The organism is Pseudomonas sp. MS19 (assembly GCF_013277615.1).
In the GTDB taxonomy this organism is placed as follows: domain Bacteria; phylum Pseudomonadota; class Gammaproteobacteria; order Pseudomonadales; family Pseudomonadaceae; genus Aquipseudomonas; species Aquipseudomonas marincola.
Window position 1 is genome coordinate 167,980 of sequence record NZ_VBTO01000004.1, and the last position, 56,422, is coordinate 224,401.

The window sequence follows — 56,422 nt, forward strand, 5'->3', positions numbered from 1 at the left end:
GCTGAGTCGGCTGCATTGCAGGCTTTGCAGCAGCGCAGCGAGGAGGTTGCTCAGCGTTTGGCGGTTCAGCCGCAGCGGGCTCAGCTTGGCGCGCATCTTTCTGCGTGGGAACAGCAGTTCGGGGCTTTGCAGGCAAACCAGCAGGAGCAGGCAACTGAGCGCGACAAGCAGCAACAGCTTAATGAGCAGCTCGCTCAACTCGCGGCGCAATTAACCCAGCAGCAAACTGCGCTGAATAGCGCGCAAGGCCAACTCAAACACGCCGAGCAGTCTGCCGCCGATGCGCAGGCCCAATGGCAGGCGTTGCTTGCCGGACAGGATGACGCCGCGTTGCGTGAGCAGTCGCAGCAACTCGCCGAGCGCGGGCGTCAGCTTGAGCGTTTGGAAATGCTGCTGACTCAGCGTCAGCAATGGCTTGATCAGCACGCTCTGGCGCAATCGCAGCTGACGTCGCAACAAGCCGAACAGGTTGAACTCAATCAGCAGCGCGAGACCTTGCGCAGCCAGTTTGTCGACCTCAAGCAGCAGATCGCCGATAAGCAAAAGTTGCTCGAGCAAGAGCAACGTATTCAACAGCTGGAGCATTATCGCGCGGCCCTCCAGCCTGATGAGGCCTGTCCGCTGTGTGGCTCGCACGAGCACCCGGCGATTGCCGAGTATCAGGCGCTCAGCCCGTCGCAAACGGCTCAGGCGTTGCAGGCCAAGCAGACCGAACAGGATGGCGTGCGCAGCAAGGGCGAGGCGCTGAATAAACGCCTGGGTGTGGTGGAAACGCAAATCGCTCAGGCCCAGGCGCAAATCGCTGCGGCCGAGAAGGGTTTGGGCGAGTGTGATCTGCGCTGGCAACAGGCCTGCGAGATTCTTGGCCAATCACTTACCGACGCCGCGACCTTGCAAGCTGCTCAGCACGATCACCTGCAACATGTGGCGCAGCAACAACAACGCCTCACGCAACTGGACGCGCTAAAACTCGCCGCCCAGCAAGCGACAGATGCCCGCTTGCTGGCCGAGCGTGAAGTGAGTCGCTGCAATGCCGAGCTTGAGGCGCTGGTGATCAGGCAAGGCAATCTGCAATTGCGCCAACAAGACTGTGCGGCTCAATTGCAGCTGCTGCAAAACAAGCACGCGCAAGCGCTGGCGAGTCTGAACGACGCCCTGCAAACGCTGGGCTACAGCCTTCCTGATGCGCCGGCTGACTGGTTGCGCCAGCAGCGCGCGGCGTGGCAAAGCTGGCAGGACGATGAGGCGGCAAGCCAGCGTTTGGTTATCCAGCAGCAAGAACAGAAGTACGCGCTACAACTGGCGCAAGAGCAGGCGCAGAACTGGCAACAGCGTTGGCTGGATCAGGCGCAGGAGCCGCTCGCTGCTATGGCCCCGGTTGCACAGCCCCAAGAGCAATTGCAGGCTTTGCAGCGCAGCTGGCAAGGCGCGCAGCAACAAGCCGACCAACTCCACGGCCAGCTGCAAACCCTACGGGCGCGTATCGAAAGCGAGCAACAGGAGCAGCAAGCCTTGAGTAAGGACTGGCTCGCCGCGCTGGCGGCCAGCCCGTTTGCTGATGAGGCGCAGTTTCTCGGCGCATTGCTTGATGATGCAGAGCGCCAGAACCTGCGTGAATTGCAGCAACGTTTGTCGAACGATATCGCTGCGGCGCTGGCGCTGGAGAGCGATTGCAACGTGCGTCTCGCCGAACTGCAACGCACTGCGCCAAGCGGAGCGTTGGCCGAGCTGAGTGATGATGATCTGGCGCAGCAGCTTGTGCAGCTCAATGCGCAACTGCGCGGTTTGAGTGAACGCCTGGGCGAGATTCGCGCCCAACTGCAAGGCGATGATGCGCGGCGATTGAGCCAGAAGCACCTGTTTGAACAGATCGACGCGCAACAAGCCAATTACGATGTGTGGCAGCAGCTCAACAGCCTGATCGGTTCGGCGGATGGCGCTAAATTTCGCAAGTTCGCCCAAGGTCTGACGCTCGATCATTTGGTCTATTTGGCCAATCAGCAGCTTGAGCGATTGCATGGCCGCTATCAGCTGGCGCGCAAGTCTCAGGGTGAGCTGGAGCTTGAAGTTGTGGATACGTGGCAGGGCGATGTGGCGCGCGACACCAAAACGCTGTCCGGCGGCGAGAGCTTTTTGGTCAGTCTGGCGCTGGCATTGGCGTTGTCGGATCTGGTCAGCCACAAGACCAGCATCGATTCGCTATTTTTGGATGAAGGCTTTGGCACCCTCGATGGCGAGACGCTGGAGATTGCGCTGGATGCGCTGGATAGCCTCAACGCCAGCGGCAAGATGATCGGTGTAATCAGCCACGTCGAGGCGCTGAAAGAACGAATCCCCGTGCAGTTGAAAGTTCACAAAGCCATCGGCATGGGATACAGCGGTCTGGACAAGCAATTCGCTGTTTAAGCCCATACGCCCAGCCACATCGCGGAGGATGGATAGCCCCGTCGGGGCAATCCGTCATGGGGATTTATGGTCATATCCGGGCAGCGTTGCTCGCCTTGACGGTTTAGCCGCGGAGCGGCTTAACCATCCTCCGGGTTTCGGGTTTCCGGTCATTTGGGTTTGAGGCGTGCCACGTCACGGAGGATGGATAGCCCGGCGGGCAATCCGTCATGGCGATTTATGGCCGTATCCAGGCAAGCGTTGCTTGCCTTGACGGTTTAGCCGCGGAGCGGCTTAACCATCCTCCGGGTTTGCAGCTATGAAGTCGACCACCACTTCTGCCAGTTTCTCGCCCTGATCTTCCTGCAGGAAGTGCCCGCCATTGAAGATGGTTGTGTGGGCCTGGCCTTGGGTGCCGGGTATTAATTTCTGCATGAGTTTATCGCCACCGGCGGTGATCGGGTCCGAGTCGCTGAATGCGGTGAGGAAGGGTTTTTTCCACTTCATCAGCACTTGCCACGCCGCACGGTTACGCTCGGCTGCGGGATCATCCGGCGTGGTTGGCACCAGCAGCGGAAATTGCCGTGCGCCTTCTTTGTACGACTCGTCGGGGTAGGGCGCATCGTAAGCCGCAATGACGGCTGGTGACAGTTCGGTGGTAGTCGCGCGACTGATGATCGCGCCTGCGGCAAATTCCGGGGTTTTCTGCGAGTACTCCTGCCAGCTCTTGAACGCATCGCCCGGATTATGATCGCCGGTGGGCAGCATGGTATTGGCGGCTACGACGCGGGCAAATCTGTCCGGGTTTTCTGCAGCCAGGCGCAGGTCGATCAAACCACCCCAGTCCTGACACACCAGTGTGATGTTGGTCAGTTTGAGTTGATCAAGCACGGCCTGCATCCAGTCAACGTGGCGCTGATAGGTGTAATCGGTGCGTTTGCTGGGTTTGTCTGAGCGGCCAAAACCAACCAGATCGGGCGCGATGACCCGATGGCCTGCGGCGACCAGCGTGGGGATCATTTTGCGGTAGAGGTAGCTCCATGACGGCTCACCGTGCAGCAATAATACCGGCGCAGCATCGGCGGGGCCTTCATCGAGATAATGCACGCGCAATTGCCCGCCTTCGCTGTCGTCGAGAGTCAGGTAGTTGGGCTTGAATGGGTAACCGGGGAGATTTTCGAACCGGCTGTCCGGGGTGCGTAGAACATCCATGATTGAACCTCTGCGTGGGATTACCTCGCAGAATGTACCCGCTCCCGGCGGTGTTCAACCTTTCGAATGACGTGAATGTTGCCTTATCAGGTTAGCTGACGGGGGATAGTTTAAGCCTTATCCATCCAGTCGAACCCTGCCACATCGTGGAGGATGGATAGCCCACGGGGCAATCCGTCATGGCGATTTATGATCGTATCGGGGCAAGCTTTGCTTGCCTTGACGGTTTAGCCGCAAAGCGGCTTAACCATCCTCTGGGTTTCCGGTTATCCCGTTATCCGGTGATTTGGGTTTGAGGCGTGCCACGTCGTGGAGGATGGATAGCCCTGCGGGCAATCCGTCATGGCGATTTATGATCGTATTCGGGCAAGCGATGCTTGCCTTGACGGTTTAGCCGCAGAGCGGCTTAACCGTCCTTTATTTCCAGCGGGTTTTTACCCAGTCTTTCTGTTGCTCGGGCGTTAAGAAGGTCCATGTGACGAAGCGGCTTTGCTTCTGGCCTTGGGCCATTTCCACGGTGCGTACGTTGAGGGCGCCGACTTTGCTCAGGGCGCTGTAGACGCCGCCGAGGTTGCCAGCCTTGGATATCAAGGTGCTGAACCAAAACACCTGGCTGGCATGTTCTGCGCTCTCTTTGATCAGGCGGTTGACGAACTCCGCCTCGCCACCTTTGCACCACAACTCTGCCGCCTGGCCGCCAAAATTCAACACCGGTAGTTTGCGCTTGGGGTCGAGCTTGCCGAGGTTGCGCCATTTGCGGGTGCTACCGCGTGTGGCTTCTTCCGGGGATGCGTGAAAGGGCGGGTTGCACAGCGTCAGGTCAAAATAATCATCGGCGTTGATCAAACCGGTGAATATGTGGCGGCTATCGGTTTGCTGGCGCAACTCGATGGCTTTGTCGAGCTTGTTGGCTTTAACGATTGCGCTGGCCGATGCAATGGCTTCGGCGGCGATATCCGCGCCGACAAAGTGCCAGTCGTATTCGCAATGGCCCAACAGCGGATAAATGCAGTTGGCACCCACGCCGATATCCAGCGCGCGAATATTGGCGCCACGGGGAATCTGTTTGCCATTGCAGCTGGCCAGCATGTCCGCCAGATAATGCAGATAATCAGCACGCCCCGGAATCGGCGGGCACAGGTAGTCTGCCGGGATATCCCAGTGGGCAATGCCGTAAAACTGTTTGAGCAGAGCCCGGTTGAAGACTTTGACCGCCGCCGGATTGGCGAAGTCGATGCTCTCCTTGCCATACGGATTGATAATCACGAATGCCGCCAATTCCGGGCTGGATTTGATCAGCGCAGGGAAGTCGTAACGGCCCTGATGGCGATTGCGCGGATGCAGTTGGCCCTTGGCAGAGTCAGCTTTGCTTGGCTTTGGCGGTGCAGGTTGGCGTGGCATGGTGATCCGTTTGGGTAAGCGCAGGCTGGGCATTATTCACATTGAGGCGCGCATGGCTAGCTGATATGCAATGCCGCGCCCAGGTAGTCGAAGAATATACAGTACAGCGCCAACGGAATTGGCAGGCCCAGCAGCGTGCCTAAAAGGTAGTCGCGAAAGCGCACGCCCGAGAGCGCCAGTGCGTAATTCAGCGCCGGCACGGTCTGGAACAGCATGCGCAGCGCACTGATGCTCAGCACCGGGCGTTTATCCAGACCCGCCAGCAAGCGTTTGGCCAGTTTGTTATTCAGTTCGCGTAACGCGCTGCCGCCCATGTAGCGGATGGTGAAGTAGGTGAAGGTGCACGACAGGCATGCGGCAACGTAAGTTGCAATTCCGCCCCACAAGCGGCCCAGCGCGAGTACGGCGGCGGCGAGAAAAACCCAGCCGGGAATCTGGATCAGGTTGCCGAGTGCAAACATCAGCACGAACAATAAAAGCCCGCTGACCGGATGCATCTGAATGACTGATTTAAGCGCTTCAAGGCTGAAGTGCTGGCGCAGACCGGTGACCTCGAACAAGGCGAACAGCGCGAGCAGAAACAGCACCACCAATAACAGTCGTTTACCTGCGCTCATTGCGCCTCCAGCGGATTACGCCAGATTCAAGGATAGCCCAATGCTGCTTTGATCTGCTTGAGGTGCGCGCCGATCCAGTGTTTGTCGATGGCGCCCCAGTTACCGATTGCATAGTTGCCGGCATTGTTGCGTTCACCTTCCTGCTGCACGAATTGGCAGTCGATATCCAGGTCGGCCAGCGCCGCGATGGTGTCTTGGGCGGTGCGTCTGGGCATGCCGGTGGCGAGCATCAGCGCGGGGACATTGCACGCTTCGCCGCTGTCGATCAGCCACGCCACATACAGGCGTCGGTAAAAGCTGCTCTTGGTCTTGCTGATCGCTGCCGTCATCGCCTTGTTGCTCCCTGTTCCATTTGCTGCGATCAAGCCAGCGTCGCCATGCCAATGTAGCAGGCAGCGCCCGCCAGATAGCCGAGTAGTGCCAGCAGGCTGATCTTTTTCAGGTACCAGATGAAGTTGATGTTCTCCATGCCCATCGCCGCCACGCCGGCTGCTGAGCCAATAATCAGGCAGCTGCCGCCGGTGCCTGCGCAGTAGGCCAGCAGTTCCCAGAAGTCGCCGTTCTGCACGAAGCTCTGCAGCCAGCTGGCATTTTCACCAGCGTTTGCCAGCGCTTCCGGGGTCACCAGCGGGTACATGTTCATGGCGCCGGCCACCAGCGGTACGTTATCGACCACCGAGGAGAGCAGGCCGATGGCGATGTTGATCGAGTAGATATTGCCCAGGCTGTTTTTCAGCGCAATTGCCACTTGGTCAAGGTGGCCGGCGGTTGCCAGGCTCGATACCGCCAGCAGGATGCCGAGGAAGAACAGCACGCTGGTGCTGTCGATGGTGCGCAATACGCCAACGACCGAGAGCGGATGTTTGACTTCAATGTTCTTGTCGCGGTGGATGATCGACGTCGCCACCCACATGAAACCCAGCCCGAACAAAATGCCCATGTACGGCGGCAAATGGGTGACCGACTTGAAGACCGGCACGAACAGCAGGCAACCCAGCCCCAGACACAGCACCAGATTACGCTCAAACGGCGTGGTCGGGTTGCGCAGGCTCTCTTCAGATTTGAACTCGGGCGGGCGCTCGACTTCGCCTTTAAGGCGGAAACTCAGGTAAATCATCGGCACCAGCAGGCAGATCAGGCTTGGCAGGAACAGGTTGCCGATGATGCTGCTGGCAGTGATCTGATCGCCGATCCAGAGCATGGTTGTGGTCACGTCACCAATCGGCGACCACGCGCCGCCGGCGTTGGCGGCAATGATCACGATGCCGGCGAAAAACCAGCGGTCCTGCTGGTCGTCGATCAGTTTGCGCAGCAACGAAACCATGACGATGGTGGTGGTGAGGTTATCCAGTGCAGCGGAAAGGAAGAAGGTCAGCAGGCCGATCAACCAGAGCAGGTTGACGCGCTTGTTGGTGGTGATGTGGTCGGTGACGGTCTTGAAGCCTTCGTGAGCGTCGATCAACTCGACAATCACCATGGCGCCAAGCAGGAAGAACAGGATCTCGGAGATTTCCCCGAGATGCTCGCGCAGCTGATGCACCACGTATTCGGAGTTGCTGTCGTGGCCGACGCTGATATTGGCTACATGCGGAATAATCACATCGGCGCCGAGCACCAGAATGGTCCACGTTACGACGGCCGTGAGCAGCGCTGAGGCGGCTTTATCAATCTTTAACGGATGTTCGAACGCAATACACAGATAACCGAGTACAAATACCAGCGCCATCAACACATACATGATCAGAATTCCAGAGTTCGATTCTGTACGCAGGTGGTCGATTGCCGAGCTGATTGGTCAGTCGGAAGTTGGCGTCAGGCAGGCGCGCTGGCAGCGTTTAGGGCTCACCAGAGGCTATCAATACTGCGGTTGCCAGCTTTTTACTCGAGAAACTCTTGTACAGAATCTGGGCTTTTTACCGGCGGTTTAGCGCCGTGGGCTCTTGATGCGGTGAAGAAGATGCCTGAATAGCAGGGCATAAGGAAAGTGATTTATCAGAATAAGCGGCTCAGTGCAGCAAAACCGGAAAAATTACCGGATAGGCGAGCATTGGGCAGCCATGCGCAGCTGCCCGATGTGCGTGACAGCAGCTTATGCCGCTTCGCTTTCTGCGGCGTCGGCTTTGCCCGTTTCCGCCAGTGCTTTGGGCGGCCACGTGTAGGCCACGAAGATCGCCATGAACGGCATGATCAGGTTGAAGAAGCAGTACGGCAGATAGGTCAGGGTGGAAACCCCCAACGTGGCCGCCATGTAAGCGCCGCAGGTGTTCCACGGCACCAGAACCGAGGTCAGCGTGCCGCCGTCTTCGAGTGCGCGTGACAGGTAAACCGGCTCGATGCCGCGCTTCTCGTATTCGGCGCGGTACATGCGGCCCGGCAATACCAGCGCAATGTATTGGTCGGCGGTAATGATATTGGTGCCAATGGTTGTGACTACGGTGCTGGCGATCAGGCTGCTGGTGCTCTTGGCCAGATGAATCGCGCTTTCGAGCAGGCGCTGGAGCAAGCCGAGCTTTTCCAGTACACCGCCAAAACACATGGCGCAGATGATCAGCCACACGGTCGTCAACATGCTGCCCATGCCGCCTTTGGAGAGCAGGCCGTCCAGCGAGGCGTTGCCGCTGTGCGACTCGTAACCGGCAAACAGAGCCGTCCATACGGTTTTAAGCGAAGACAGACTGCCCGCTGCCGGGTCGGCCAGACGAGCCATGACATCCGGTTGGAAAATCACGGCGAACACGGCGCCGACCAGCGCGCCAATGAAAATGGCCGGGAATGCCGCGCACTGACGCACGGCCAGAAATAGCAGCATGGCCACCGGCAGCAGCAGGTACCAGCCCAGATTGAATTGGCTCTCCAGCGCTTGCAGCACTTCAGCGATGCGGCCGGTGTCATGACTTTCGGCAGCGTTCTGCCCGAGTACAAAGAAGATCACCAGCGCAATCGACAACGCCGGCACGGTGGTGCGCAGCATTAAGCGGATGTGGGCGAACAGGTCCGATCCGGCAGCGGCGGGGGCCAGATTGGTGGTGTCGGACAGCGGCGAGAGCTTGTCACCAAAGTAGGCGCCGGAAATGATTGCCCCGGCGGTAATCGCCGGATCGAGGCCGAGGCCCGAGGCGACGCCCATCAGGCCAATACCAAGCGTACCGGCGACCGTCCACGAGCTGCCGATCGACAGCGCCGTCAGGGCGCAGATCAGGCAGCTGGTGATGTAGAAATATTCGGCCGAAATCAGCTTGAGGCCGAGCCAGATCATGGTGGGCACCGTGCCGGCCAGAATCCATGTGCCGATCAGCGCACCCACGGCGAGCAGAATCAGGTTGGCTTTCATGGCCAGATGAATGCCAGCCAGAATTCCTTCTTCGATGTCTGCCCAGCGCCACCCGTTTTTCAGGCCGATCACGCCGGCGACAAACGCAGCGCTCATCAGCGCAATCTGGTTGGGGCCGCTGGAAGAGCTGTCGCCATACAGAAAGACCGACAGGCCAAGCAGAACGATCAGCACGCTGATCGGCAGCAGTGCATCGAAAAGAGAAGGGGAGCGCGGGTTAGACATGTCAGTACCAATTACAAACGCCGAGGCCCGCTCTTTAGTTGGAGCGGGCCTCGGCGGGTAGTGCGGGTGAATGGATTACAGCGAGGCGATACGGGCGCGTTGCTCTGCCAGCTTGCCCAGAGCCTGTTCGGCTTCGGCCAGTTTGGCGCGCTCTTTCTCGATCACTTCAGCCGGAGCCTTGTCGACGAAACCGGCATTGCCGAGCTTGCCGCCAACACGTTTGACTTCGCCTTCGAGACGCTGGATTTCCTTGTCCAAACGGCCCAGTTCAGCCGCTTTGTCGATCAGGCCAGCCATCGGCACCAATACTTCCATGTCGCCAACCAGAGCGGTCGCCGACATTGGCGGCTCATCGCCAGCGGCGAGGATGGTGACGGACTCCAGCTTGGCCAGCTTGTTGAGCAGCGGCGCGTTTTCCTGCAGGCGGCGCTGATCTTCGCTGTTGGCGTTCTTGAGGATGATGTCGATACGCTTGGCCATCGAGATATTCATCTCGCCACGGATCTGGCGCAGGCCGAGCATCAAGGCTTTAACCCACTCGATATCACCTTCGGCAGCCGCGTCGATACGCGCCTCATTCGCCACCGGCCAGGCCTGCAGCATGATGGTGTCGCCGCTAGCGCCTGCTTGAGCCTTGATCCGCTGCCAGATTTCTTCAGTGATAAACGGCATGAACGGATGCGCCAGGCGCAGCGCAACTTCCAGCACGCGAATCAGTGTGCGGCGAGTGCCGCGCTGGCGTTCGATTGGCGCGTTCTCGTCCCACAGAACCGGCTTCACCAGTTCCAGGTACCAGGCGCAGTATTCGTCCCAGATGAATTCGTACAGGGCCGAGGCGGCGAGGTCGAAACGGAAGGCGTCGAGGTGACGGGTCACAGCGGCTTCGGTGCGTTGCAGCTGCGAGATGATCCAGCGGTCGACCGACGACAATTCGACGGCTTCGCCATTGATACCAGTGTCCTGGCCATCGGTGTTCTCGATGACGAAGTTGGCGGCGTTCCAGATCTTGTTGCAGAAGTTGCGGTAACCCTCGACGCGGCCCATGTCGAACTTGATATCGCGGCCGGTCGAGGCCAGCGACAAGTTGGTGAAGCGCAGGGCGTCGGTGCCGTAAGCGGCGATACCTTCCGGGAACTCGGCGCGGGTTTGCTTGGCGATCTTCTCTGCCAGTTTTGGCTGCATCATGCCGCTGGTACGCTTGGTCAGCAGGCTTTCGAGGTCGATGCCGTCAACGATATCCAGCGGGTCGAGTACGTTACCCTTCGACTTGGACATCTTCTGGCCTTGGCCGTCGCGCACCAGACCGTGAACGTAAACGGTCTTGAACGGAACCTGCGGCGTGCCGTCTTCGTTCTTCACCAAATGCATGGTGAGCATGATCATCCGGGCAACCCAGAAGAAAATGATGTCGAAACCGGTCACCAACACGTCAGTCGGGTGGAAGGTCTTGAGGAATTCAGTCTGCTGCGGCCAGCCCAGTGTCGAGAAGGTCCACAGGCCCGAGCTGAACCAGGTATCCAGTACGTCTTCGTCCTGGCGCAGGGCAACGTCGTCGCCCAACTGGTTTTCGCTGCGAACTTCGGCTTCGGTGCGACCGACATAAACGTTGCCGGCATCGTCGTACCAGGCCGGAATGCGGTGGCCCCACCAGAGCTGACGGCTGATGCACCAGTCCTGGATGTCGCGCATCCAGCTGAAGTACATGTTCTCGTACTGCTTGGGCACGAACTGGATGCGGCCATCTTCAACGGCTGCAATCGCAGGCTCCGCCAGCGACTTGGTCGATACGTACCACTGATCGGTCAGCCATGGCTCAATGATGGTGCCCGAACGGTCGCCTTTCGGCACTTTCAGGGCGTGGTCATCAACGCTGACCAGCAAACCGGCGGCGTCGAAGGCTGCAACGATCTGCTTGCGCGCCTCGAAGCGGTCAAGGCCGGCGAATTCTGCGGGCAGGGCGGTATCGGCTTCGGCATTGACGCTGCCGTCGATATTGAAAGCTTGTGCGTTCGCCAGCACCACTGCGTTCTTGTCGAAGATATTCAGCAGGGTCAGGTTGTGGCGTTTGCCGACTTCGTAGTCGTTGAAGTCGTGCGCCGGGGTGATTTTCACACAGCCGGTGCCGAATTCAGGGTCGCAGTAATCGTCAGCAATAATCGGGATGCGACGGCCAACCAGCGGCAATTCGACAAAGCTGCCGATCAGCGACTTGTAGCGCTCGTCTTCCGGGTGCACGGCAACGGCGGCGTCGCCGAGCATGGTTTCCGGACGGGTCGTGGCGACGATCAGGTAAGTGTTGCCTTCGGCGGTGGTCTTGCCGTCAGCCAGCGGGTACTTGAGGTTCCACAGGTGACCTTTCTCGTCGTGGTTTTCCACTTCGAGATCGGAAATGGCGGTGTGGAACTTGGTGTCCCAGTTGACCAGACGCTTGCCGCGATAGATCAGGCCGTCTTTGTGCAGGCGCACGAAGGCTTCTTTAACCGCGTCCGACAGGCCGTCGTCCATGGTGAAGCGCTCGCGCGACCAGTCTACCGAGGAGCCGAGGCGGCGAATCTGGCGGGTGATGGTGCCGCCGGACTGCTCTTTCCATTCCCAGACTTTTTCCAGGAACTTGTCGCGGCCCAGGTCGTGACGGCTCACGCCATCGGCGGCCAGTTGGCGCTCAACCACCATTTGCGTGGCGATGCCCGCGTGGTCGGTGCCTGGCTGCCACAGCGTATTGCGGCCTTGCATGCGGCGGAAACGAATCAGCGCATCCATGATCGAGTTGTTGAAACCATGGCCCATGTGCAGGCTGCCGGTGACATTCGGCGGCGGGATCATGATGGTGTACGGCTGACCCGAACCTTGTGGGGCGAAATAGTTGTTCGCTTCCCAGTTCTGGTACAGGGAGGTTTCAATGGCGTGCGGCTGGTAGGTCTTGTCCATGCGCGGCGGGACCCTTTTGACGGCTGATCGGAAAAGCCGACAAGTATAGCGGGGAAGGGGCCTGTGGCGTAAGGGTAAGCGTCGGCAGAGGTGCCGATTATTGACCTGTGGCAATCGCTATCTGCCAGCGAGCGCGCGGCTTAGGCTGTTTTCGGCGGGTGAGAAGGTGGATTAGACGGGTATAAGCCAGCATTTTCGCTGTGGCGAATATGCTGGCGAGGTGTTGCCGCTCAGGACTTGCGCGGCGGCAACAGGCGGCTCAGGCGCGCTTCGAGGCGCGTGCGTAATTCGGCTTCGATCTGCGGCACGAAGTCATCGATCACGTCCTGCAGAATCAACTGCGCCGCGGCGCGCAATTCGCTGTCGAGCCGGTTCATTTCACTGTCGCGGCTGATCGACTCCTGCACGGTCTGGCGCAGCGCACTGATGGTGCCCGGCTCATGAACAACGGCTTTGGCCAGTGGGGTTTTGCTGGTTATCTGCTGCGGTGGCTCGGTGATGGTTTCCGAAAGCAGCGGCACATCGTCGATGTCATCAAAGTCGTCAGCGACTTCTTCGGTCAGCAGCGGCGGCTCGAGGCTGTCATCGCCCAGCAGTTCGCGGATGGATTCAAGGTCATCCAAAAGCTGCTTGGGTTCGCGAGGAGGCATTGGGTTGTCCATGGTGCTCTTACAGTTCAACTCGTTTAGGGGCAAAACCGCGGTCGCGGTAGGTGCGGAAATTGTCGCGGCAGGCTTGGAGCAGTTCGGGTTGCTGGTTGACTATTTCAATCACCCGGGCGAACTGTTCGGTGTGCGGCGAAAGGTTCTGGTCAAGGTTTATCAGCACGCCCTGCTCGCTGGCAGGTGGCTGGTCGCGGCCGATCACCACGGGTGAGGTTGCATCGTCCTCAACCAGATCGTGGGGTACAAAGCAGTCGTTCTTGAACGCCCAGAGCAGTTGATCGAGGGTTGCGCACTGTTCGGCATCGCTGCCGCGCAGGAACACCGGCAAACCGGCGCGCCACGCCTTCATCGCCAGTACACAAGCGGCTTTGAGGCGCTTGGCTGGATCGCTATCGGGCAGTACATAGAATTCTATTCGCGGCATGCGTGGGCCATCGTTGCGGTACAGGTTGGGGTGGAGAATGTTCCACGGGTCAGCATCGTGTCGAGCGTCGCCATCAGGCCAGTCGCCAGTAAATCAGCGTGCTGGCGTTGGCCCTGCATTTATTGCAGCAGGCGAGGCTCGCACGTGTTGCGCTGTTAACACTAAAGGTAGCGCGCGAATGGCCCGCGCGCATCCCGATAGCCTGTTACTTAAGCTTCGCTGCGGTCGAGCAGGTACTGTGTCAGCAATGGCACCGGACGGCCGCTGCCGCCTTTGTCTTTGCCGCCGCTGATCCACGCGGTGCCTGCAACGTCCAGGTGCGCCCAATTGTACTTCTTGGCGAAGCGCGACAGGAAGCAACCTGCGGTGATGGTGCCGGCTTTCGGGCCGCCAATGTTGGCGATATCGGCGAACGGGCTGTCGAGCTGTTCCTGATAGTCATCGTACAGCGGCAGTTGCCAGGCACGGTCGTCTGCAGTGAGACCAGCGCCGAGGATCTGCTGGACCAGTTCATCGTTGTTGCCCATCAGGCCGGAAACATTGCTGCCGAGGGCAACGATGCAGGCGCCAGTGAGGGTGGCAATGTCGATAACCGCTTGCGGTTTGAAACGCTCGACGTAGGTCAGTGCGTCACACAGCACCAGTCGGCCTTCGGCGTCGGTGTTGAGGATTTCAACTGTTTGCCCGCTCATGGTCGTGACGATATCGCCAGGACGCGTGGCGCCGCCGCTTGGCATGTTCTCGGCGCAGGCCAGAACGCACACCAGGTTAATCGGCAGTTGCATTTCGAGTACGGCTTTGAGGGTGCCGAATACGCTGGCCGCGCCGCCCATGTCGTACTTCATCTCATCCATGCCGGCTGCCGGCTTGATGCTGATGCCGCCGGTGTCGAAGGTGATGCCTTTACCGACCAGAACATAAGGTTTGTCGGTTTTCTTGGCGCCCTGATAGTTCATGACGATCATGCGCGGCGGCTGCTCGCTGCCTTGCGCCACTGCGAGGAATGCGCCAGCGCCGAGGGCCTTGAGCTTTTTCTCGTCGAGAATATCGACCTTGAGACCTTTATAAGCCTTGCTCAGCTCTTTGGCCTGTTCAGCCAGGTAGCTTGGGTGGCAGATGTTCGGCGGCATGTTGCCGAGGTCTTTGGTGAACGCCATGCCTTTGGCAATGGCCTTGGCCTGATTGCTGGCGCGCTCTGCATCCGCCTGATCAGCCTTGTCGGTGATCAGAGTAATTTTTTTCAGGGCGATAGCGTCAGCCTTCTGGCTCTTGAACTGATCGAACTGATACGTGCCGTCTTCCAGTGTTTCTACCAGAAGGCGGGTCTTGCCGTAGGTGTCACGGCCTTTAACTTTCAGCTCGTTGAGCGCCAGAATGGCGTCGCTGCCGCCCAAACCTTTCAATACTGCATAGGCGGCGCTGAGCATTTTGCGAAATTGGCGGTCAGACAACTCGGCGTCTTTACCGCTGCCAACCAGCAGCACGCGTTCGGCTTTGAGGTTAGGCAGATTGTGCGCCAGCAGGGTCTGGCCAAGTTTGCCGGCAAGGTCGCCGCGCTTGAGCAGGGCGCTGATTGCACCTGAGGTGGCGGCGTCTATCGTTTGGGCGGCTTCACCCAGTTTGCGGCCTTCGCCTACAGTGATGACTAGCGTGGCGGTTTTCAGTGTTTCCGGACGAGCGCTTTTGACAAAAAATTCCATGGAATGGTGTCCTCAAGACAACGAGTCGGTATTGCTGGATAATGGCTACAAATTTTACGTGGTTCGCAGAGTCTGCGGGCTGGCAAATGGTGTGGCTAGTTTGAGCTTAGCTGCCTGAGCCTGACAACCCTGGAGTGTCTGGTTTGATCGTCTTCCGTTATTTATCCCGCGAAGTTTTGACTACCTTAACCGCGGTGAGTGCCGTGTTACTGGTAATCATCATGAGTGGGCGTTTCATCAAGTACCTTGCGCAAGCCGCTTCTGGAGCGCTGGACCCTGGCGTGTTGTTCCTGATTATGGGGTTTCGCCTGCCGGGCTTCCTGCAACTGATTTTACCGCTGGGTCTGTTCCTCGGGATTCTTCTGGCTTATGGGCGTCTTTACCTCGAAAGCGAGATGACCGTGTTGTCGGCAACCGGCATGAGCCAGCAGCGTCTGCTCGGTTACACCATGATCCCGGCGGCGCTGGTCGCGTTGCTGGTGGGCTGGCTGAGCCTCGGATTGGCACCGCAAGGGGTCACCCGCGTGGCGCAGATTCTTAACGAGCAGGATGCCCTGACTGAGTTCGATACCCTGGTGCCAGGGCGATTCCAAGCGCTGCGTGAGGGCTCGCGGGTTACCTACACCCAGGAGCTGTCGAATGATCGCAGCGAGTTGGGTGGCGTGTTTATCTCCGAGAAGCGTCTGTCGAATGACGGCGCCAAAGAACGCGGCATTACTGTACTGGTGGCCGAAAGCGGGCGTCAGGAAGTACAGCCCGATGGCAGCCGTTATCTGGTGCTGGAAAACGGTTACCGCTATGACGGCAACCCGGGTAAAGCAGATTACCGGGCCATTAAATATGACACCTACGGCGTGTTGCTGCCCAAGCCTGAAGTCAGCTCGGAGATCAGTGACCGTGAAGCGGTGCCCACCCGCGATCTGATCGGCAGCGACAACATTCGTTATCAGTCCGAGTTGCAGTGGCGTTTGTCGATTCCGTTGCTGGTGTTCATCGTCACGTTGATGGCTGTGCCGTTGTCGCGGGTTAATCCGCGTCAGGGCCGTTTCCTCAAATTGCTGCCGGCGATTCTCTTGTACATGGCTTATCTGTCGATTCTGATTGCTGCCCGGGGTGCGCTGGATAAAGGCAAGATCCCGCATGCGCTGGGCTTATGGTGGGTTCACGGGGTGTTCGCTTTGATTGGTTTGAGTTTGCTCTACTGGGAGCCGTTGCGCCTGAAGATGCTGAGCCGCAAGCAGCGTGCGGAGGTGGCTCGTGGGTAAGCTCGACCGCTACATCGGTGCTCAGGTTTTCATGGCCATTCTGGCTGTGCTCGGGGTTATTGTCGGCTTGGCACTGCTTTTCGCCTTCATTGATGAACTGGGCGATATCGATGATAACTACGGCATGGCCCAGGCCGCGTGGTACGTGTTGCTGACCACCCCGAGCCGTGCCTATGAAATGCTGCCAATGGCGGCGCTAATCGGCTGCCTCATTGGTTTGGGCGGGCTTGCCAGCAACAGTGAGCTGACCATCATGCGCGCCGCCGGTGTTTCCATCGGCCGCATCGTCTGGGCGGTCATGAAGCCGATGCTGGTGCTGATGTTGGTGGGTATTCTGATCGGTGAATACCTTGCGCCATGGAGTGAAAACAAGGCCGAGGCCGGGCGCTCGATGGCCCAGGGCGGCGGTGAAGCGCAAAGCTCCAAGCGTGGCCTGTGGCATCGTCAGGGCGATGAGTTCGTGCACATCAACGCCGTGCAGCCGAACGGAGTGCTGTTTGGTGTGACCCGCTATCGGTTTGATGATCAGCGCCACATGCTGTCATCGAGCTTTGCCCGCAAGGCGACGTATCAGCAGGATCACTGGGCGCTTGAAAACGTCAATACCACGGTATTCCATGAAGATCGCACTGAGGTTGTCACCACGCCGACAGAGCGCTGGGATGTCGAGCTGACCCCGCAATTGCTCGGCACGGTGGTGTTGGAGCCGGATGCGTTATCAATCAGTGGTTTGTGGGGCTACATCCATTATCTGGGGGCTCAGGGCCTGAATAACGGCCAATACTGGCTGGCATTCTGGACCAAGGTGCTGCAGCCGGTGGTAACGGGTGCACTGGTATTGATGGCCATTTCGTTCATCTTTGGCCCGCTGCGCTCGGTAACGCTCGGCCAGCGTGTATTTACCGGTGTGCTGGTGGGCTTTGTGTTCAAGATCGCCCAGGACCTGCTCGGCCCTTCGAGCCTGGTGTTTGGCTTCTCGCCGCTGTTTGCGGTGCTGGTGCCTGCCGGAATCTGTGCGTTCGCGGGGCTGTTGTTGATGCGCAGGGCAGGCTAGCGCCACTCAGCGCGCGCATAAAAAAGCCCCCGATGCAGTGATGCGTCGGGGGCTTTTTGTTGCGCGGCGGTTAATTATTTCTTATGGATATTCTTGGGTAGCTGGACCGTTTGCGACTCGGAATAGATGTCGTGCCAGCTGCGCTTTTGTTTGTCCCAGATGATCCAGAGGAAACCCAGCCCCAAGCATAGCCAGGAGGCGATAGAGATCACGAAGCGCAACAATGCCTGCCACAGGCTGATCGCGCTGCCATCGGCGTTCTGGATGCGAATGCCCCATACCTGCATGCCCAGCGTCTGGCCGTTGTAAGTCCAGAACTTGCTGAAAAAGCCGAACAGGCAGAAAAACAGAATGGTCGACAGGATCGGATCGCCGTCCAGTGCGCCGGCGTCGGACATCTCGCGCAGGGTGTCGGCGCCGTAAAAGCCCATGAGAATCAGTTTATAAATGAAGGTGACGACAATCAGCAGGGCGACGCACAGCAGGAAGTCATAAAACATGGCGGCGCAGCGGCGGGGCAGGCCAGCGGCTGGAAATTCACCTTGCGGGCGCAGGAGGTGTTTGGGCATTGGCAGCTCGTGTCTTGAGGGTGGTGATAGGCAGAAGATGATACCCATAAAAAAACCCCTGATGTCGCCATCAGGGGTTTTTCAAAGCGGCGGGCTTATTCCTGGATTTGAACCTGGTCAGCCTGCATGCCTTTTTGACCTTGTACAGCGACGAAGCTGACTTTTTGGCCTTCTTTCAGGCTCTTGAAGCCATTACCTTCGATCGCGCGGAAATGCACGAACAGATCCGGACCGCTTTCTGGAGTGATAAAACCAAAACCTTTCTCGTCGTTAAACCACTTGACGGTACCGTTCTGACGATTCGACATGTCTTATTCCTTGAAACTTAAAGTTGATGACAGCCTCCTCATAATAGAAGGACTGAGACTGGTTGCAAGGAGTAACAAAGCGAACGGGATGTAGCGGATCTAGGATCTACTGCATCAGGTCACAATTCACGGCGACCCATGCAAACACAGTCAAATAACTCTACGCTAACTCCGCAGCAAATGCCAACCCCTAAAACAGGGTATAGCTAGGCGGGCTAGGGTAAAGCTCAGTGTGATGCTAGATTTTTTAGGTCTGTAAATGCGCGACAGGATCTGTGGCAAGTTGACCTTTGATGCAGTTGGTTTGTTGGCTCAACAAACAACTTTTAGAAGATTGGTGCCCCGGGGGAGACTCGAACTCCCACTTCTTTCGAAAACGGATTTTGAATCCGCCGCGTCTACCGATTCCGCCACCGGGGCACTAATGGCGGCGGAGTATAAGGACGACTTTGCCGTTGGTCAATGCATTGCGTGGTCAATTTCTACAATTTCCGTTAAACTTTTGCGCCCTGCTATACGATCCTCCCGCCATGCGTGTTGCTGACTTTCGATTTGAACTGCCTGAAGCCCTGATCGCCCGCCATCCACTTGCTGAGCGGCGCGCTAGTCGTTTGCTGACTCTGGACGGCCCGACGGGTGAAATTAACCATCGCCAATTTGCCGATGTACTTGATCATCTGCAACCGGGCGACCTGATGGTATTCAACAATACCCGGGTTATTCCTGCGCGCCTGTTCGGCCAAAAAGCCTCGGGCGGCAAGCTCGAAGTGCTGGTAGAGCGCGTGCTGGATGCTTACCGGGTATTGGCGCATGTGCGCTCGAGCAAATCGCCCAAGCCTGGCTCGATGATTCTGATTGATGGCGGCGGCGAAGCTGAAATGCTTGCCCGTCACGATGCCTTGTTTGAGTTGCGCTTTAATGAGCCGGTGTTGCCGTTGCTTGAGCGCGTCGGGCATATGCCGCTGCCGCCCTATATTGATCGCCCTGACGAGGCGTCGGATCGTGAGCGTTATCAAACTGTATACGCCGAGCGTGCCGGTGCTGTTGCCGCACCCACTGCCGGGCTGCATTTTGATCAGCCTTTAATGGAGGCGATTGCCGCCAAAGGTGTATCCACCGCGTTCGTCACCCTGCACGTGGGCGCAGGCACTTTTCAGCCGGTGCGCGTCGAGCGCATCGAAGATCACCACATGCACACTGAATGGCTCGAAGTCAGCCAGGAAGTGGTGGATGCGGTTGCAGCCTGTCGTGCACGCGGCGGTCGGGTAGTCGCGGTGGGGACGACCAGTGTGCGTTCGCTGGAAAGCGCCGCGCGTGATGGCGTGCTTAAACCATTCAGTGGCGACACCGACATTTTTATCTACCCGGGGCGTCCGTTCCATGTGGTCGATGCGCTGGTGACCAACTTCCACCTGCCTGAGTCGACACTGCTCATGCTGGTCTCGGCGTTTGCCGGATATCCCGAAACCATGGCGGCCTATAAAAGTGCGGTCGCTGAGGCTTATCGCTTCTTTAGTTACGGTGATGCCATGTTCATCACCCGCAATCCCGCGGCACGCGGGCCTGAGGAACAAGTATGACGCGCACCTGCCGCATGTCTTTCGAATTACTGGCGACCGAGGGCAAAGCCCGACGCGGTCGTCTTACTTTTCCGCGTGGCGTGGTAGAAACTCCGGCATTCATGCCAGTCGGTACCTACGGCACGGTTAAAGGTATGTTGCCGCGTGATATCGAGGCGATCGGTGCGCAGATGATTCTGGGCAATACCTTTCACCTGTGGCTGCGTCCTGGCACTGAAGTGATTAAAAAGCACGGCGACCTGCATGACTTTATGCAGTGGAAAGGTCCGATTCTTACTGATTCCGGTGGTTTTCAGGTGTTCAGCCTGGGCGCCATGCGCAAGATCAAGGAGGAGGGCGTTACCTTCGCCTCCCCCGTTGACGGCGCCAAGGTGTTCATGGGCCCTGAAGAGTCGATGCAGGTTCAGCGTGATCTGGGCTCTGACATTGTGATGATTTTCGACGAATGCACGCCGTATCCGGCCGAGTTCGATGTGGCCAAGCGTTCGATGGAGCTGTCGCTGCGTTGGGCCAAGCGCTCGAAAGAGGCGCATGGCGATAACACGGCGGCGCTGTTCGGTATCGTTCAGGGCGGCATGCACGAAGAACTGCGCATGCGTTCGCTCGAAGGCCTCAATGAAATCGGTTTCGACGGCCTCGCAATTGGCGGTTTGTCGGTGGGTGAACCGAAAGAAGAAATGATCCGCGTGCTCGACTACCTGCCAGACGTCATGCCGGCTGACAAACCTCGTTACCTGATGGGCGTTGGTAAGCCTGAAGATCTGGTAGAAGGTGTGCGCCGGGGCGTCGACATGTTTGATTGCGTAATGCCAACTCGCAACGCGCGCAATGGCCATTTGTTTGTGGATACTGGCGTACTGAAGATTCGTAACGCCGTGCACAAACACGATGATTCTCCGTTGGATTCGTCCTGTGATTGCTATACCTGCAAGAATTTTTCGCGCGCGTATCTGCATCATCTGGATAAGTGTGGCGAAATGCTGGGCAGTATGCTCAATACAATCCACAACTTGCGTCACTATCAGCGCCTTATGGCTGGTTTGCGCGAGGCTATTCAACAGAGTACATTGGCCGCCTTTGTCGATGACTTCTATGCTCGGCGCGGGCTTCCAACGCCACCGCTGGACACTAATAACTAGTTATAAGACCTTTCCAACAGGAGTGTTAAATGAGCTTTTTGATCCCTGCTGCATACGCTGACGGTGCTGCTTCGGTTGCTGGCCCCGCAGGTAGTGGTTTTGAGTGGGTATTTCTGGTCGGTTTCCTGGTCATCTTCTATCTGATGATCTGGCGCCCACAGTCCAAGCGCGCTAAAGAGCACAAGAATCTGCTCGGCAGCCTGCAAAAGGGCGACGAAGTGGTAACTACTGGCGGTATCGCCGGCCGTATTGCCAAGGTCAGTGATGACTTCGTAGTCATTGAAGTGTCTGACACCGTTGAACTTAAAATTCAGAAGGTAGCGATTGCTGCCACCCTGCCGAAAGGCACGCTGAAAGCTATTTAAGATTCACATAATTTTTATTCGATGGGGCGCTTAATGCGCCCCTCGTCATAACGGGCGGCGTCATGCTCAATAAATTTCCCATTTGGAAGTATCTGCTGATCGTGGCTGTGCTCGCGGTCGGCTTTTTGTACTCGGCACCCAACCTGTACCCTGATGATCCGGCGATTCAGATCACCGGTAACAGCACGGCGCAACAGATCACTCAAGCCAACCTGGATCTCGCGAGTGCTGCTTTGAAAGAAGCCGGCATTGAAGTCAAAGGGCTTGAACTGGCGGCGCAAGGTAAAGGTGGTTTGCTGCGCCTGGTCGAGAAAAAAGACCAGTTGCCAGCTAAAGATATTGTGCGCAAGGCGCTGGGTGGTGACTTTGTAGTTGCCCTCAACCTTGCCCAGACCACGCCTCAGTGGTTGCGTAACGTCGGTGCCAGCCCAATGAAGCTGGGCCTCGACTTGTCGGGCGGTGTTCACTTCCTGCTCGAAGTCGACATGGAAAAAGCGCTGGATGCACGGCGCAAGGTCTATGAAGGCGAAGTTAAGAGCTTGCTGCGTAAAGAGCGCGTGCGCTATCGCAGCCTGCCGGAACTCAATGGCGCCATTCAGTTGGGCTTCTCTGACGAGGCGACGCTGGAAAAAGCCCAGCGCCTGATTACTGCCGATTACCGCGACTTCGACATCACCTCGCTTGAGCGTGATGGCTTGCAGGTTCTGCGCTTGGCGCTGAATCAGGCCAAAGTGGCTGAAATTCGCGAATACTCGATCAAGCAAAACCTGACAACTGTGCGCAACCGCGTCAACGAGCTGGGTGTAGCTGAGCCGCTGGTACAGCGCCAGGGCGCCAACCGTATCGTGGTTGAATTGCCAGGCGTGCAGGACACGGCTGAAGCCAAGCGTATCCTCGGTAAGACCGCCAACCTCGAGTTCCGCCTTGAAGCGGCTGCCGATGCTTCGCGTGCCTCCACTGAATCCTTCGATTTCCGTGAGCCGGGCCGTCCGCCAGTGCAGTTGGAGCGTGACCTGATCATCACCGGTGACCAGGTAACGGATGCCAGCGCAAGCTTCGATGAAAATGGTCGTCCGCAGGTGAATATCCGTCTGGATAACCACGGTGGCGACTTGATGAACCGTGCAACCCGCAGCAATGTCGGGCGCAGCATGGCGGTGATCTTCATCGAGCAGAAGCCGGTCAGCAAACTGGTACGCAAGGTTGTTGATGGCGTCGAGCAGGAAGTCTCGGTGCCGAGCTTCACCGAAGAGAAGAAAATCATCAGCCTGGCGACTATCCAGTCTCCGCTGGGCAGCCAGTTCCGTATTACCGGTCTGAACGGTCAGGGCGAGTCTTCCGAGCTTGCGCTGCTGTTGCGTGCGGGTGGTCTGGCGGCGCCTATGTACTTTGCTGAAGAGCGCACAATCGGTCCGAGCCTCGGTGCCGACAACATTGCCAAGGGCGTAACGGCCGCGCTGTGGGGCATGCTCTTCGTTTCGCTGTTCATCATTGCCATCTACCGCTTCTTCGGTGTGCTGGCAACGATTGCGCTGGCGTTCAACATGGTGCTGCTGCTGGCCTTGATGTCTCTGCTCAATGCCACGCTGACCTTGCCGGGTATCGCCGGTATCGTACTGACCATGGGTATGGCGGTAGACGCCAACGTGCTGATCTTCTCGCGGATTCGTGAAGAGATTGCCAATGGCATGTCGGTACAGCGCGCCATGCACGAAGGTTTCGACCGTGCTTTCTCTGCGATCATCGACGCCAACCTTACTACCTTGCTGGTGGGTGGCATCCTGTTCGCAATGGGTACAGGGCCGGTCAAAGGCTTCGCGGTCACCCTTTCGCTGGGTATTCTCACTTCGATGTTCACTGCAATCTGGGTCACACGCGCCATGGTCAATCTGATCTTCGGCGGCCGTGACTTCAAGAAGCTGTGGATTTAAGGGGCTGACATGAGCAAACGTACGATTAACTTCATGGGCGTGCGCAACCTTGCGTTCGCCGTGACAGCACTGCTGACGCTCCTGGCGTTGGGCAGCTTCTTCGTCAAGGGCCTGAACTACGGCCTGGATTTCACCGGCGGTACGCAGATCGAACTGGCTTACGAGCAGCCAGCGGACCTGAGTAAGGTTCGCTCCACGCTGGGCGCGGCAGGTTTTGCCGATGCTGTGGTGCAGAGCTTCGGTGCGACCACTGATGTTGTGGTGCGCATGCAGGGCGATGACCCGGAGCTGGGCACCAAGGTGGCGACCGCTCTGCGCGATTCGGGCGACAAGCTGCAGGTTAAAAAGGTTGAGTTCGTCGGCCCGCAAGTGGGTGAAGAGCTGCGCGATCAGGGCGGCATCGGCATGCTGTTGGCGTTGGGCGGCGTACTGCTGTACCTGGCTTTCCGTTTTCAGTGGAAGTTCGCCGTCGGTGCCGTGATTTCGTTGCTGCACGACGTGATCATCACTCTGGGCCTGCTGTCGTTCTTTCAGGTCACCTTCGACCTGACCGTGCTGGCGGCGATTCTGGCGATCATCGGTTACTCGCTGAACGACACTATCGTGGTATTCGACCGCGTGCGGGAAAACTTCCGCGTGCTGCGCAAGGCTACGTTGATCGAGAACATCAACGTGTCGACCACGCAAACGCTGCTGCGTACCTTGGCAACCTCGATCTCGACGTTGCTGGCCATTGGTGCACTGCTGATGTTTGCCGGTGACAACCTGTTCGGCTTCTCTATCGCGCTGTTCATTGGTGTATTTGCCGGTACTTACTCATCGGTTTACATCGCCAACGTAGTGCTGATCTGGCTCGACTTGACCGTCGAAGACCTGATCCCGCCGGTTGTGGCTGAAGAAGTGGATGAAATGCCTTAAGGCTCGTTCCGTCAGGCGTTTTGTATAGCCTGAATGATCGGCGCTTTACGCCGCTTCATCTGAAAAAACACCCAGTCGGTTATGCCGTCTGGGTGTTTTTTTATGGTCGCGATGAAAATGTGTGAACCCGTACTAATAGCGGGCTGAAGCGCTGAGCGGGTGGAACTAGCAGGGGCTTGTGGCTGTCTTATTTGCAACAAGGCCGTTAAGTGCCAGAACAATAGTTGGGAGATAGATATGAACAAGTCATTGCTAGTGGGTACCGTTTTGGGCGCTGTTGCTGTGACTGCTGGTGGTGCCGTTGCGACTTATAACTATGTCAGCGGGCCCGACTACGCCGAAGTGCTGGCGGTAAAGCCAATCAATGAAACCATCAAGACCCCGCGTGAAGTCTGTAAGGATGTTGCTGTCACCCGCCGCAAGCCGGTGCAGGATCAGCATCAGATTGCCGGTACCGCGATTGGCGCGGTAGTAGGTGGTTTGCTGGGTAATCAGGTGGGCGGCGGCAGTGGTAAGAAGATCGCCACGGCGGCCGGTGCTATCGGCGGCGGTTATGCCGGTAACAAGGTGCAGGAAAACATGCAGAACAATGACACCTACACCACGACAGAGACGCGCTGTAATACCGTAACCGACACCAGCCAGAAGCTGGTCGGTTATAACGTCAAGTACAACCTCGACGGCAAGGTCGGTGAGGTGCGTATGGCCAGCGATCCGGGTCGTGCGATTCCGGTTAAAGACGGTCAGTTGGTGCTGAGCGAAGCGGATCTGCAGCAGCAGTAAATTTCCGCTGACAAAACATACCCGCCTGGCGTTGTGCTGGCGGGTATTTTTTTTGCCTGTTCGCTGGCGATTAAATTGCAGGCAATAAAAAAGCGCCCGAAGGCGCTTTTGGCACAGCATGAGGCTTAGCGCTTAAGCGAGGCCGACATGTGTGGCTGGATGGCGGTAAGTACCGCCTTGAAGCACTTGGTGTTACCGGCAACGATCTGGCCCTTTTCAAGGAAGTCGTGGCCGCCGCTGAAGTCGCTGATCAGGCCGCCTGCTTCTTGAATCAGCAGAGCGCCTGCCGCCATGTCCCACTCAGACAGGCCGAACTCCCAGAACGCATCGAAACGACCGGCTGCAACGTAGGCGAGGTCGAGGCTGGCTGCGCCTGCGCGGCGAACACCGGCAGTTTGGCCGACCAGGCTGCGGAACATGCCAAGGTAGTTCTCAAGGTTGTCCATTTGGCTGTCGCGGAACGGGAAGCCCGTGCCAAGCAGTGCGCCTTCGAGGCTCTTGCGATTGCTGACGCGCAGGCGACGACCATTCAGTGCAGCGCCACGGCCACGGCTGGCGGTGAATTCTTCCTGACGAACCGGATCGATAACTACCGCGTGCTCAAGACGGCCACGGTATTTGCACGCCAGGCTGACGGCAAAGTGCGGAACGCCACGGATGAAGTTGGTAGTGCCGTCCAGTGGATCAATAATCCACAGGTAGTCGGCGCCTTCGCCGGAGCCTGGGGTCAGGCCGCTTTCTTCGCCAAGAAAGCCGTGATTCGGGTAGGCTTTGCGCAAAGCCTGAATAATCAGTTGCTCGGCAGAGCGGTCGATCTCGGTCACGTAATCTTTGGCATCTTTCTCGTCTACCGAGATGACGTCCAGGCGTTCGATTGAGCGGAAGATCATTTCACCGGCGCTACGGGCTGCGCGCAGCGCGATATTCAGCATAGGCTGCATGGATGTGTCACCTGGGTCGTTAAAGAAAGCCGAAAATTATATCAGAAAAGCGTAGTAGAAAAAGAGTCCCGTTTGTCCTGCATGGCATAAACACATCGGCTTCTGTAAGATTTCAGCCCCTCTGACGTTTTAGTGAGTAGCGACGTTGCTAGATAATATCCGTGTGGTTTTGGTCAATACCAGTCATCCCGGCAACATCGGCGGGGCTGCGCGGGCCATGAAAAACATGGGCTTGTCGCGCCTGGTCCTGGTTGATCCGATTGATTTCCCGAGCGGTGATGCCGTGGCGCGCGCTTCGGGTGCCACCGATATTCTCGACAATGCACAAATTGTCGGCACCCTCGAAGAAGCGCTTGTGGGTTGCACATTGGTGCTTGGTACCAGTGCTCGCGACCGGCGTATCCCGTGGCCGTTGCTGGATCCGCGTGAGTGCGGCGTGACTTCCTGCGAGCAGGCCCGGCAGGGCGGCGAAGTGGCATTGGTGTTTGGCCGTGAATATGCCGGCCTCACCAACGAAGAGCTGCAGCGTTGTCAGTTCCATGTGCATATCCCTTCCAACCCGGATTTCAGCTCGTTGAATCTGGCCGCTGCCGTGCAGGTGTTGGCATATGAAGTGCGCATGGCGTGGCTGGCTGCTGAGAACCAGCCGACCAAGGTCGAGAAGTTCGAGTCCACTTCGATGCTCAGTTCGCAGGCCGTAACGGCGGACGAGTTGGAGTCTTTCTATAGTCATCTGGAATTGGCGCTGGTTGAGATCGGTTTTCTCGATCCGGCCAAGCCACGGCACTTGATGAGTCGCCTGCGTCGCCTTTATGGGCGCAGCGGTATCAGCAAGCTTGAAATGAATATTTTGCGCGGCGTACTGACCGAGACGGTCAAGGCGGCGCGCGGTGAGCACCACAAGCAGGGGAAAGATGATGTTTGAGCGTATGCGAGAAGACATTCAAAGTGTGTTCCATCGGGACCCGGCAGCACGTAATACCCTTGAGGTCGTGACCTGTTATCCCGGTCTGCATGCTATGTGGTTGCATCGCTGTGCGCACGCGCTCTGGGGTTCTGGCTGGAAATGGCTGGCGCGGGTGGTGTCTAACTTCTCGCGTTGGCTCACCGGTATCGAGATTCATCCGGGTGCGCGTATTGGCAGGCGGTTCTTTATCGACCACGGCATGGGCATCGTGATTGGCGAAACGGCCGAGATCGGTGACGACGTCACTATCTATCAGGGTGTGACGCTGGGCGGTACCAGCTGGAACAAGGGCAAGCGCCACCCAACGCTTGAAGATGGCGTCGTGGTGGGTGCCGGTGCCAAGGTGCTGGGGCCATTTACTGTGGGTGCGGGCGCCAAGATCGGCTCCAACGCCGTTGTGACCAAGGCTGTGCCAGCGGGCGCTACGGCTGTGGGTATTCCGGGCAAGATCATCGCCAAGGCGACAGATGATCAGGAAGCCAAGCGTCAGGCCATGGCTGAAAAGCTCGGCTTCGATTCCTATGGTGTGGGTCAGGACATGCCGGATCCGGTGTCCAAGGCGATTGGGCAACTGCTCGATCACCTGCAAGCCGTGGATGGTCGTCTTGATCGCATGTGCAAGGCGCTGAAAACCCTCGACGAAGACTTCGATGTGAAAGCCTTGCCAGCGCTGCGCGATGAAGATTTCGTCGGTGTGTGTAAAGAGCAGGACGATAAGCCGGCGGCATAATGTGGAACGGCGCGTGGCATGTTGCTATGCTACGCGCCCTCGCTTGCGGGCTAAGTGCCGGCAATCTGCTGGAGTTGGCTGTTCGCCAATGGGTGTTGTTCGGGCTGGTTCCGGGTAAATGGCTCTGGCTTGCAGCTTTACGCAAAACGTCTATCACTGTCGCGGCGCTTTTTTACTGCACGCTGACAGCTAATCCCGAGTAAAACGATAGGTCTTATAGTTGACTTAAATACTCGGGAATTGCATACTCACTGCATAGTAGTGACCTTCGGTAAACCTCTAATGCGACTGACTACAAAAGGCCGTTATGCCGTGACCGCCATGCTCGATTTGGCGCTGCATGCGCAAAAAGGGCCGGTGTCACTCGCCGACATTTCAGAGCGTCAAGGTATCTCCCTGTCCTATCTGGAGCAGCTTTTTGCCAAGCTGCGTCGCGGTAGCCTGGTTTCCAGCGTTCGCGGCCCGGGTGGCGGCTACCAGCTTTCGCGTGACATGCGCGGGATACAGGTAGCCGAAGTAATTGACGCCGTGAACGAGTCGGTTGACGCCACGCGCTGCCAGGGGCAGGGCGATTGTCATGGTGGCGACACTTGCCTCACGCACCATTTGTGGTGCGATTTGAGCCAGCAAATTCACGAGTTTCTAAGTGGTATCAGCCTGGCTGACTTGGTAACTCGCAGCGAAGTGCAAGAAGTTGCACAGCGCCAGGATCAGCGTCATTGCAACAGCCGATCCCCACAATTAGACAAAATTGCAGCATCCGCCGTCGACTGAAGACAAGGTGCCGGCTCGCAAGGCCTGAATCCTGATTAGGAGAGAATCAATGAAATTGCCGATTTATCTGGATTATTCCGCTACCACGCCGGTCGATCCGCGTGTTGCGCAAAAAATGGTCGATTGCCTGACCGCTGACGGTAACTTCGGTAATCCGGCATCGCGCTCCCACTTCTTTGGCTGGAAGGCAGAAGAAGCGGTTGAGAATGCGCGTCGTCAGGTTGCTGAACTGGTAGGTGCCGATCCACGTGAGATCGTCTGGACCTCCGGCGCAACCGAATCCGATAACCTTGCTATCAAAGGCATCGCTGATTTCTACAAGAGCAAGGGCAAGCACCTTGTTACGTCGAAGATCGAGCACAAAGCTGTTCTCGACACCATGCGTCAGCTTGAGCGTGAAGGCTTTGAAGTCACTTACATCGAGCCGGGCGAAGATGGTCTGATCACGCCGGCGATGGTTGAAGCGGTGTTGCGTGAAGACACCATTCTGGTTTCGATCATGCACGTCAACAACGAGATCGGCACCGTCAACGACATCGCTGCCATTGGCGAACTGACGCGCTCGCGTGGGATTTTCTTCCACGTTGATGCGGCCCAGTCGACTGGCAAGGTTGAAATCAACCTCGAGAACCTCAAGGTTGACCTTATGTCGTTCTCTGCGCACAAGACTTACGGCCCGAAAGGCGTGGGCGCTCTGTACGTTCGCCGCAAGCCGCGCGTACGTCTGGAAGCACAGACCCACGGTGGTGGCCATGAACGCGGTATGCGTTCCGGTACGCTGGCAACTCACCAGTGCGTAGGCATGGGTGAAGCGTTCAGCATTGCCAAGGCTGAAATGGCTGCTGAAAACCAGCGTCTGCTGGCCCTGCGCGATCGTTTTTATGCGCACCTGGCTGACATGGAAGAGCTGTACATCAACGGCAGCATGACTGCCCGTGTACCGCACAACCTGAACCTGAGCTTCAACTATGTTGAAGGCGAGTCGCTGATCATGGCGCTCAAGGATCTTGCTGTATCGTCGGGCTCGGCCTGTACATCGGCATCGCTTGAGCCGTCGTATGTGTTGCGTGCGCTGGGTCGTAACGATGAACTGGCGCACAGCTCGATTCGTTTCACCTTCGGCCGCTTCACTACCGAAGAAGAAGTTGATTACGCCGCAGCCAAAGTGCGCGAAGCAGTGACCAAACTGCGCGAATTGTCGCCGCTGTGGGATATGTTCAAAGAAGGTGTCGATCTGTCCCAGGTTGAATGGGCGGCACACTAAAGCTGCCGTTGAGCGGCGCCTGATGAGTGAGGAATAGATAACATGGCTTACAGCGAAAAGGTCATCGACCACTACGAAAATCCGCGCAACGTCGGCAAGATGGACGCGCAAGATCCAGATGTTGGCACCGGCATGGTCGGCGCTCCGGCGTGTGGTGACGTGATGCGTCTGCAGATCAAGGTAAATGAGTCGGGCGTAATTGAAGACGCCAAGTTCAAGACCTACGGCTGCGGTTCGGCGATTGCTTCCAGCTCCCTCGCAACCGAGTGGATGAAGGGCAAGACCCTTGATGAGGCAGAAACCATCAAGAATACCCAGCTGGCAGAAGAGCTGGCATTGCCGCCGGTGAAGATTCACTGCTCGGTACTCGCTGAGGATGCCATCAAGGCAGCCGTGCGCGATTACAAGCAGAAGAAAGGTTTGGTTTAAGGAGGTTGTCGATGGCTATCAGCATGACCGAAGCGGCGGCTCGCCACGTCCAGCGTTCCCTTGATGGGCGCGGCAAGGGCGAGGGCATTCGTTTGGCCGTTCGCACCACTGGCTGCTCGGGCTTGGCCTATGTGCTGGAGTTCGTCGACGAAACCGCCAGCGAAGACCAGGTGTTTGAGAGCCACGGGGTCAAGGTCATTATTGATCCCAAGAGCCTGGTTTACCTCGATGGCACCGAGCTGGACTTCGTCAAGGAGGGCTTGAACGAAGGGTTCAAGTTCAACAACCCTAACGTGCGCGGCGAATGTGGCTGCGGCGAAAGCTTCAACATCTGAGGCTATTGTGGGTACTCCTTGTCATTTTGCCTTGTTCGACCTCCAGCCGAGTTTTCGCCTGGACCTCGATCAGCTTGCCACGCGTTATCGCGAATTGGCGCGCACGGTTCATCCGGACCGTTTCGCCGATGCCGATGCGCGTGAACAGCGCTCTGCGCTGGAAAAGTCCGCGAGCCTCAATGAGGCCTATCAAACGCTGAAGAACGCACCGCAACGCGCCCGCTATCTGCTGGCGCTGAGTGGCCCTGAATTGCCGCTGGAAGTCACGGTGCACGACCCGGATTTCCTGATGCAGCAGATTCAGCTGCGTGAAGAGCTTGAAGACTTGCAGGACGCTGCGGATATCGACGGCGTGTTGCGTTTCAAGCGCAGTTTGAAGCAGGCGCAGGACGAGTTGAACGAGAGCTTTGCGGTTTGTTGGGATGATGCCGCGCGACGTGAAGAGGCCGAGCGCCTGATGCGTCGCATGCAGTTTCTCGACAAGCTTTCCCACGAGGTCCGCCAGTTGGAAGAGCGCCTCGACGATTAACGCTCGCGCGCCCGTAAGGGTGCGCTTGATATTCAGAAAAGCATCTATTAATCATGGCCTTACTGCAGATCGCTGAGCCCGGACAGAGCCCCCAGCCACACCAGCGTCGGCTGGCAGTGGGGATCGACCTGGGTACCACCAATTCGCTGGTTGCTGCCTTGCGCAGTGGCCTTTCCGAACCGCTGGCCGATACCGAAGGCAAGATCATTCTGCCGTCGGCAGTGCGCTATCACGCTGACCGTGTTGAAGTGGGTGAGGGCGCCAAGGCGGCGGCCTCCAGTGACCCGTTCAATACCATTGTTTCGGTCAAGCGCCTGATGGGTCGTGGTCTGAGCGATGTGAAGCAGTTGGGCGATCAACTGCCTTACCACTTTGTCGGTGGCGAGTCGCAAATGCCGTCTATCCAGACTGTGCAGGGTGATAAGAGCCCGGTAGAAGTCTCGGCAGAAATTCTCAAGGTGCTGCGCGAACGTGCCGAGCTGACCTTGGGTGGCGAGCTGGTGGGTGCGGTGATTACGGTGCCGGCCTATTTCGATGATGCACAGCGTCAGGCCACCAAAGATGCTGCGCGCCTCGCAGGCTTGAACGTATTGCGTCTGCTCAACGAGCCGACTGCAGCAGCGGTTGCTTACGGCCTGGATCAGAAAGCCGAAGGCGTTGTCGCCATCTACGACTTGGGCGGCGGCACCTTCGATATCTCGATTTTGCGCCTCACCAGCGGTGTTTTCGAAGTGATGGCCACCGGCGGCGATAGCGCGCTGGGCGGCGATGATTTCGACCATGCGATTGCCAGCTGGATTGTCGAACAGGCCGGTTTGTCCGCCGATATCGACCCCAGCGCCCAGCGCAGCCTGCTCGATGCCGCGTGTGCGGCCAAAGAAGCACTGACTGCCAGCGATTCGGTTGAAGTTGAATATTTGCAGTGGCGCGGTGTGCTGACCCGCGAACTGTTCGATGCGTTGATCGAGCCCATGGTTGCGCAAAGCCTCAAGGCTTGCCGCCGCGCTGTGCGTGATGCCGGCATCGAGATTGAAGACGTTGGCGCTGTGGTTATGGTCGGCGGCTCCACTCGCGTACCGCGTGTGCGTCAGGCTGTGGCCGAGATGTTTGGCCGTCAGCCGCTCACCGATATCGACCCGGATCAGGTTGTAGCCATCGGCGCTGCAATTCAGGCCGATACTCTGGCAGGTAACAAGCGCGGCGAAGGGGAAGAGCTGTTGCTGTTGGATGTAATTCCATTGTCGCTGGGTCTTGAGACCATGGGCGGGCTGATGGAAAAGGTCATCCCGCGCAACACCACGATTCCAGTGGCGCGTGCTCAGGATTTCACCACCTACAAAGACGGTCAGACCGCGATGATGGTTCACGTGCTGCAAGGCGAGCGTGAACTGATCAGCGATTGCCGTTCGCTGGCGCGCTTCGAGCTGCGTGGTATCCCGCCAATGGTGGCCGGTGCGGCGAAGATCCGGGTGACCTTTCAGGTGGATGCTGATGGCTTGCTCAGCGTTGCGGCGCGTGAGTTGGCGTCGGGCGTTGAGGCGAGCATTCAGGTCAAGCCTTCGTACGGTCTGACTGATGAGCAAGTGGCGAAGATGCTCAAAGACTCATTCAGTTATGCCGGCGATGACAAGCAAGCCCGCGTTCTGCGTGAGCAGCAAGTGGATGCTCAGCGTCTGCTTGAAGCGGTCGAGGCGGCCGTTGCAGCTGACGGCGAGCGCTTGCTCGACAGCGAAGAGCGCGAAGTGATCGGCCATGAAATGCAACAACTGCGTGATTTGATTGCGGGCAACGATGGCCACGCACTTGAGGCGCAAACCAAACGATTGACCCAAGTGACCGATGCATTTGCAGCGCGTCGCCTGGACTCTACGGTAAAGGCCGCTTTGTCGGGCCGTAGTCTTAACGAGATTGAGGAATAAGCATGACGCAGCTGATTTTTTTGCCGCACGCCGAACACTGCCCGGAAGGGGCCGTATTCGAGGCCGAGCCGGGCGAAACCGTACTTAACGCTGCGCTGCGCAACGGCATCGACATCGAACACGCGTGCGAGAAGTCGTGCGCGTGCACCACGTGCCACGTCATCGTGCGCGAGGGTTTCAATTCGCTGGAGCCTTCCGATGAGCTGGAAGATGACATGCTCGACAAGGCGTGGGGGCTGGAGCCTAATTCGCGCCTGTCGTGTCAGTCTGTTGTGACCGACACCGACTTGGTCATCGAAATTCCCAAGTACACGATCAATCAGGTCTCCGAAGGCCATTGATATAACCGCGCGGAGTGCTCGCGCCGGGTTTTAACGTTCTCTGGAGAGACGGTTATATGAGTCTGAAATGGGCTGACGTGCTGGAAATCGCCATTCAACTGGCCGACAGCAAGCCGGATGTTGATCCGCGCTATGTCAATTTCGTTGATTTGCATCGCTGGGTTTTGGCCTTGCCAGAATTCAGTGATGACCCGCAGCGTGGCGGGGAGAAGGTGCTGGAGGCAATTCAGGCGGCTTGGATCGAAGAAGCCGACTGATTGTACTGCCCTGAATAGGGGCGCCGACCGGCGCACCCTACGCATTTAACCAGAACCCGCGTATAATTCGCGGGTTTAATTTTTGCTTAATCTAAGTTCCTGGAGTTTCCCATGGCTGTTGAACGTACTTTCTCTATCATCAAACCCGACGCAGTTGCCAAGAATGTAATCGGCGAGATCGTTACCCGCTTCGAAAAAGCTGGTCTGCGCGTCGTTGCATCGAAAATGGTTCAGCTGTCCGAGCGCGAAGCGAGCGGTTTCTACGCTGAGCACAGCGAGCGCGGTTTCTTCAAGGATCTGGTTGCATTCATGACTTCCGGTCCGGTTGTTGTTCAGGTTCTGGAAGGCGAAGGCGCCATCCTGAAAAACCGTGAACTGATGGGCGCTACCAACCCTAAAGAAGCTGCTGCTGGCACTATCCGTGCTGACTTCGCTGTTTCTATCGACGAAAACGCTGTACACGGTTCGGACTCCGAAGCGTCGGCTGCTCGCGAAATCGCTTACTTCTTCGCCTCTACTGAGGTTTGCGCTCGCATTCGCTAAGCGAACATTCGAGTGAAGGTGAAACCATGACTGAATCAACCGGTAAAATTAATCTTCTGGGGCTGACCCAGCAGGAAATGGAACAATTCTTCGACAGTATCGGGGAGAAGCGTTTCCGTGCCGGTCAGATAATGAAGTGGATTCACCACTTTGGCGTCGATGATTTCGACGCCATGAGTAACGTCAGCAAGGTCTTGCGCGAAAAGCTCAAGGCCTGTGCTGAAATTCGCGGGCCAGAAGTGGTCAGCGAAGATATCTCCACCGATGGCACCCGTAAGTGGGTGGTTCGTGTGGCGTCCGGTAGCTGTGTGGAAACCGTTTACATCCCGCAAGGTGGCCGCGGCACTCTGTGTGTTTCGTCGCAGGCAGGTTGTGCGCTCGATTGCAGTTTCTGCTCCACCGGCAAACAAGGTTTCAACAGTGACCTCACCTCCGCCGAGATTATCGGTCAGGTGTGGATCGCCAATAAGTCATTCGGCACCCAGCCTGCGAAAATTGATCGCGCCGTCACCAACGTGGTGATGATGGGCATGGGCGAGCCGTTACTGAATTTCGATAACGTAGTCGCCTCTATGAAAATCATGATGGATGACCTCGGCTACGGTATCTCCAAGCGCAAAGTGACCTTGTCCACCTCTGGCGTGGTGCCGATGATCGACAAGCTGTCCGAGGTGATTGACGTCTCCCTGGCGCTGTCTCTGCATGCTCCGAACAACGAGCTGCGTAATCAGTTGGTGCCAATCAACAAGAAGTACCCGCTCGACATGTTGCTTGCCAGCTGCAAGCGTTACGTGTCCCGTCTCGGCGAAAAACGTGTGCTGACCATCGAATACACCCTGCTCAAGGATGTGAATGACCGGGTCGAGCATGCCGAGCAAATGATCGAGTTGTTGCGCGATGTGCCGTGCAAAATCAACCTGATCCCGTTTAATCCGTTCCCGCATTCCGGATATGAGCGCCCGAGCAACAATGCGATACGTCGTTTTCAAGACCTGCTGCATAAAGCCGGGCACAATGTCACTGTGCGTACTACGCGCGGTGAGGACATTGATGCGGCGTGTGGCCAGTTGGTTGGCCAAGTCATGGATCGGACCCGGCGTAGCGAGCGGTATATTGCCGTACGCCAGTTAAGTAGCGAGGCTGAGTCATCGCCTTCCACTACTAATCAAAACTAAAAGGGAGGATATACATGACCTTGCGCCCCGCGCTGTTCTTACTACTCGCCAGCCTGTTGGTCGGCTGTGTAACGACCGGCGATGTCGATCCGATGAAAACCGACAGTGGTCGCGATGAAGCGCGCGATGCATACATCCAGCTAGGTCTTGGTTATCTTCAACAGGGTTCTACCGAGCGTGCCAAGGTGCCGCTTAAAAAGGCCCTTGAGCTTGACTCCTCCAGTGCCGACGCCCATGCGGCGCTGGCTCTGGTGTTTCAGATTGAAATGGAACCCAAACTTGCCGATGAGCATTACCGCAAGGCAATTGCCCAGCGTTCCTCCGATGCACGTTTGCTGAACAATTACGGCAGTTTCCTGTTCGAACAGAAACGCTACGATGAAGCATTCGAGCGCTACGAGCAGGCTGCGCAAGATAATCTTTACCCGGAGCGCTCGCGGGTCTTCGAGAACCTGGGCATCACTGCTAAGGTATTGGGCCGAAACGAGCAGGCAAAACAGTATTTTGAGCGTTCGCTGCGGCTCAATCGCCGCCAGCCACGGGCTTTGCTCGAACTTGCCAATATGTCATATGACGAGCAGGCGTATGTCCCGGCCCGCCGTTATTACGAAAGCTACAGTGCGATTAGTGAACAGAATGCCAGCAGCTTGTTGCTGGGCACGCGTCTAGCTAAACGTTTTGATGATCGTGACCAAGCTGCTAGTTTGGGGCTGCAACTCAAACGTCTTTATCCGGGCACCCCGGAATACAAGCAATATTTGTCGGAGCAATGATGAAATCGGCGCAACCTGAAGCTGTAGCAGTGAACCGCATCAACCCCGGTGACACACTGCGTAATGCCCGCGAGCAGAAGGATTTGTCTGTCGCTGAGGTGGCTGCTCAGTTGAATTTGACGCCAACTCGTCTGGGGCAGATTGAAGCTGCTGAATTCGAAAAGTTGCCGGGTCATACCTTTGCCCGTGGCTATGTGCGTGCCTACGCAAAACTACTCGGCCTAGATCAAGCCGTGCTGGTTGAACAGTTCGATCAGTTCACCGGCAGCAATGCGGTCGGCAGTAACGTACAAGGCCTTGGCCGTATTGAAGAGCCGGTTAAATACTCGCAGCGCATCTTGCGCTTCGTCAGCTTTGCGCTGCTCGTGGGGCTGGCCGTTGTCGGCTTTTACTGGTGGCAGGGTCAGGCCGAGCGTCAGGCCAACGAGCAGGCTTCATCCGCTCTGGGCCATGTAGAAGTTGAAGGTGCTGATGGCGCCACACAGATTCATCCGCTCGATGAGCCGGAAGATCAAGCTGTAGAAGCGGCTCAGGAAGCGGCTCCACTTGATCTTGGCAGCATTGCGCCAACCGATGAAAGCGAAGAGGGCGCACCGCCGACTGCCGCCGAAGAAGGCGAGCCGGAAGCTGCTCCAGCCACGCCTAATTCTACTCAGGACAATGCCGCGCAAGACGCTGCTGTCGCCGCTGCACCGGCCGCGCCAGCAGAAACCGCCGAGGCCGCGCCGGCGCCTGCAACTGAACAGCCCGTGGCGGCTGCTGGTGAAGGCAATGTGGCAATCAATTTCAGCGCAGACTGCTGGCTGCAGGTGACTGATGCCGACGGTAAAGTGGTTTTCAGCGGTCTCAAGCGCAAGGGCGAGAATCTGCAAGTGGTTGGCAAGGCGCCACTGGCGTTGCGTCTGGGCTTTGCCCGTGGCGCCGAGGTTAGCTATAACGGCCAGCCAGTCGATGTAACACCGCATATCGCCAATGGCGGTACTGCGCGTTTGACCTTGGGGCAGTAAGACATGCAGTGCGAATCACCGATCAAGCGTCGTCAGTCGCGTAAAATTTGGGTTGGCTCGGTACCGGTCGGCGGCGATGCGCCAATTGCCGTGCAGAGCATGACCAACACCGACACCAACGATGTGGCCGCCACGGTCGCCCAGATCCGTCGTCTTGAGGAAGCGGGCGCCGATATCGTGCGCGTATCCGTGCCGGACATGGACGCCGCCGAGGCGTTTGGCAAAATCAAGCAGCAGTCGAACCTGCCGCTGGTTGCCGACATTCATTTCGATTACCAGATCGCCCTGCGTGTGGCTGAACTGGGCGTCGATTGCCTGCGCATCAATCCGGGCAACATCGGTCGTGAAGACCGCGTTCGCGCTGTGGTTGAAGCCGCACGCGATAAAGGGATTCCGATCCGCATCGGCGTTAACGCCGGTTCGCTGGAAAAAGACCTGCAAAAGAAATACGGCGAGCCGACCCCGGAAGCACTGGTCGAGTCGGCTTTACGTCATGCCGAGCACCTTGAACGGCTGAACTTCCCTGATTACAAAATCAGTGTGAAAGCCTCTGACGTGTTCATGGCCGTTGCCGCCTATCGCTTGCTCGCCACCCAGATTTCCCAGCCATTGCACTTGGGTATCACCGAAGCCGGTGGCCTGCGTTCGGGCACGGTCAAATCGGCAGTCGGCCTCGGCATGCTGCTGGCCGAAGGCATCGGCGACACCATTCGCATTTCGTTGGCAGCCGACCCGGTCGAAGAGATCAAGGTGGGTTACGACATTCTCAAGTCGTTGCGTTTGCGCTCGCGCGGTATCAACTTCATCGCCTGCCCGAGCTGCTCGCGGCAGAACTTCGATGTGGTGAAGACCATGAACGAGCTTGAAGGCCGTCTGGAAGACTTGCTGGTGCCGCTGGATGTTGCCGTAATCGGTTGTGTGGTGAATGGCCCGGGTGAGGCGAAAGAGGCGCATATCGGTCTCACCGGTGGCTCGCCGAGCAACCTGATTTACATTGACGGCAAGCCCGCGCAGAAAATGAACAATGACAACTTGGTCGATGATCTGGAAAAGCTCATCCGCCAGAAAGCAGCTGAGAAAGTTGCTGCCGACGCTGCTGTAATCGTACGCAGTTAAGCGCCCGGCCTTTGAAAGTTTAAGGAATTGAATTGAGCAAGTCCCTGCAAGCCATTCGTGGCATGAACGACATCCTGCCTGAGCAAACTCCGCTGTGGCGCTATTTCGAAGGCACGGTTGCGAGCCTGCTCGATGGCTACGGCTATCGGCAGATTCGTATGCCTATCGTCGAGTTCACCGAGCTGTTCAAGCGCTCGATTGGTGAAGTCACCGATATCGTCGAAAAAGAGATGTACACCTTCGAAGACCGTAACGGCGATTCGCTGACCCTGCGTCCTGAAGGCACAGCGGCCTGCGTGCGCGCGGTACTCGAACACGGCCTGGCTGGCGGCGGACAAACTCAGAAGCTTTGGTACATCGGCCCGATGTTCCGCCACGAGCGCCCGCAGAAAGGCCGTTATCGCCAGTTCCACCAGATTGGTGTCGAGGTGTTCAATCTCGATGGCCCGGACATCGACTCCGAGCTGATCGTATTAACATGGCGCCTGTGGGGCCTGCTGGGTATTCGCGACGCCGTTACCCTTGAGCTGAACAGCCTGGGCACCAGCGAGGCGCGTGCGGTTTACCGCGATGCGTTGGTTGAGTTCCTTTCGGCGCGTGCCGATCAGCTCGATGAAGACAGCCGTCGTCGTCTGAGCAGCAACCCGATGCGTATCCTCGATAGCAAGTCGCCAGAAACTCAGGCGCTGCTGGTGGATGCACCGAAGCTTGCGGATTACCTCGACGAAGCCTCGCGCGTTCACTTCGAGGGCCTCAAGGCGCGCCTCGATGCAGCGGGCATTCCCTACGTCATCAATCCTAAATTGGTACGCGGCCTCGATTACTACAGCAAAACAGTATTCGAATGGGTTACCGATAAACTCGGTTCTCAAGGTACTGTGTGCGCCGGTGGCCGTTATGATGGCCTGGTTGAGCAGATGGGCGGCAAGCCGACCACTGGCGTTGGTTTTGCCATGGGTATCGAGCGCCTGGTGTTATTGCTTGAAACACTGGATAAAGTACCCGCTGAAATCGCCCGTCAGGTAGACGTATACCTGTGTGCCTTTGGCGAGGCAGCCGAGCTTGCTGCGCTGACCCTTAGTGAACGCCTGCGTGATCAGGTGCCGGGGCTGCGTTTGCAGGTGAACGCAGGCGGTGGCAGTTTCAAGAGCCAGTTCAAGAAAGCGGACAAGAGCGGTGCGCTCTATGCCGTGATCCTGGGGGAAGACGAGTTGGCTCAGCAAGTGGTAGGTTTCAAACCGCTGCGTGGTCAGGCAGAACAACAAAGCATTGCCATCGACGCTCTTGCAGAGCATCTGGCAACCAGCCTCGAGAAGGCTTAAGCGATTTAGCGGATTAAGGAGTATTGGGGTGGTTTCGCGTAACGACGAAGAAGAGCTGGCGGTAATCAAGGAATGGTGGCAGCGCAACGGTAAGCCGTTGTTGGCTGGCGGCGCACTGGCGTTGATCGCGGTGCTCGGCTGGCAGGGCTGGCAAAAATACCAGGCCAATCAGTCGCAGGGCGCCTCAATGCTCTATCAGCAGCTGCTGGAAACGGCGCTGACGCCGAGCGGCAAGCCTGATGTAGCCAAGGTTGCCGAGCTGGCAGGCAAGCTCAAGGGCGAGTACGGCGGCACTCATTACGCACAATACGGCAGCTTGTTCGTGGCCAAGGTTGCAGTTGAGGCCGGTGAACTGAACGACGCCGAAGCTGAGTTGCAGAGCATTGTCGACAGCCCGGCTGACGATACCCTGGCTGAAATCGCACGCCAGCGTCTGGCACGTGTTCTGGCGGCTGACGGCAAGGCCGACGAGGCCCTCAAGCTGCTTGAGAATGATGCGGACAAAGCCTATCTGGCTGGCCGTGAAGAATTGAAAGGCGACCTGCTGGTTAAACTGGGCCGCACTGACGAGGCACATGCTGCCTACCTGAAAGCCAAAGAAGCGCTGTCGGAAGACGCCGCTGTGGGTGGCTTGCAGCTGAAAATCGACGACCTTGCCAAAGGGGATGCGTGACGTGATGCGTTGGAAAAATGCCGCATTGCTGGCCCTGGCTGTTTTGGTCGTGGGTTGCAGCAGCAACAGCAAGAAAGAATTGCCGCCCGCTGAGTTGCCTGACTTCACCGAAGAAGTGCAACTGCAGGAGCAGTGGAGCCACTCGGTCGGTGACGGCCAGGGCGATACATTCAACATGCTGGTTCCAGCGGTTGAAGGGCAGCGTATTTTTGCCGCTGACGTCAGCGGTGAAGTCGTTGCGCTCGATCGCACCAGCGGTGATGAAGTCTGGGAAGCCGACCTCGACGTGCCGATTTCCGGCGCCGTTGGTGCAGGTTACGGTCTGGTTCTGATCGGTACGCTCAAGGGTGAAGTGATTGCCCTCGATTCCGACACCGGTGAAGAGCGCTGGCGTTCACGGGTTTCCAGTGAAGTTCTGGCAGCTCCGGCGACCAATGGTCAGCTGGTGCTGGTGCAGACTTCGGACGATACCCTGACTGCATTCGACGCCTACACCGGCTCGCACATGTGGACCTTCAACAACACTCCGGCCGTTCTGACCCTGCGTGGCAGCAGCAGCCCGTTGTTGACTGATCGTCTGGCGATTGCTGCGTTGTCCAGTGGCAAGGTGATTGCGCTCGATGCTCAGCGTGGTATTCCGGTTTGGGAACAGGCCGTGGCGATTCCGCAGGGCCGTTCCGAGCTTGAGCGTGTTGTCGATATCGATGGCGGCCTGCTGCTCTCGGGCGGCAAGCTTTATGTTGTCAGTTATCAGGGCCGCGTTGCAGCGCTGGATGTCGACTCCGGTCGAGTGCTGTGGCAGCGCGAAGCTTCAAGTTCAGTTGGCGTAGCGGAAGGTCTGGGCAGCGTTTACGTCAGCCAGGCCAACGGTACCGTTGAAGCGATTGATGAACGTTCGACCTCGGCACTGTGGAGCAATGACCAACTGGCTCGCCGCCAGCTGTCGGCACCGGAAGTGTTCTCGAGTTATGTCGCCTTTGGCGATTTTGAAGGCTATCTGCATCTGGTCAGCCAGGTTGATGGTCGTTTCGTAGCGCGTGAGCGTATCGACAGTGATGGCCTGCGGGCGCGTCCACTGGTGGTAGGTGACTGGCTCTACGCATACGGTAACGGTGGCAAGCTGGTCGCACTGACCATCAAATAAGCCGTCACCGTCAGGCTTGGCTATGCTGCACAACAGCGTTGTGCAGCCATCCAGTTTGAGCATTTAATTTTGGCCGCTGCCCATGCAGCGGCTTTTGTATTTTCTGAAATAACGAAGTGGAGAGCCTAATGGTTCCCGTAATAGCCCTGGTGGGCCGACCTAACGTCGGTAAATCCACTCTTTTCAACCGCTTGACCAGGACCCGCGATGCCATCGTCGGTGACCTGTCGGGTCTGACCCGTGATCGCCAGTATGGCGAAGCCAAGTGGCAGGGACGCACGTACATCGTCATTGATACCGGTGGTATTTCCGGTGACGAAGAAGGCATCGACGCGAAGATGGCCGCTCAGTCCCTGCAAGCGATCGAAGAAGCCGATGTGGTGCTGTTCCTTGTGGACGCCCGGGCCGGTTTGTCTGCCTCCGATCAGATGATTGGCGAGCACCTGCGCAAGCGCAACAAGCAAAGCTATCTGGTGGTGAACAAGGTCGACAACATCGACCCGGATCTGGCGTGCGCCGAATTCAGTTCGCTGGGCATGGGCAAGTCGCTGGCGATTGCCGGTGCCCACGGTCGCGGTATCGCGCAGATGCTCGAAGCGGTGCTGACCCAGTTCCCGAAAGATGCGGGTGAGTTGGAAGAAGGCGAGGAGCTTGAGGACGTCGCTGAAGGCGAGGAAGCCAAGCGTATTCCGGGCCCGAGCGAGAAAGACGGCATCAAGCTGGCGATTATCGGCCGTCCCAACGTCGGTAAATCGACGCTGGTCAACCGTATGCTCGGTGAAGACCGGGTTATCGTCTATGACCAGGCCGGCACCACGCGTGACAGTATTTACATCCCGTTTGAACGCGATGATGAGAAGTACACGCTGATCGACACCGCCGGTGTGCGCCGCCGCGGCAAGATTTTCGAAGCTGTCGAGAAGTTCTCAGTGGTCAAGACCCTGCAGGCGATTCAAGACTCCAACGTGGTGGTGTTCGTCATGGACGCCCGCGAAGGTGTTGTCGATCACGACCTCAACCTGCTCGGTTTTGTGCTCGAAAGTGGTCGTGCACTGGTTATCGCCCTGAACAAGTGGGACGGGATGGATGCCAGCGAACGTGACTATGTGAAGGTCGAGTTGCAGCGTCGCCTGTTCTTTGTCGACTTTGCCGATATTCACTTTATCTCGGCCTTGCACGGCACTGGCGTTGGCCATCTGTACAAGTCGGTGCAGGCATCGTTCCAGTCGGCTATCACCCGCTGGCCGACCAGCCGTCTGACCCAGATTCTCGAAGACGCGGTGCGCGAACACCAGCCGCCTTTGGTCAATGGTCGTCGCATCAAGCTGCGTTATGCGCACTTGGGTGGTGCTAACCCGCCGATTATCGTGATCCACGGTAATCAGGTCGAAGCGGTTCCGCGCTCTTACTCGCGTTATCTGGAAAACACTTATCGCCGTGTCTTGAAGCTGGTCGGTACGCCGATCCGTATTGAGTACAAGGGCGGTGAGAACCCGTATGAAGCGAAGAAGAACACGCTTACTGACCGTCAGGTGAACAAGAAGCGTCGTTTGATGAGCCACCACAAAAAAGCCGAGAAGAAGCGTAAAGACAAACGCTGATCCGGCAATTTTGCGGATGTTGAAACAGGCGCCTCAAGGGCGCCTTTTTCATGTCTGCCCGATGGGCTATCCTGCCTGTCCAGGCCGCGCAGTCGGGTGCGGTGGGTAGCAGGGGGCGTAATGATCAGCAGTAAGTTGCCAAATGTCGGCACCACAATTTTCACGCAAATGTCGCAGCTCGCCGCCGTGACAGGCGCGTTGAATCTATCTCAGGGCTTCCCTGACTTTGACGGGCCGCAGGCACTGCGTGACAACGTCGCCCGGCACATCGCTGCCGGCCATAACCAGTACGCCGCCATGACCGGCTTGCCCGCGTTGCGTGAGCAGGTCGCCGCCAAGATTGCCCGCAGCTACGGCTGCAACGTCAGCGCCGACACTGAAGTAACCATTACGCCAGGCGCCACGCAGGCTATCTTCTGCGCGATTCAGGCGCTGATTCAGCCTGGTGATGAAGTCATCGTGTTCGATCCGTGCTACGACAGTTACGAGCCGTCTGTTGCCTTGGCAGGCGGGCGTTGTGTGCACGTGCCGTTGGCATACCCCGGTTTCGCCATCGACTGGCAGAAATTTAGCGATGCGCTGAGCCCGAAAACCCGCCTGGTGATTCTCAACAGCCCGCACAATCCGAGTGGTGCGCTGATTACCCGTGCCGAGCTGGACCAACTGGCGGCGCTGATTGCCGAGTGCGATATCTACATCATCAGCGATGAGGTGTATGAGCATCTGGTGTTCGATGGCGTTGCGCATTGCAGCGTACTGGCCCATGAAGCGCTTTATCAGCGCGCCTTTGTGGTCAGCTCGTTCGGTAAGACCTATCACGTGACCGGCTGGAAAACCGGCTATGTCGTGGCGCCGCCGGCGTTAACCGCCGAGCTGCGCAAGATTCATCAGTACGTCAGCTTTTGCGGCGTGACTCCGTTGCAGTGGGCGCTGGCAGACTTTATGGCCGAGCATCCGCAGCACATCAGTGAATTGCCGGCCTTCTATCAGAATAAGCGCGACCTGTTCTGCAACTTGCTGGCAGACTCACGCTTGAGCTTCACCCGCACGCCCGGTACGTATTTCCAGATGGTGGATTACTCGGCGATTCGCGATGACCTGGATGATGTGGCGATGGCTGAGTGGATGACCCGTGAACACGGCGTCGCCAGTATTCCGGTTTCGGTGTTCTACCAACAGGCACCGAAGGACATGCGCTTGGTGCGCCTGTGTTTTGCCAAGCGCGAAGAAACCTTGCGCCAAGCAGCGGAGAAACTATGCGCGATCTAACCCTGCGAGAAGACCTGCATCTGGCCCTGATCCAGACCGATCTGGTGTGGCACGATCCACAGGCCAACCTGAACCGCTTCGAAGCCTTATTGGAGCAGGCTCACGGCGTTGACCTGATCGTTTTGCCCGAGATGTTCAGCACCGGCTTTTCAATGAACTCGGCCGAATTGGCAGAGCCCGAAGACGGCCCGTCTACCCAGTGGCTGTTGCGTATGGCCGTGCGTATGAAGGCAGTGATTACCGGCACGCTGATAATTCAGGCAGCGGACGGCAGTTACCGTAACCGGCTGATCTGGGCGCGCCCCGATGGCTCGATGACGCATTACGACAAGCGTCATCTGTTCCGCATGGCCGGCGAGCATAAGTACTACACCGCCGGAAACCAGCGGGTGCTGCAAGAATTGAAGGGCTGGCAGATTCGCCCGCTGATCTGCTACGACCTGCGTTTTCCGGTGTGGAGTCGTGACCCGCACAGCACTGACCTGCTGATCTACACCGCCAACTGGCCAGCCGCGCGACGCACGCACTGGAATCGTTTGCTCCCCGCGCGGGCGATTGAAAACCTCTGTTATGTGGCGGCGGTCAATCGCACCGGCACTGATGGCAAAGGCCATCCGTACAGCGGCGATTCACAGGTTTTGGACTTTCAGGGTGAGTCGTTGCTCAACTGTCAGAATCAGCCCGGCGTCTATCGCCAGACGCTCAGCTCGGCAGAGCTAGCGGCTTACCGTGAGCGTTTTCCGGCCTACAGCGACGCCGACGACTTCGAGCTCAACTGACGGGCATAAAAAAGCCTGACGCATGGGAAATGCGCCAGGCTTGGATGCAGCGTTCAGCGAATTAAGCGGCTTCTTCTTCGGCCTGGATCAGGGCGCGGTTGAGGGCGCTGAACAGGGCACGGAAGCTCGCCGTAGTCAGGTTCTCGTCAACGCCGGCGCCATGCAATGCGCGGCCACCGTTAACCCGCAGCTCGATGTATGCCGCCGCTTTGGCGTTGGTGCCGGCACCGATGGCGTGCTCGGAGTAGTCCATGATTTCCACCTTCACTGGCAAGCCTGCAACCAGGGCCTCCAGCGGGCCTTTGCCGATCCCGCGCCAGTGGTGGGTTTCACCGCCGCTGATGACTTCTACGTCTACCGCGCTGGTGCCGTTCTCTTCTTGCAGGCGATGGCCCTTGAGCGCATAAGGCGCTGCGGCTTGCAGGAACTCACGGTTGAACAAGCTGTAGATCTGCTCGGCAGTCATCTCCAGACCCAGGCGATCGGTTTCTTTCTGAACCACCTGGCTGAACTCGATCTGCATGCGGCGCGGCAAGCAGATACCGTATTCCTGTTCCAGCAAGTAGGTGATGCCACCTTTACCGGATTGGCTGTTTACGCGAATTACTGCCTCGTAGCTGCGACCGATATCGGCCGGGTCAATCGGCAAGTACGGGACTTCCCAGATGCCGTTCGGGTCCTGCTGAGTCAAGCCTTTGCGGATAGCATCCTGGTGCGAGCCGGAGAATGCAGTGTGAACCAGATCGCCAACATACGGATGGCGCGGGTGCACGGGCAACTGGTTACACTCTTCGACCACTTTGCGCACCGCGTCGATATCCGAGAAGTCCAGACCCGGATTGATGCCCTGGGTGTAGAGGTTCAAGGCCAGATTGACCAAGTCGACGTTACCGGTGCGTTCGCCGTTGCCGAACAGGCAGCCTTCAACACGGTCGGCGCCCGCCATCAGGCCCAATTCGCTGGCCGCAACGCCGGTGCCACGGTCGTTGTGGGTGTGCAGGCTGATCAACACGCTGTCACGACGACTGATGTGCCGGCCGAACCATTCAATCTGGTCGGCGTAAACGTTCGGTGTGGCCACCTCGACGGTAGTTGGCAGGTTGAGAATCACCTTGTTGTCCGGCGTTGGCTGCCACACATCCAATACTGCATCGCAGACTTCCACGGCGAAATCCAGTTCGGTCGAGGAGAAAATCTCCGGCGAATACTGGAACGTCCACTGGGTATCCGGCTGTTCTGCGGCCAGACGCTTGATGATTTGCGCGGCGTTTACGGCAATGCCGACGACACCGGCTTTATCCTGATTGAAGACAATGCGGCGGAAGGCCGGGGCGGTTGCGTTGTAAACGTGAACGATGGCCTTCTTGGCGCCTTTGAGAGACTCGAAAGTGCGCGTGATCAAATCTTCACGGGCCTGCGTCAACACCTGAATGGTGGTGTCGTCCGGGATGTGGCCGTCGTTGATCAGTGTGCGGACGAAGTCGAAATCAGTCTGCGAGGCGGAAGGGAAGCCCACTTCGATCTGCTTGACGCCAACCTGTACCAGCGTCTTGAAGAAACGCATCTTCTTCTCGGCATCCATCGGCTCGATCAGCGACTGGTTACCGTCGCGCAAATCGGAGCTGCACCAGATCGGCACTTCGGTGATGGTCTTCGATGGCCAGGTACGGTCCGGCAAGATGATCGGGGTGAATGCACGGTATTTGCTGGACGGGTCTTTAAGCATGCTCATGGTAATTCCTTGGTAAGCGGCGGCCTGTTTCTGGGTCAGGCAAATCTATTGGGGGGGCGTTGCGCTGGCGAGGTGATTTAGCCCCGCAGTCGTTGGCTGACCAGGCAGAGGTTGGCGTGTTGCCGCTTTAGAATGAGGGTGTGTGGACTGTTCATGGCACTAACACTACTGATGTAGGTAAAAGCTGGCAAGCTTGTCTTTAAAATTGGTGAATAACGCCATTAACGCGGTTTGGATGAGGATTTATTGCGCTATCCGGGGTTGTTGGTGGCAATAATTGCGCAGTTGTTTTGACGGATGACGTGTGCCTGCCACGTCACCCGCAAAGCGCCAATCAAGGCAGTTTGTAATCCGGCTGCTGGCGAGTGAGGCCGCGCATGTCGGTGCCACTCGGATGCTGGTAAATGCGCAAGCCGAATTCCGGCAGGATCGCCAGCATGTGATCGAAAATATCCGACTGGATACCTTCATAGCGCGCCCAGGAAATCGTCGTGGTAAAGCAGTAGATTTCAATTGGCAGGCCGTCGGCAGTGGGTTCCATCTGGCGCACCAGTTGGGTCATCTGCTGGTGAATGTCCGGGTGTTTGAGCAGGTAGTTTTCGACATAGGCGCGAAAGGTGCCCAGGTTAGTCAGGCGGCGGGTGTTTGCCTGAACTTGCGAGCCTTCGCCAATTTCAGTGTTCCAGCTGTGCAGCTCACTTTTCTTGTCGGCCAGGTACGCGTTGAGCAGGTTCAGCTGTTGCAGGCGCTCAATATCTTCGCTGCCCAAAAAGGCGATGCTGTTCTGGTCGATGTACAAGCTGCGCTTGATCCGCCTGCCGCCGCACTCCTGCATACCGCGCCAGTTTTTGAAAGGATCGGTGATGAAACGTCGGGTCGGAACACTGGTGATGGTTTTGTCCCAGTTCTGCACCTTGACCATGTGCAGGGCGATATCGACCACATCACCGTCCGCATTGAGCTGAGGCATTTCAATCCAGTCACCGACACGGACGATGTCGTTGGACGAGATCTGCACGCTGGCCACCAGCGAGAGAATCGTGTCCTGAAAAATCAACATCAGCACCGCCGCCATCGCGCCAAGGCCGGAGAGTAAAATTAGCGGTGAGCGATCTATCAGCACCGCGACCATGAGGATGGCGGCGATTACGCTGATGATGATCTGTACGACCTGCAAGTAGCCTTTGATCGGGCGGCGGTAAGCATCCGGGCGGCGTTGGTAGATCAGGTTGACCAGATCCAGCGCGCCGTTGATGGCGATGGCTATCGTCAGCACGATAAACGCATTGCAGACGTTACTGACCACGGTGGCGAAGGTTTCTGGAAACCCGTCAATCAGGGTCACGCCCTTGGAGATTATCAGCGCCGGAACCACGTTCGACAGACGCTTGATAATTCCGCTGTCGTGCAATTGCGCTTCGCGCCAGAGTCGCGTGCTGCTGGCAACCATTTGCAGGCCGCGAACCAGAATGCGCTTGACCAGCCAGTTACACGCAACTGCAATCAGTACCAGAAGCACAGACGCACAGAGGGTGAAAAGGTCGGGATGCTGTTCAAGCCAAGCCATCCAGGTGTTTAGTTGTTCCGGCATGGGTCACTCCGTGTTGCCTGACAGCCGCCACTGAGGTTGGCGCTGATTAAGTGGCGCACATTAGCAAAGTACTAAAGGCAGCGTAGCTGCCCAAAATCATGGTGTTGAGTCGGGCGATTGCTAAGGTTTGAACGCGCCAATAAAAATGGCCGGATCGACCCGCACGGCATTCAAACTGACATTCCAATGCAAATGCGGCCCTGTAGCGCGGCCTGTTGCGCCGACCTTGCCGAGCACGCCGCCGCGCGGCACCTCATCACCGACCTTCACGTCAATCTTAGACATGTGGCAGAACATGCTGATCAAGCCCTGGCCGTGATCGACAAAAACGGTGTTGCCGTTGAAAAACAGGTTGCCGGTGAGTATCACCTTGCCGGCAGCAGGCGCCTTGATTGGAGTGCCGCTGCTGGCGGCGAAATCCAGCCCCGAGTGGGGATTACGCTCCTCGCCATTGAAGAACCGACGCAAGCCAAATGGGCTCGAAAGCGGGCCGCTCACGGGGCGGTCGAACAGCAGGTTGCTCGGCTGGCGCGCACTGAACTGCGCGTAGGCGGCATTCTGCTCGGCCAGTTCGCGGTTGATCCGCTTGAGATTGCTGGCGTTCGGATTGACCTGCTGCTTGTTCTTGATCGTGATGCGCTGTTCTGCATATTTCTTGCTGCCCACCGCAAAGCTCACGGTTTGCTGGCCGGAGCCAGCGTTAACCTGCAACTGCTGAGTACCGGCTTTGACGGTTAGCGGTACGCCGACGATGGCGATCCAGCGTTGGCCATCCTCTTTGATGATCAGCACCGGATTGCCCTGATACGTCGCGCTCGGCGCTTGCTCGCCATTGCCCAGGTCAATTACGGCAACACCACCAGGCACCGGCTTGTTGAGTAAACGGCTGATAAAGCCTTCGGCATGGGCCTGCATGGCGCTGAACGCAATGAGCAGAATGAGGATCAGGCGAGGGTAAAAACGTGGCATGAGCAACTCGGGTTGTCTGGGTTGGCAGCACAATGCTGGCTTAAAGTCGGGGTGCTGTGAAGCGATGGACGTTTCAATAGATGTCTGGCCAGTGTGGCATTGAGTCCCGACATTCGTTACAGGGATGTGCTGCAGTTTGAGGTAAAGTCCGCCAATTAATTCAATCGAGTGAATGATATGGATGTCATCACCCCACGCCCCGTGAGCGCGTGCACGCGCAATCTGCATTGGCTGATCGTGTTGCTGCTGAGCGGGGTCTATCTCAGCGCGTATTACCGCAGTTACCTCACCACGCAGCTTGAAGTGAGCAACTGGTATTCACTGGTGGTGCATATTAACGCGGGACTGCTGGTCGGCGTATTCAGTGTCCTGGCCATTGTAATGCGCCGCCGCTCCGGGCGTCGCGGCTGGCTGGCGAAACTGAGCAAATTCGCGCTCTACAGCCTGTTGCTGCTGATTCCACTAAGCGCTTACATGGGCCTTGGTTTTAAATTGCCGATCGCGGGGTACTGGATGCTGGATAGCTTCGCGCAGTTGCCCGCGGCCCGGCAGTTTGTCAGTGAACAAAACATGCTGATGATCACCTTTCAGGAACCGTTCGCGCTGTTTCATCAGGAGTGGGGCAGTGAGGTATTGCTGCCCGCGTTGATCGCGCTGCACGTAGCGGCAGCGCTTTATCATCACTTCATTTTGCGCGACCAGACGCTCAGGGCGATGCTGGGGTGTGGGGCGGATTGAGTGGCGACTGCTCAGCGTTTACCCATTTGCTGCTCGAGTTGCTGCCGCCAAAGGTTGTCGAGTGATTGTATTTGGCTTGGGCCATAAATTGCCTGAGGCTGGCTGCAGCTCCAGGCCCATAGCTGGTCACCGAAATCGTAGTGCCACCACTCGCTGGGCAGGTTGCTGAAGCCTGCCGCAAGCATTGCGTTGTAAAGAATCCGACGGTTCTTGCGTACCAGCGTCTGCCGCGTATTGGGTTGTTCAATCAGCTCAAATGCGGCTGTTGAAGAGAGTGGACTGGCTTCGTCAAATTCTGTGCCCATGTCCAGAAAGCGTCCTTCAGCATCGCACAAGGTCACGTCCACCGCGCCTCCGGTAAGGTGCGGGCTAGGGGCTGTGCGGTTGGTGCTGGGCGGCGAGACGTATTGGCGGGTCAGGTGCTCCAGCTGTGCGTTATCTGCGTCTGGGTAGTACTCGGTCAATGCGTCCGAAAGGCTTTCGTACAAGTACTGTTGCACGGCAAATGGTCGCCATGCATCCAGTATGACCAAGCGAGTGCCGGCCGGTAAAAGACGGGTTACTTCTAACAGACGCTCAAAAACTTCGCTGCGCGCGTAACACTCAGCAATCGCATTGGGTACGCCCAGCCGGTGATAGGCTGGGTAAACGCTGAACGCAGGGCTCAAGCCGAGTACTTGCAGCGGTTGCTGGCATTCGACGATAGGAATAGCAGATACCGCATGCCAGTTTGGCTCGTCGTAGTTGGCAATGGGCTTTTCACAGTTATGCATAGTTTCAGCTCAACAAACGCGGCAACCAGAGGGTCAGGGAAGGGAAGAGGATCAGGATGTACAGCACGCTCAAGGCAACCGCGATAAACGGCCAAATGCCTTTGAACATCTCGGTGATACTCAACTTGCTAATGGTCGCAACAATAAACAAGCACGAGCCCATCGGCGGGGTGATCATCGCAATGGTGATGTTCAGGGTGAAGATCAGCCCTAGATGAACTGGGTCTACACCGGCGGCCAGAGCGACGGGGGCGATGATCGGGGTGAGTAGCATCAGCACCGATACTTCTTCCATGACCATGCCGCAGATGAAAATGATCATGCTGATCACTAACAGCATCAGGGTTGGAGAATGGCTGAATGGTTGCAGCATGGTCGCGAATTCACTGGCGACTTGCGCATAGTTGAGCAACCAGTTAACCACCGACGCCGCAGCGATAATTGCGTAGATGCTGGCGGTAAGACGGACGGTTTCTTGAATCGACTTCCAGAATCCTGCCAGCGTAAGCTCGCGCTGGATGATGCCGATCAATGCAACGTACAGGACAATAATTGCCCCGGATTCGGTAGGCGTCACCAAGCCAAGCACAATACCGGCAACGATCAGAATCGGTGCGACCAACGCGGTTGAGGCGCCTGCTACAGCCGCAAATACTTCTGCCCAGGATGGTTTTTTGTTTTGCGCCTGCAAACCGGCTTTCCGCGCATACAGCGCATTCATGGTCATGAAAGCAACAGCCAGAACCAAGCCCGGAATGACGCCTGCAAGGAACAGCTCGCCGACAGAGGTATTGGTCAGGGATGAATACAGAATCATGAAGATGCTAGGCGGAATAATCGGCCCAATCAGGGAGCTGCCTGCGGTTAAACCCGCGGCAAATTTGCGTGAGTAACCCTCTTTTTCCATCGCCGGAACCAGCAGGGTGCTGAGCGCTGATGCGTCTGCAGCTGCTGAACCGTTAACGCCCGCAAAGAACACCCCAGCCACCACGTTGACGTGGCCCAGTCCGCCGCGGAAATGGCCCACCAAGGCATTGGCTAAGCGCATCAAACGCGGGGTCATGCCTGAACTGTTCATCAGGTTGCCCGCTAAGACAAACAGTGGAATTGCCATGAGCGAAAAAATATCCATGCCGCCAAAAAAACGCTGGGGCAGGATGTTGAAGAACAGATTGGGATCGATAAAAAGGAAGCCAACCAAGGCGGTCAGCAGTAAGCAGAGAAACAGTGGCAGGCCCAGAATCAGGTTGACTGCAAAGGCTGCGATCATTGCAAAACCCATCATGGCTTGAGCCCCTGTTCTGTGGTGTGTTCCGTCTGACTTGCAGACCATGGGCCCTGCAAAAGCACCATCAAAGTGAGTAAGCCAAACCCTATCGGCAGGCTAAGCAGCGGCCACATGCGGCTCACGCCCAAACCAAGGCTCTGGAAGCGACTGGCGTTCAAGGCATAGCGATAACTGGCCCAGGTGGCGAAGGCAAAAAAGCTCAGCGCGATTAACCACTGATAACACTTCAAGATACGAGCGAGCTTGTGCGGCAGGTGTTGTTCAAGCAGGTTGATGCGCATGTGCCCATCGTGAACCCACAGGGCCCCAAGAACCAACATGACGCTGCCAATGATCAGGTATCGGGCGAGCTCATCCATCCAAATCGGCGAACTACCAATCAGGTAGCGGGCAAACACGCCATAAATGAGCAGCAGCAAATCAAGCAGCAACAGCAAGGCACCCAGATTCAGTAGCACACTGCTGGTGCGCTGTATTAAGGAACGCATAGAAACTCCGGATCAGGGGAGGGCCGCCCCGTCAGTGCGGGGCGGCGGTTACCGTGTTGCGATTATTGATTGAGGCCGGTGTCTTTGAGCGCCATATCGATCCATTTGGCATCAATTTTTTGCGCTTTCAGCCACTCCAGATAGGCCGGCTGGCCTTTGCTCTGGAATGCGGCGAGATCCTTGACGTCAGGCTGGATGACTTCCATGCCTTCGGCTTTGAGGAAGGTGATATCGCTTTCCTGCTGCTTGGCAATGGCCTCACGGTTGAGTTTGGTCGCTTCCTCACTCGCCGCGAGCAGAGCGTCACGGTCTTTCTCTGGAAGCGCAGCCAGCATGTCGCCATTGGCAACCAGGAATTGATCGGAGTACTGGATGTTGGCCAGAGTCAGGTACTTCTGCACTTGGTAAAGGCTGCCAAGAATGATGTAAGACGTCGGGTTCATCTGGCCGTCGGCTACGCCTGTACGCAAGCCCATGTACAGCTCAGTCCATGGAATAGGCGTGCCGGATGCACCAAACGACTCATAAAGCGCCACTTGGCTCGGGTCCATTGCGCGGAAGCGCAAGCCGGCAAAATCCTCAGGCGATTTGATTGGCTTTTTGTTGTTGGTGAAGTTCAGGAAGCCACCTTCCTCAACAACGGCCAGCATCTCGACACCGGTGCGGTTTTTAAACTCGGTTTTAGCAGCCTTCCAGTACTCGCCATTATCGAAGAACTGGTGCGCAGCAGCGGCATCCTTGAACATGAACGGGATCGCGCTGACATAGATTTCAGGAAACAGTGGGGCCACACCGGCAAACGAAGCAATGTTCAGGCCCGGCGTGCTGATCACCTGCTCCATACGCTGCTCTTCTTCGCCCAGCATGCTGTTGGGATAAAGCTTGATGCTCAGTTCGCCGCCACTTTTTTCTTCAGCGATACGTTTGAGGTTGCTGGCAAATAAATGAACCGGGTTTTTCTCGCTATCAGCGGCGCCGTTATAGCTGAGATTGATTTCAGTCGCCGCGTACGACATCGCGCCAGCCAAACTCATAGCGGTGAATAGCAGCCCTGTGGTCACACGACGGGCCAAACGTGAGCGCAATTTCGAATGCATATTATTTTCCTTATGGCAGAGCGATTTAGAAAGTTAGGAGTGAATTATTGTTGTGAGTGTCGGTTGCCCAAACCTTGGGTGGTCAGAAGCTAGCTGTTGTTGTGTTGACTATTCAAGCCTGTATGCGTTGCTTTAAATGCAACGCGTAAGGCGCAATGTGCGCATAGCCCTCAGGCCGGAACTGAATTAGCGTTTGAGAATGCTTGGAGCGTGATCGTTAAAAAAGCGCATACCCTGCTGCAAGTGGTCCAGGCACGCTTTACTGGCGACCGTGAGTTCGCGGCCTTTATGGCTGACAATACGCGCGCGGGCGTCACGCAATGCCCGATTGGCCAAGCTGCAGCGCTTGATAGTCCCTGCTTCGATCTCTTGGCTAACGGTGAGCTCCGGCATGAACGCTACGCCAATCCCAGATTTCACAAAGTTGACCAGAACTGCCACAGAGTTGGTGCGCATTTTCGGCTGCAGCTGCATATGCTCCAGTTGGGCGACGATAACGGCTAACTGGCCCATGCCCGTACTGCTGTGAATGAGTGCCAGCGATTCATTGCGTAATGCCGACATCGGCACTGGCGTAGTGACATCAGCCAGCGGATGCTCAGGGGGGATAATCAGATCCAAAGGTTGTCGCGTATCGACTTCAATATGCAGGGCGTCGTCTTCAGGAGGGGCGTAAACAAGGGCGAAATCCACGGCATCTTCTTTAACCAAACCTACGGCCTCGTTGGCTCCTGCCATCCGCACTTCAAGGTCGATTCCAGGGTGGTTGAGAATAAAGCTCTGCAAGGGTTGCGATATCAGGTCGGTGATGAAGCCTTCGCCAACGGCAATACGAACGCGACCCTGACGTAACCCCTGCAGGTCGGAAAGCCGCGAAAGTACCCCTCGGTCATTGGCTTGCTGCTGGCGGTAGTGGGCAACCAATAGCTCACCCGCTTCGGTTGGATGAACCCCATGTGGCGTTCGGTCGAGTAAGCGAATATCAAGCTCGGACTCGAGTGCGGAGATTTGCCGGCTAATGGCCGAAGGGTCAATGTTGAGCTGTTGCGCAGCGCGGCGAACAGAGCCGTGATGAATCACTTCGTTCAGATAGGCGAGTGCGCGCTGGTTAATGCGAATCATAGTTGTGAGTGGCTCTAATCCAGCAGTGACAACGTCGCGGGTTGGATATGGTTGTCTTCAACGCGCACATCCAATTCGCCTTCGCCTAAGCGGGCTTTCAGGCGTTGGCCCGGTCGGGTGTCGGCGGCGCTGCGGATTACCCGGCTGTGCTCATCCAATAGAATGCTGTAGCCACGGCCCAGAGTCGCCAGCGGGCTGACGGCGTTCAGGGTTTGCACCTGGCTTTGCAGCGCCAGTCGCCGGCCCTTGAGGGTTTCGTTGATGGCTCGTGGCAAGCGCTCGGCGAGGCTGTTCAGGCGCTGCTGGAAGAGCTGCAAGCTGCGCCCCGGATGTTGCCCGGCCAGGCGAGTTTGCAAATGATTAAAGCGCTCGCGACGTTTGTTCAGTTGCCATTCGACGGCGCGGTGCAGGCGCATCTCCAGGTCGTCCAGCCCTTGTGCTTGCTGGCGCAGACGTTCGCCGGGATGACGCAGGCGACGGCTGACGCCTTCAAGGCGCATGCGTTCGTGTTGCAGATGGCCTTGCATGCGCAGCATTAACCGGCGCTGCAAGGTATTCAGGCGCTGCACCAGTTCACTGCTGTCTGGGGCCAGCAACTCGGCGGCGGCTGAGGGTGTTGGTGCGCGCACATCGGCGACAAAGTCACTGATAGAAACGTCGGTTTCATGGCCCACGGCACTGACAATTGGCGTGATGCAGGCATCAATTGCCCGCGCGACAACTTCCTCGTTGAAGCACCACAAATCTTCCAGCGAGCCACCGCCGCGCGCCAGTATCAACGCATCAAAGCCTTGTTTGTCGGCCAGTTGCAACGCCCGCACAATTTGCCCGGTGGCTTCGCGGCCCTGCACAGCAGTCGGGATCAGGTTCAGCTCGACTTGCGGGGCGCGGCGGCGGAACACGCTGATGATGTCGCGTATCACCGCGCCGGTGGGCGAGCTGACAATGCCGATGCGCTTGGGGTGAACCGGCAGGGGGATTTTGCGTTCGGCGGAAAACAGGCCTTCGCCACCGAGTTTTTCTTTCAGCGCCTCAAAGGCCAGACGCAAGGCGCCGTCACCTGCTGGCTCAACGCTGTCGAGAATCAGTTGGTAGTCGCCACGGCCCTCAAACAATGAGACTTTGCCGCGTACTTTAACTGCCAGCCCGTCACGCAGCGCTTCGCGTACCCGCGCGGCACTTTGGCGGAACAAGGCGCAGCGAACTTGGGCTTTACTGTCTTTGAGGGTGAAGTAAACGTGGCCTGAAGCAGGCTTGGCCAGGTTGGATATTTCCCCTTCAACCCAAATGCTCGAGAACACGTCTTCAAGCAGCAAGCGTGCGCGGTTGTTCAACTGGCTGACGCTCAGCACCTCTCGGTCGAGGTTCAGGCGTTGGAAAGGGTCTTTGATCATGCGCCGATGATAATGGGTTTAAGGGTTGAACCATAGACTCCGCGTCTGGATTGTCTTGACCTGCGAGTTGGCGCCGCTAAGCTGCGCGCCTTGAATAATCAACGAGGTCGCCTCATGAGCGAACAACAAGCCATCGTTGTGCCGCTGATCTCCAGCTTTCCCGGGCATGAAGGCCGCGCACGGGCGGTTGTGCGCTGGTTGGTGCAGCAGAACATCATCGCCGAACAGGTGACGACCTGCGGGCGTACTTTCCAGTGCATGGCCTATGCCATCGCGCCCGGAGCACGCAAAGTGGTTAAACATCCCGATTTGCTGCCGTTCGACCAGCCGGTTAATGGCCTGGAAATTATCACCAAGCGCTGCATCTTCACCCCTCAAGAGGGATTCAAGGAAGAGGCCGGTTGCCCGGAGTGCCGTCAGGAAATCGGTGAGGCGCTGTTCGACAGCCTCGAAGACTGGATGCCCGGGCGCACCGATAACTTCACCTGCCCTGAATGCCGCTTTGAAGACGACATTAACGGCTTCCTGTTCTTGCAGCCGTG

The 56,422-nt window shown here is 57.5% G+C and carries 54 protein-coding genes and 1 tRNA gene (2 of these 55 running past the window's edge); 32 read left to right on the forward strand and 23 right to left on the reverse strand.

Annotated features, from left to right (window positions below; all coding sequences use genetic code 11):
• Positions 1-2,406, forward strand: partial view of an AAA family ATPase gene (locus FEZ62_RS02000; RefSeq protein ID WP_172926646.1) — the 3' portion only. The gene continues 1,029 nt to the left of window position 1, outside the view; the window shows 2,406 of its 3,435 coding nt (coding positions 1,030-3,435); its start codon lies beyond the left edge, outside the window; the stop codon is at positions 2,404-2,406.
• A gap of 273 nt (positions 2,407-2,679) precedes the next feature.
• Here the strand turns inward: FEZ62_RS02000 and FEZ62_RS02005 are convergent, their stop codons facing one another.
• From FEZ62_RS02005 to FEZ62_RS02050, 10 genes are all read right to left on the reverse strand, one after another.
• Positions 2,680-3,597 (reverse strand): haloalkane dehalogenase, encoded by a 918-nt coding sequence (locus tag FEZ62_RS02005; protein ID WP_172926647.1) that lies wholly within the window; start codon positions 3,595-3,597, stop codon positions 2,680-2,682.
• Between the two features lie 417 nt (positions 3,598-4,014).
• Positions 4,015-4,998, reverse strand: coding sequence for a 23S rRNA (adenine(1618)-N(6))-methyltransferase RlmF (gene rlmF, locus FEZ62_RS02010; RefSeq protein ID WP_242454861.1), 984 nt, complete (start codon positions 4,996-4,998; stop codon positions 4,015-4,017).
• A gap of 56 nt (positions 4,999-5,054) precedes the next feature.
• Entirely contained in the window at positions 5,055-5,615 is a 561-nt protein-coding gene (locus FEZ62_RS02015; RefSeq protein ID WP_172926649.1) for a VTT domain-containing protein, read from the reverse strand.
• Between the two features lie 26 nt (positions 5,616-5,641).
• Entirely contained in the window at positions 5,642-5,944 is a 303-nt protein-coding gene (locus FEZ62_RS02020) for a winged helix-turn-helix domain-containing protein (protein WP_069901189.1), read from the reverse strand.
• Between the two features lie 32 nt (positions 5,945-5,976).
• Positions 5,977-7,353 (reverse strand): sodium:proton antiporter NhaD, encoded by a 1,377-nt coding sequence (nhaD, locus tag FEZ62_RS02025; RefSeq protein ID WP_172926650.1) that lies wholly within the window; start codon positions 7,351-7,353, stop codon positions 5,977-5,979.
• A gap of 351 nt (positions 7,354-7,704) precedes the next feature.
• Positions 7,705-9,171 carry a Na+/H+ antiporter NhaC gene (gene nhaC, locus FEZ62_RS02030; RefSeq protein ID WP_090514060.1) on the reverse strand — a complete coding sequence of 489 codons (1,467 nt, stop codon included), beginning with the start codon at positions 9,169-9,171 and terminating at the stop codon, positions 7,705-7,707.
• 75 nt (positions 9,172-9,246) lie between these two features.
• A complete protein-coding gene (locus FEZ62_RS02035; protein WP_172926651.1) occupies positions 9,247-12,099 on the reverse strand; it encodes a valine--tRNA ligase in 2,853 nt (950 codons plus the stop codon).
• 230 nt (positions 12,100-12,329) lie between these two features.
• Complete coding sequence (locus FEZ62_RS02040) at positions 12,330-12,761, reverse strand: DNA polymerase III subunit chi (RefSeq protein ID WP_069901197.1); 432 nt, start codon at positions 12,759-12,761, stop codon at positions 12,330-12,332.
• Between the two features lie 7 nt (positions 12,762-12,768).
• Positions 12,769-13,188 carry a DNA polymerase III subunit chi gene (locus FEZ62_RS02045; RefSeq protein WP_172926652.1) on the reverse strand — a complete coding sequence of 140 codons (420 nt, stop codon included), beginning with the start codon at positions 13,186-13,188 and terminating at the stop codon, positions 12,769-12,771.
• Between the two features lie 209 nt (positions 13,189-13,397).
• Entirely contained in the window at positions 13,398-14,888 is a 1,491-nt protein-coding gene (locus FEZ62_RS02050) for a leucyl aminopeptidase (protein ID WP_172926653.1), read from the reverse strand.
• Positions 14,889-15,031: 143 nt separating this feature from the next.
• On the opposite strand from FEZ62_RS02050, the gene lptF reads away from it, so the two are divergent.
• Both lptF and lptG read left to right on the forward strand, forming a co-directional pair.
• Positions 15,032-16,153, forward strand: a complete 1,122-nt coding sequence (lptF, locus tag FEZ62_RS02055; RefSeq protein ID WP_069901203.1) for an LPS export ABC transporter permease LptF — start codon at positions 15,032-15,034, stop codon at positions 16,151-16,153.
• Complete coding sequence (gene lptG, locus FEZ62_RS02060; RefSeq protein WP_150548457.1) at positions 16,146-17,207, forward strand: LPS export ABC transporter permease LptG; 1,062 nt, start codon at positions 16,146-16,148, stop codon at positions 17,205-17,207. The genes lptF and lptG overlap by 8 nt, the downstream gene beginning before the upstream one ends.
• Before the next feature lie 74 nt (positions 17,208-17,281).
• On the opposite strand, the gene FEZ62_RS02065 is transcribed toward lptG, so the two are convergent.
• The 3 genes from FEZ62_RS02065 to FEZ62_RS02075 all read right to left on the reverse strand — a co-directional run bounded on the left by FEZ62_RS02065 (position 17,282) and on the right by FEZ62_RS02075 (position 18,504).
• Positions 17,282-17,776 (reverse strand): RDD family protein, encoded by a 495-nt coding sequence (locus tag FEZ62_RS02065; protein WP_069901207.1) that lies wholly within the window; start codon positions 17,774-17,776, stop codon positions 17,282-17,284.
• A gap of 95 nt (positions 17,777-17,871) precedes the next feature.
• Positions 17,872-18,084, reverse strand: a complete 213-nt coding sequence (locus FEZ62_RS02070) for a cold-shock protein (RefSeq protein ID WP_003284681.1) — start codon at positions 18,082-18,084, stop codon at positions 17,872-17,874.
• 335 nt (positions 18,085-18,419) lie between these two features.
• Positions 18,420-18,504: transfer RNA gene (locus FEZ62_RS02075), tRNA-Leu, on the reverse strand.
• A 110-nt stretch (positions 18,505-18,614) separates the two neighbouring features.
• On the opposite strand from FEZ62_RS02075, the gene queA reads away from it, so the two are divergent.
• From queA to FEZ62_RS02105, 6 genes are all read left to right on the forward strand, one after another.
• Positions 18,615-19,664, forward strand: a complete 1,050-nt coding sequence (gene queA, locus FEZ62_RS02080; RefSeq protein ID WP_172926654.1) for a tRNA preQ1(34) S-adenosylmethionine ribosyltransferase-isomerase QueA — start codon at positions 18,615-18,617, stop codon at positions 19,662-19,664.
• Between the two features lie 14 nt (positions 19,665-19,678).
• On the forward strand, positions 19,679-20,803 hold the full coding sequence (gene tgt, locus FEZ62_RS02085; protein ID WP_170827782.1) for a tRNA guanosine(34) transglycosylase Tgt: 1,125 nt from the start codon (positions 19,679-19,681) through the stop codon (positions 20,801-20,803).
• A 29-nt stretch (positions 20,804-20,832) separates the two neighbouring features.
• Positions 20,833-21,168: a preprotein translocase subunit YajC gene (yajC, locus tag FEZ62_RS02090; protein WP_069901213.1), complete on the forward strand. Its 336-nt coding sequence runs from the start codon at positions 20,833-20,835 to the stop codon at positions 21,166-21,168.
• Between the two features lie 62 nt (positions 21,169-21,230).
• Positions 21,231-23,099 (forward strand): protein translocase subunit SecD, encoded by a 1,869-nt coding sequence (gene secD / locus FEZ62_RS02095; protein ID WP_069901215.1) that lies wholly within the window; start codon positions 21,231-21,233, stop codon positions 23,097-23,099.
• Between the two features lie 9 nt (positions 23,100-23,108).
• Entirely contained in the window at positions 23,109-24,017 is a 909-nt protein-coding gene (secF, locus tag FEZ62_RS02100; RefSeq protein ID WP_172926655.1) for a protein translocase subunit SecF, read from the forward strand.
• Positions 24,018-24,254: 237 nt separating this feature from the next.
• The gene (locus FEZ62_RS02105) at positions 24,255-24,800 is read left to right on the forward strand and encodes a glycine zipper 2TM domain-containing protein (RefSeq protein ID WP_172926656.1); all 546 of its coding nucleotides are present in this window, start codon (positions 24,255-24,257) and stop codon (positions 24,798-24,800) included.
• A 125-nt stretch (positions 24,801-24,925) separates the two neighbouring features.
• On the opposite strand, the gene suhB is transcribed toward FEZ62_RS02105, so the two are convergent.
• Positions 24,926-25,741: an inositol-phosphate phosphatase gene (gene suhB / locus FEZ62_RS02110; RefSeq protein ID WP_069901221.1), complete on the reverse strand. Its 816-nt coding sequence runs from the start codon at positions 25,739-25,741 to the stop codon at positions 24,926-24,928.
• Between the two features lie 145 nt (positions 25,742-25,886).
• On the opposite strand from suhB, the gene trmJ reads away from it, so the two are divergent.
• The 21 genes from trmJ to FEZ62_RS02215 all read left to right on the forward strand — a co-directional run bounded on the left by trmJ (position 25,887) and on the right by FEZ62_RS02215 (position 44,688).
• Positions 25,887-26,666 (forward strand): tRNA (cytosine(32)/uridine(32)-2'-O)-methyltransferase TrmJ, encoded by a 780-nt coding sequence (gene trmJ / locus FEZ62_RS02115; protein WP_069901223.1) that lies wholly within the window; start codon positions 25,887-25,889, stop codon positions 26,664-26,666.
• Complete coding sequence (cysE, locus tag FEZ62_RS02120; RefSeq protein ID WP_172926657.1) at positions 26,659-27,438, forward strand: serine O-acetyltransferase; 780 nt, start codon at positions 26,659-26,661, stop codon at positions 27,436-27,438. Before trmJ ends, cysE begins: the two co-directional genes overlap by 8 nt.
• Positions 27,439-27,720: 282 nt before the next feature.
• Positions 27,721-28,212, forward strand: coding sequence for a Fe-S cluster assembly transcriptional regulator IscR (iscR, locus tag FEZ62_RS02125; protein WP_069901227.1), 492 nt, complete (start codon positions 27,721-27,723; stop codon positions 28,210-28,212).
• A gap of 49 nt (positions 28,213-28,261) precedes the next feature.
• Complete coding sequence (locus FEZ62_RS02130; RefSeq protein WP_069901229.1) at positions 28,262-29,476, forward strand: IscS subfamily cysteine desulfurase; 1,215 nt, start codon at positions 28,262-28,264, stop codon at positions 29,474-29,476.
• A 42-nt stretch (positions 29,477-29,518) separates the two neighbouring features.
• Complete coding sequence (gene iscU, locus FEZ62_RS02135; protein ID WP_069901231.1) at positions 29,519-29,905, forward strand: Fe-S cluster assembly scaffold IscU; 387 nt, start codon at positions 29,519-29,521, stop codon at positions 29,903-29,905.
• Between the two features lie 11 nt (positions 29,906-29,916).
• Positions 29,917-30,240: an iron-sulfur cluster assembly protein IscA gene (gene iscA, locus FEZ62_RS02140; RefSeq protein ID WP_069901233.1), complete on the forward strand. Its 324-nt coding sequence runs from the start codon at positions 29,917-29,919 to the stop codon at positions 30,238-30,240.
• 7 nt (positions 30,241-30,247) lie between these two features.
• Entirely contained in the window at positions 30,248-30,769 is a 522-nt protein-coding gene (gene hscB / locus FEZ62_RS02145) for a co-chaperone HscB (protein ID WP_090514039.1), read from the forward strand.
• Positions 30,770-30,822: 53 nt separating this feature from the next.
• On the forward strand, positions 30,823-32,688 hold the full coding sequence (hscA, locus tag FEZ62_RS02150; protein ID WP_069901236.1) for a Fe-S protein assembly chaperone HscA: 1,866 nt from the start codon (positions 30,823-30,825) through the stop codon (positions 32,686-32,688).
• Positions 32,689-32,690: 2 nt separating this feature from the next.
• Positions 32,691-33,029 (forward strand): ISC system 2Fe-2S type ferredoxin, encoded by a 339-nt coding sequence (gene fdx, locus FEZ62_RS02155; RefSeq protein ID WP_069901237.1) that lies wholly within the window; start codon positions 32,691-32,693, stop codon positions 33,027-33,029.
• A gap of 56 nt (positions 33,030-33,085) precedes the next feature.
• Positions 33,086-33,286, forward strand: a complete 201-nt coding sequence (gene iscX / locus FEZ62_RS02160) for a Fe-S cluster assembly protein IscX (RefSeq protein ID WP_069901238.1) — start codon at positions 33,086-33,088, stop codon at positions 33,284-33,286.
• 111 nt (positions 33,287-33,397) lie between these two features.
• A complete protein-coding gene (ndk, locus tag FEZ62_RS02165) occupies positions 33,398-33,829 on the forward strand; it encodes a nucleoside-diphosphate kinase (protein WP_010484592.1) in 432 nt (143 codons plus the stop codon).
• A gap of 26 nt (positions 33,830-33,855) precedes the next feature.
• Positions 33,856-35,004, forward strand: a complete 1,149-nt coding sequence (rlmN, locus tag FEZ62_RS02170; RefSeq protein WP_069901239.1) for a 23S rRNA (adenine(2503)-C(2))-methyltransferase RlmN — start codon at positions 33,856-33,858, stop codon at positions 35,002-35,004.
• Between the two features lie 14 nt (positions 35,005-35,018).
• Complete coding sequence (gene pilW, locus FEZ62_RS02175) at positions 35,019-35,777, forward strand: type IV pilus biogenesis/stability protein PilW (RefSeq protein WP_069901240.1); 759 nt, start codon at positions 35,019-35,021, stop codon at positions 35,775-35,777.
• Entirely contained in the window at positions 35,777-36,784 is a 1,008-nt protein-coding gene (locus FEZ62_RS02180) for a RodZ family helix-turn-helix domain-containing protein (protein WP_090514033.1), read from the forward strand. The genes pilW and FEZ62_RS02180 overlap by 1 nt, the downstream gene beginning before the upstream one ends.
• A gap of 3 nt (positions 36,785-36,787) precedes the next feature.
• Positions 36,788-37,900: a flavodoxin-dependent (E)-4-hydroxy-3-methylbut-2-enyl-diphosphate synthase gene (gene ispG / locus FEZ62_RS02185; protein ID WP_069901242.1), complete on the forward strand. Its 1,113-nt coding sequence runs from the start codon at positions 36,788-36,790 to the stop codon at positions 37,898-37,900.
• Between the two features lie 32 nt (positions 37,901-37,932).
• Complete coding sequence (gene hisS, locus FEZ62_RS02190) at positions 37,933-39,222, forward strand: histidine--tRNA ligase (RefSeq protein WP_172926658.1); 1,290 nt, start codon at positions 37,933-37,935, stop codon at positions 39,220-39,222.
• A 28-nt stretch (positions 39,223-39,250) separates the two neighbouring features.
• The gene (locus FEZ62_RS02195) at positions 39,251-39,895 is read left to right on the forward strand and encodes a tetratricopeptide repeat protein (protein WP_090514029.1); all 645 of its coding nucleotides are present in this window, start codon (positions 39,251-39,253) and stop codon (positions 39,893-39,895) included.
• Positions 39,888-41,039, forward strand: coding sequence for an outer membrane protein assembly factor BamB (bamB, locus tag FEZ62_RS02200; RefSeq protein WP_069901245.1), 1,152 nt, complete (start codon positions 39,888-39,890; stop codon positions 41,037-41,039). Before FEZ62_RS02195 ends, bamB begins: the two co-directional genes overlap by 8 nt.
• Positions 41,040-41,167: 128 nt before the next feature.
• Positions 41,168-42,640, forward strand: a complete 1,473-nt coding sequence (der, locus tag FEZ62_RS02205) for a ribosome biogenesis GTPase Der (RefSeq protein ID WP_069901246.1) — start codon at positions 41,168-41,170, stop codon at positions 42,638-42,640.
• Positions 42,641-42,760: 120 nt separating this feature from the next.
• A complete protein-coding gene (locus FEZ62_RS02210) occupies positions 42,761-43,909 on the forward strand; it encodes a pyridoxal phosphate-dependent aminotransferase (RefSeq protein ID WP_172926659.1) in 1,149 nt (382 codons plus the stop codon).
• The gene (locus FEZ62_RS02215) at positions 43,897-44,688 is read left to right on the forward strand and encodes an amidohydrolase (RefSeq protein ID WP_090514022.1); all 792 of its coding nucleotides are present in this window, start codon (positions 43,897-43,899) and stop codon (positions 44,686-44,688) included. The genes FEZ62_RS02210 and FEZ62_RS02215 overlap by 13 nt, the downstream gene beginning before the upstream one ends.
• Positions 44,689-44,749: 61 nt before the next feature.
• Here the strand turns inward: FEZ62_RS02215 and leuA are convergent, their stop codons facing one another.
• The 3 genes from leuA to FEZ62_RS02230 all read right to left on the reverse strand — a co-directional run bounded on the left by leuA (position 44,750) and on the right by FEZ62_RS02230 (position 48,980).
• Positions 44,750-46,420: a 2-isopropylmalate synthase gene (gene leuA / locus FEZ62_RS02220; RefSeq protein WP_172926660.1), complete on the reverse strand. Its 1,671-nt coding sequence runs from the start codon at positions 46,418-46,420 to the stop codon at positions 44,750-44,752.
• 334 nt (positions 46,421-46,754) lie between these two features.
• Positions 46,755-48,011 carry a mechanosensitive ion channel family protein gene (locus FEZ62_RS02225; RefSeq protein WP_069901250.1) on the reverse strand — a complete coding sequence of 419 codons (1,257 nt, stop codon included), beginning with the start codon at positions 48,009-48,011 and terminating at the stop codon, positions 46,755-46,757.
• A 120-nt stretch (positions 48,012-48,131) separates the two neighbouring features.
• Positions 48,132-48,980 carry a M23 family metallopeptidase gene (locus tag FEZ62_RS02230; RefSeq protein ID WP_172926661.1) on the reverse strand — a complete coding sequence of 283 codons (849 nt, stop codon included), beginning with the start codon at positions 48,978-48,980 and terminating at the stop codon, positions 48,132-48,134.
• A 177-nt stretch (positions 48,981-49,157) separates the two neighbouring features.
• Between FEZ62_RS02230 and FEZ62_RS02235 the strand changes: the two genes are divergently transcribed.
• Positions 49,158-49,718 (forward strand): cytochrome b/b6 domain-containing protein, encoded by a 561-nt coding sequence (locus tag FEZ62_RS02235; RefSeq protein WP_172926662.1) that lies wholly within the window; start codon positions 49,158-49,160, stop codon positions 49,716-49,718.
• 11 nt (positions 49,719-49,729) lie between these two features.
• On the opposite strand, the gene FEZ62_RS02240 is transcribed toward FEZ62_RS02235, so the two are convergent.
• The 6 genes from FEZ62_RS02240 to xseA form a co-directional block, all read right to left on the reverse strand.
• Complete coding sequence (locus FEZ62_RS02240; protein WP_090514004.1) at positions 49,730-50,491, reverse strand: M15 family metallopeptidase; 762 nt, start codon at positions 50,489-50,491, stop codon at positions 49,730-49,732.
• 4 nt (positions 50,492-50,495) lie between these two features.
• On the reverse strand, positions 50,496-51,776 hold the full coding sequence (locus FEZ62_RS02245; RefSeq protein ID WP_172926663.1) for a TRAP transporter large permease: 1,281 nt from the start codon (positions 51,774-51,776) through the stop codon (positions 50,496-50,498).
• Positions 51,773-52,267, reverse strand: a complete 495-nt coding sequence (locus tag FEZ62_RS02250; RefSeq protein WP_172926664.1) for a TRAP transporter small permease — start codon at positions 52,265-52,267, stop codon at positions 51,773-51,775. Before FEZ62_RS02250 ends, FEZ62_RS02245 begins: the two co-directional genes overlap by 4 nt.
• Positions 52,268-52,329: 62 nt before the next feature.
• Positions 52,330-53,364 carry a TRAP transporter substrate-binding protein DctP gene (gene dctP / locus FEZ62_RS02255; RefSeq protein WP_172926665.1) on the reverse strand — a complete coding sequence of 345 codons (1,035 nt, stop codon included), beginning with the start codon at positions 53,362-53,364 and terminating at the stop codon, positions 52,330-52,332.
• A 186-nt stretch (positions 53,365-53,550) separates the two neighbouring features.
• Complete coding sequence (locus FEZ62_RS02260; protein WP_172926666.1) at positions 53,551-54,486, reverse strand: LysR family transcriptional regulator; 936 nt, start codon at positions 54,484-54,486, stop codon at positions 53,551-53,553.
• Positions 54,487-54,500: 14 nt separating this feature from the next.
• Positions 54,501-55,880 (reverse strand): exodeoxyribonuclease VII large subunit, encoded by a 1,380-nt coding sequence (gene xseA, locus FEZ62_RS02265; protein ID WP_172926667.1) that lies wholly within the window; start codon positions 55,878-55,880, stop codon positions 54,501-54,503.
• 114 nt (positions 55,881-55,994) lie between these two features.
• Between xseA and FEZ62_RS02270 the strand changes: the two genes are divergently transcribed.
• Positions 55,995-56,422, forward strand: the 5' portion of a protein-coding gene (locus tag FEZ62_RS02270) for a sugar ABC transporter ATPase (protein ID WP_069901254.1). The gene runs 124 nt beyond the window's last position; only the first 428 of its 552 coding nucleotides appear in the window; it begins with the start codon at positions 55,995-55,997; its stop codon lies beyond the right edge, outside the window.

Coding starts and splice junctions, on each gene's coding strand:
- FEZ62_RS02005 (WP_172926647.1), bottom strand. CDS start 3,597: ATGGATGTTCTACGCACCCCGGACAGCCGGTTCGAAAATCTCCCCGGT.
- rlmF (WP_242454861.1), bottom strand. CDS start 4,998: ATGCCACGCCAACCTGCACCGCCAAAGCCAAGCAAAGCTGACTCTGCC.
- FEZ62_RS02015 (WP_172926649.1), bottom strand. CDS start 5,615: ATGAGCGCAGGTAAACGACTGTTATTGGTGGTGCTGTTTCTGCTCGCG.
- FEZ62_RS02020 (WP_069901189.1), bottom strand. CDS start 5,944: ATGACGGCAGCGATCAGCAAGACCAAGAGCAGCTTTTACCGACGCCTG.
- nhaD (WP_172926650.1), bottom strand. CDS start 7,353: ATGTATGTGTTGATGGCGCTGGTATTTGTACTCGGTTATCTGTGTATT.
- nhaC (WP_090514060.1), bottom strand. CDS start 9,171: ATGTCTAACCCGCGCTCCCCTTCTCTTTTCGATGCACTGCTGCCGATC.
- FEZ62_RS02035 (WP_172926651.1), bottom strand. CDS start 12,099: ATGGACAAGACCTACCAGCCGCACGCCATTGAAACCTCCCTGTACCAG.
- FEZ62_RS02040 (WP_069901197.1), bottom strand. CDS start 12,761: ATGGACAACCCAATGCCTCCTCGCGAACCCAAGCAGCTTTTGGATGAC.
- FEZ62_RS02045 (WP_172926652.1), bottom strand. CDS start 13,188: ATGCCGCGAATAGAATTCTATGTACTGCCCGATAGCGATCCAGCCAAG.
- FEZ62_RS02050 (WP_172926653.1), bottom strand. CDS start 14,888: ATGGAATTTTTTGTCAAAAGCGCTCGTCCGGAAACACTGAAAACCGCC.
- FEZ62_RS02065 (WP_069901207.1), bottom strand. CDS start 17,776: ATGCCCAAACACCTCCTGCGCCCGCAAGGTGAATTTCCAGCCGCTGGC.
- FEZ62_RS02070 (WP_003284681.1), bottom strand. CDS start 18,084: ATGTCGAATCGTCAGAACGGTACCGTCAAGTGGTTTAACGACGAGAAA.
- queA (WP_172926654.1), top strand. CDS start 18,615: ATGCGTGTTGCTGACTTTCGATTTGAACTGCCTGAAGCCCTGATCGCC.
- tgt (WP_170827782.1), top strand. CDS start 19,679: ATGTCTTTCGAATTACTGGCGACCGAGGGCAAAGCCCGACGCGGTCGT.
- yajC (WP_069901213.1), top strand. CDS start 20,833: ATGAGCTTTTTGATCCCTGCTGCATACGCTGACGGTGCTGCTTCGGTT.
- secD (WP_069901215.1), top strand. CDS start 21,231: ATGCTCAATAAATTTCCCATTTGGAAGTATCTGCTGATCGTGGCTGTG.
- secF (WP_172926655.1), top strand. CDS start 23,109: ATGAGCAAACGTACGATTAACTTCATGGGCGTGCGCAACCTTGCGTTC.
- FEZ62_RS02105 (WP_172926656.1), top strand. CDS start 24,255: ATGAACAAGTCATTGCTAGTGGGTACCGTTTTGGGCGCTGTTGCTGTG.
- suhB (WP_069901221.1), bottom strand. CDS start 25,741: ATGCAGCCTATGCTGAATATCGCGCTGCGCGCAGCCCGTAGCGCCGGT.
- cysE (WP_172926657.1), top strand. CDS start 26,659: ATGTTTGAGCGTATGCGAGAAGACATTCAAAGTGTGTTCCATCGGGAC.
- iscR (WP_069901227.1), top strand. CDS start 27,721: ATGCGACTGACTACAAAAGGCCGTTATGCCGTGACCGCCATGCTCGAT.
- FEZ62_RS02130 (WP_069901229.1), top strand. CDS start 28,262: ATGAAATTGCCGATTTATCTGGATTATTCCGCTACCACGCCGGTCGAT.
- iscU (WP_069901231.1), top strand. CDS start 29,519: ATGGCTTACAGCGAAAAGGTCATCGACCACTACGAAAATCCGCGCAAC.
- iscA (WP_069901233.1), top strand. CDS start 29,917: ATGGCTATCAGCATGACCGAAGCGGCGGCTCGCCACGTCCAGCGTTCC.
- hscA (WP_069901236.1), top strand. CDS start 30,823: ATGGCCTTACTGCAGATCGCTGAGCCCGGACAGAGCCCCCAGCCACAC.
- fdx (WP_069901237.1), top strand. CDS start 32,691: ATGACGCAGCTGATTTTTTTGCCGCACGCCGAACACTGCCCGGAAGGG.
- iscX (WP_069901238.1), top strand. CDS start 33,086: ATGAGTCTGAAATGGGCTGACGTGCTGGAAATCGCCATTCAACTGGCC.
- ndk (WP_010484592.1), top strand. CDS start 33,398: ATGGCTGTTGAACGTACTTTCTCTATCATCAAACCCGACGCAGTTGCC.
- rlmN (WP_069901239.1), top strand. CDS start 33,856: ATGACTGAATCAACCGGTAAAATTAATCTTCTGGGGCTGACCCAGCAG.
- pilW (WP_069901240.1), top strand. CDS start 35,019: ATGACCTTGCGCCCCGCGCTGTTCTTACTACTCGCCAGCCTGTTGGTC.
- FEZ62_RS02180 (WP_090514033.1), top strand. CDS start 35,777: ATGAAATCGGCGCAACCTGAAGCTGTAGCAGTGAACCGCATCAACCCC.
- ispG (WP_069901242.1), top strand. CDS start 36,788: ATGCAGTGCGAATCACCGATCAAGCGTCGTCAGTCGCGTAAAATTTGG.
- bamB (WP_069901245.1), top strand. CDS start 39,888: ATGCGTGACGTGATGCGTTGGAAAAATGCCGCATTGCTGGCCCTGGCT.
- der (WP_069901246.1), top strand. CDS start 41,168: ATGGTTCCCGTAATAGCCCTGGTGGGCCGACCTAACGTCGGTAAATCC.
- FEZ62_RS02210 (WP_172926659.1), top strand. CDS start 42,761: ATGATCAGCAGTAAGTTGCCAAATGTCGGCACCACAATTTTCACGCAA.
- FEZ62_RS02215 (WP_090514022.1), top strand. CDS start 43,897: ATGCGCGATCTAACCCTGCGAGAAGACCTGCATCTGGCCCTGATCCAG.
- leuA (WP_172926660.1), bottom strand. CDS start 46,420: ATGAGCATGCTTAAAGACCCGTCCAGCAAATACCGTGCATTCACCCCG.
- FEZ62_RS02225 (WP_069901250.1), bottom strand. CDS start 48,011: ATGCCGGAACAACTAAACACCTGGATGGCTTGGCTTGAACAGCATCCC.
- FEZ62_RS02230 (WP_172926661.1), bottom strand. CDS start 48,980: ATGCCACGTTTTTACCCTCGCCTGATCCTCATTCTGCTCATTGCGTTC.
- FEZ62_RS02235 (WP_172926662.1), top strand. CDS start 49,158: ATGGATGTCATCACCCCACGCCCCGTGAGCGCGTGCACGCGCAATCTG.
- FEZ62_RS02240 (WP_090514004.1), bottom strand. CDS start 50,491: ATGCATAACTGTGAAAAGCCCATTGCCAACTACGACGAGCCAAACTGG.
- FEZ62_RS02245 (WP_172926663.1), bottom strand. CDS start 51,776: ATGATGGGTTTTGCAATGATCGCAGCCTTTGCAGTCAACCTGATTCTG.
- FEZ62_RS02250 (WP_172926664.1), bottom strand. CDS start 52,267: ATGCGTTCCTTAATACAGCGCACCAGCAGTGTGCTACTGAATCTGGGT.
- dctP (WP_172926665.1), bottom strand. CDS start 53,364: ATGCATTCGAAATTGCGCTCACGTTTGGCCCGTCGTGTGACCACAGGG.
- FEZ62_RS02260 (WP_172926666.1), bottom strand. CDS start 54,486: ATGATTCGCATTAACCAGCGCGCACTCGCCTATCTGAACGAAGTGATT.
- xseA (WP_172926667.1), bottom strand. CDS start 55,880: ATGATCAAAGACCCTTTCCAACGCCTGAACCTCGACCGAGAGGTGCTG.